Annotated in this window: 50 protein-coding genes, 1 tRNA gene and 2 pseudogenes; 31 read left to right on the top strand and 22 right to left on the bottom strand. The window is 41.9% G+C overall.

Features of this window, described 5'->3' with window-relative positions; genetic code table 11:
- Nucleotides 1–77: 77 nt before the first annotated feature.
- The 18 genes and pseudogenes from B5F78_RS03760 (at nt 78) to B5F78_RS03675 (ending at nt 21,590) form a co-directional block, all read left to right on the top strand.
- Nucleotides 78–563, top strand: a complete 486-nt coding sequence (locus B5F78_RS03760) for a ferritin (protein ID WP_022039090.1) — start codon at nt 78–80, stop codon at nt 561–563.
- A 105-nt stretch (nt 564–668) separates the two neighbouring features.
- Nucleotides 669–1,355, top strand: coding sequence for an O-methyltransferase (locus B5F78_RS03755; RefSeq protein WP_164470535.1), 687 nt, complete (start codon nt 669–671; stop codon nt 1,353–1,355).
- Between the two features lie 20 nt (nt 1,356–1,375).
- A complete protein-coding gene (locus B5F78_RS03750; RefSeq protein WP_087406058.1) occupies nt 1,376–1,948 on the top strand; it encodes a cob(I)yrinic acid a,c-diamide adenosyltransferase in 573 nt (190 codons plus the stop codon).
- A gap of 63 nt (nt 1,949–2,011) precedes the next feature.
- Nucleotides 2,012–2,233, top strand: coding sequence for a DUF2795 domain-containing protein (locus tag B5F78_RS03745; protein WP_013618052.1), 222 nt, complete (start codon nt 2,012–2,014; stop codon nt 2,231–2,233).
- A gap of 130 nt (nt 2,234–2,363) precedes the next feature.
- Nucleotides 2,364–3,200 (top strand): annotated as a pseudogene (locus tag B5F78_RS03740) (MobV family relaxase); the annotation flags it as partial.
- Between the two features lie 115 nt (nt 3,201–3,315).
- Nucleotides 3,316–3,540: a helix-turn-helix transcriptional regulator gene (locus B5F78_RS03735; protein ID WP_027291200.1), complete on the top strand. Its 225-nt coding sequence runs from the start codon at nt 3,316–3,318 to the stop codon at nt 3,538–3,540.
- Between the two features lie 24 nt (nt 3,541–3,564).
- Complete coding sequence (locus tag B5F78_RS03730; protein WP_087406057.1) at nt 3,565–5,295, top strand: N-6 DNA methylase; 1,731 nt, start codon at nt 3,565–3,567, stop codon at nt 5,293–5,295.
- The gene (locus tag B5F78_RS03725; RefSeq protein ID WP_087406056.1) at nt 5,285–6,349 is read left to right on the top strand and encodes a DNA adenine methylase; all 1,065 of its coding nucleotides are present in this window, start codon (nt 5,285–5,287) and stop codon (nt 6,347–6,349) included. Before B5F78_RS03730 ends, B5F78_RS03725 begins: the two co-directional genes overlap by 11 nt.
- Complete coding sequence (locus B5F78_RS03720; protein ID WP_087406055.1) at nt 6,339–7,994, top strand: hypothetical protein; 1,656 nt, start codon at nt 6,339–6,341, stop codon at nt 7,992–7,994. Before B5F78_RS03725 ends, B5F78_RS03720 begins: the two co-directional genes overlap by 11 nt.
- A 5-nt stretch (nt 7,995–7,999) precedes the next feature.
- Nucleotides 8,000–10,234 carry an LlaJI family restriction endonuclease gene (locus tag B5F78_RS03715; RefSeq protein ID WP_087406054.1) on the top strand — a complete coding sequence of 745 codons (2,235 nt, stop codon included), beginning with the start codon at nt 8,000–8,002 and terminating at the stop codon, nt 10,232–10,234.
- Between the two features lie 12 nt (nt 10,235–10,246).
- Nucleotides 10,247–13,369 (top strand): SIR2 family protein, encoded by a 3,123-nt coding sequence (locus B5F78_RS03710; protein ID WP_087406053.1) that lies wholly within the window; start codon nt 10,247–10,249, stop codon nt 13,367–13,369.
- Nucleotides 13,370–13,402: 33 nt separating this feature from the next.
- Nucleotides 13,403–14,902: an AlbA family DNA-binding domain-containing protein gene (locus B5F78_RS03705; protein WP_087406052.1), complete on the top strand. Its 1,500-nt coding sequence runs from the start codon at nt 13,403–13,405 to the stop codon at nt 14,900–14,902.
- A gap of 33 nt (nt 14,903–14,935) precedes the next feature.
- On the top strand, nt 14,936–15,439 hold the full coding sequence (locus tag B5F78_RS03700; protein WP_087406051.1) for a very short patch repair endonuclease: 504 nt from the start codon (nt 14,936–14,938) through the stop codon (nt 15,437–15,439).
- Between the two features lie 68 nt (nt 15,440–15,507).
- Nucleotides 15,508–15,927, top strand: a complete 420-nt coding sequence (locus B5F78_RS03695; protein WP_087406050.1) for a hypothetical protein — start codon at nt 15,508–15,510, stop codon at nt 15,925–15,927.
- Nucleotides 15,909–16,457 (top strand): hypothetical protein, encoded by a 549-nt coding sequence (locus B5F78_RS03690; protein WP_087406049.1) that lies wholly within the window; start codon nt 15,909–15,911, stop codon nt 16,455–16,457. Before B5F78_RS03695 ends, B5F78_RS03690 begins: the two co-directional genes overlap by 19 nt.
- A 36-nt stretch (nt 16,458–16,493) precedes the next feature.
- Nucleotides 16,494–18,836, top strand: a complete 2,343-nt coding sequence (locus tag B5F78_RS03685) for an AAA family ATPase (RefSeq protein WP_239473430.1) — start codon at nt 16,494–16,496, stop codon at nt 18,834–18,836.
- Complete coding sequence (locus B5F78_RS03680; protein WP_087406048.1) at nt 18,833–19,831, top strand: hypothetical protein; 999 nt, start codon at nt 18,833–18,835, stop codon at nt 19,829–19,831. Before B5F78_RS03685 ends, B5F78_RS03680 begins: the two co-directional genes overlap by 4 nt.
- Nucleotides 19,832–20,390: 559 nt before the next feature.
- A complete protein-coding gene (locus B5F78_RS03675) occupies nt 20,391–21,590 on the top strand; it encodes a THUMP-like domain-containing protein (protein ID WP_087406047.1) in 1,200 nt (399 codons plus the stop codon).
- Nucleotides 21,591–21,765: 175 nt separating this feature from the next.
- On the opposite strand, the gene B5F78_RS03670 is transcribed toward B5F78_RS03675, so the two are convergent.
- The 3 genes from B5F78_RS03670 to B5F78_RS03660 are packed head-to-tail and all read right to left on the bottom strand — an operon-like array spanning nt 21,766 to nt 24,317.
- On the bottom strand, nt 21,766–22,191 hold the full coding sequence (locus tag B5F78_RS03670; protein ID WP_022039126.1) for a SufE family protein: 426 nt from the start codon (nt 22,189–22,191) through the stop codon (nt 21,766–21,768).
- Nucleotides 22,192–22,204: 13 nt separating this feature from the next.
- Nucleotides 22,205–23,206, bottom strand: a complete 1,002-nt coding sequence (locus B5F78_RS03665; RefSeq protein ID WP_225226441.1) for a M20 family metallopeptidase — start codon at nt 23,204–23,206, stop codon at nt 22,205–22,207.
- Nucleotides 23,207–23,249: 43 nt separating this feature from the next.
- Nucleotides 23,250–24,317 carry a M20 family metallo-hydrolase gene (locus tag B5F78_RS03660; protein ID WP_022039124.1) on the bottom strand — a complete coding sequence of 356 codons (1,068 nt, stop codon included), beginning with the start codon at nt 24,315–24,317 and terminating at the stop codon, nt 23,250–23,252.
- 92 nt (nt 24,318–24,409) lie between these two features.
- Between B5F78_RS03660 and B5F78_RS03655 the strand changes: the two genes are divergently transcribed.
- From B5F78_RS03655 to B5F78_RS03640, 5 genes are all read left to right on the top strand, one after another.
- On the top strand, nt 24,410–26,215 hold the full coding sequence (locus tag B5F78_RS03655) for an AMP-dependent synthetase/ligase (RefSeq protein WP_087406045.1): 1,806 nt from the start codon (nt 24,410–24,412) through the stop codon (nt 26,213–26,215).
- A gap of 74 nt (nt 26,216–26,289) precedes the next feature.
- Nucleotides 26,290–27,405, top strand: a complete 1,116-nt coding sequence (gene prfB / locus B5F78_RS03650; RefSeq protein ID WP_022039122.1) for a peptide chain release factor 2 — start codon at nt 26,290–26,292, stop codon at nt 27,403–27,405.
- A gap of 87 nt (nt 27,406–27,492) precedes the next feature.
- Nucleotides 27,493–27,627, top strand: coding sequence for a hypothetical protein (locus B5F78_RS17935; RefSeq protein ID WP_022039121.1), 135 nt, complete (start codon nt 27,493–27,495; stop codon nt 27,625–27,627).
- Nucleotides 27,628–27,639: 12 nt separating this feature from the next.
- Entirely contained in the window at nt 27,640–28,179 is a 540-nt protein-coding gene (locus B5F78_RS03645) for a CYTH domain-containing protein (protein WP_022039120.1), read from the top strand.
- 113 nt (nt 28,180–28,292) lie between these two features.
- The gene (locus B5F78_RS03640; RefSeq protein WP_087207948.1) at nt 28,293–28,796 is read left to right on the top strand and encodes an RNA polymerase sigma factor; all 504 of its coding nucleotides are present in this window, start codon (nt 28,293–28,295) and stop codon (nt 28,794–28,796) included.
- 4 nt (nt 28,797–28,800) lie between these two features.
- Here B5F78_RS03640 and B5F78_RS03635 read toward each other — a convergent pair whose 3' ends face one another.
- The 3 genes from B5F78_RS03635 to B5F78_RS03630 are packed head-to-tail and all read right to left on the bottom strand — an operon-like array spanning nt 28,801 to nt 29,886.
- Nucleotides 28,801–29,274 (bottom strand): DUF456 domain-containing protein, encoded by a 474-nt coding sequence (locus B5F78_RS03635; protein WP_191764932.1) that lies wholly within the window; start codon nt 29,272–29,274, stop codon nt 28,801–28,803.
- A gap of 16 nt (nt 29,275–29,290) precedes the next feature.
- Nucleotides 29,291–29,464: a hypothetical protein gene (locus B5F78_RS17045; protein ID WP_162608476.1), complete on the bottom strand. Its 174-nt coding sequence runs from the start codon at nt 29,462–29,464 to the stop codon at nt 29,291–29,293.
- Nucleotides 29,465–29,496: 32 nt separating this feature from the next.
- A complete protein-coding gene (locus B5F78_RS03630; RefSeq protein WP_225226442.1) occupies nt 29,497–29,886 on the bottom strand; it encodes a VanZ family protein in 390 nt (129 codons plus the stop codon).
- 91 nt (nt 29,887–29,977) lie between these two features.
- Here B5F78_RS03630 and B5F78_RS03625 point away from each other — a divergent pair, with 91 nt between their 5' ends.
- On the top strand, nt 29,978–31,342 hold the full coding sequence (locus B5F78_RS03625; protein ID WP_022039116.1) for a sodium-dependent transporter: 1,365 nt from the start codon (nt 29,978–29,980) through the stop codon (nt 31,340–31,342).
- Between the two features lie 12 nt (nt 31,343–31,354).
- Complete coding sequence (locus B5F78_RS03620; protein WP_022039115.1) at nt 31,355–32,275, top strand: helix-hairpin-helix domain-containing protein; 921 nt, start codon at nt 31,355–31,357, stop codon at nt 32,273–32,275.
- Nucleotides 32,276–32,289: 14 nt separating this feature from the next.
- Here the strand turns inward: B5F78_RS03620 and B5F78_RS03615 are convergent, their stop codons facing one another.
- The 4 genes from B5F78_RS03615 to B5F78_RS03600 all read right to left on the bottom strand — a co-directional run bounded on the left by B5F78_RS03615 (nt 32,290) and on the right by B5F78_RS03600 (nt 35,898).
- A complete protein-coding gene (locus B5F78_RS03615; protein ID WP_087406064.1) occupies nt 32,290–32,811 on the bottom strand; it encodes a GNAT family N-acetyltransferase in 522 nt (173 codons plus the stop codon).
- Between the two features lie 212 nt (nt 32,812–33,023).
- On the bottom strand, nt 33,024–34,412 hold the full coding sequence (locus tag B5F78_RS03610; RefSeq protein WP_087406043.1) for an aldo/keto reductase: 1,389 nt from the start codon (nt 34,410–34,412) through the stop codon (nt 33,024–33,026).
- A 7-nt stretch (nt 34,413–34,419) separates the two neighbouring features.
- Nucleotides 34,420–35,331 carry a helix-turn-helix domain-containing protein gene (locus tag B5F78_RS03605; RefSeq protein ID WP_239473494.1) on the bottom strand — a complete coding sequence of 304 codons (912 nt, stop codon included), beginning with the start codon at nt 35,329–35,331 and terminating at the stop codon, nt 34,420–34,422.
- 135 nt (nt 35,332–35,466) lie between these two features.
- Nucleotides 35,467–35,898: a winged helix-turn-helix transcriptional regulator gene (locus B5F78_RS03600; RefSeq protein ID WP_087207957.1), complete on the bottom strand. Its 432-nt coding sequence runs from the start codon at nt 35,896–35,898 to the stop codon at nt 35,467–35,469.
- On the opposite strand from B5F78_RS03600, the gene B5F78_RS03595 reads away from it, so the two are divergent.
- Complete coding sequence (locus B5F78_RS03595) at nt 35,872–36,081, top strand: hypothetical protein (protein ID WP_162608475.1); 210 nt, start codon at nt 35,872–35,874, stop codon at nt 36,079–36,081. The two genes, B5F78_RS03600 and B5F78_RS03595, sit on opposite strands and share 27 nt — an antisense overlap.
- Nucleotides 36,082–36,585: 504 nt before the next feature.
- Here the strand turns inward: B5F78_RS03595 and B5F78_RS03590 are convergent.
- Nucleotides 36,586–37,989 (bottom strand): alkaline phosphatase, encoded by a 1,404-nt coding sequence (locus tag B5F78_RS03590; protein WP_022039934.1) that lies wholly within the window; start codon nt 37,987–37,989, stop codon nt 36,586–36,588.
- A 235-nt stretch (nt 37,990–38,224) separates the two neighbouring features.
- Here B5F78_RS03590 and B5F78_RS03585 point away from each other — a divergent pair, with 235 nt between their 5' ends.
- The 3 genes from B5F78_RS03585 (at nt 38,225) to B5F78_RS03575 (ending at nt 41,264) form a co-directional block, all read left to right on the top strand.
- Nucleotides 38,225–39,181: a fimbrillin family protein gene (locus B5F78_RS03585; RefSeq protein WP_162608474.1), complete on the top strand. Its 957-nt coding sequence runs from the start codon at nt 38,225–38,227 to the stop codon at nt 39,179–39,181.
- 182 nt (nt 39,182–39,363) lie between these two features.
- Nucleotides 39,364–39,933 (top strand): xanthine phosphoribosyltransferase, encoded by a 570-nt coding sequence (gene xpt / locus B5F78_RS03580; protein WP_022039932.1) that lies wholly within the window; start codon nt 39,364–39,366, stop codon nt 39,931–39,933.
- Nucleotides 39,933–41,264 carry a uracil-xanthine permease family protein gene (locus B5F78_RS03575; protein ID WP_087406040.1) on the top strand — a complete coding sequence of 444 codons (1,332 nt, stop codon included), beginning with the start codon at nt 39,933–39,935 and terminating at the stop codon, nt 41,262–41,264. Before xpt ends, B5F78_RS03575 begins: the two co-directional genes overlap by 1 nt.
- Nucleotides 41,265–41,538: 274 nt before the next feature.
- Here the strand turns inward: B5F78_RS03575 and B5F78_RS03570 are convergent, their stop codons facing one another.
- A complete protein-coding gene (locus tag B5F78_RS03570) occupies nt 41,539–44,223 on the bottom strand; it encodes a 4-alpha-glucanotransferase (protein WP_087406039.1) in 2,685 nt (894 codons plus the stop codon).
- A gap of 186 nt (nt 44,224–44,409) precedes the next feature.
- Nucleotides 44,410–46,374: a DNA topoisomerase (ATP-hydrolyzing) subunit B gene (gyrB, locus tag B5F78_RS03565; RefSeq protein ID WP_022039830.1), complete on the bottom strand. Its 1,965-nt coding sequence runs from the start codon at nt 46,372–46,374 to the stop codon at nt 44,410–44,412.
- A 396-nt stretch (nt 46,375–46,770) separates the two neighbouring features.
- On the opposite strand from gyrB, the gene B5F78_RS03555 reads away from it, so the two are divergent.
- Both B5F78_RS03555 and B5F78_RS03550 read left to right on the top strand, forming a co-directional pair.
- On the top strand, nt 46,771–48,000 hold the full coding sequence (locus B5F78_RS03555; RefSeq protein WP_087406038.1) for a site-specific integrase: 1,230 nt from the start codon (nt 46,771–46,773) through the stop codon (nt 47,998–48,000).
- A 25-nt stretch (nt 48,001–48,025) separates the two neighbouring features.
- On the top strand, nt 48,026–49,147 hold the full coding sequence (locus tag B5F78_RS03550; RefSeq protein ID WP_087337873.1) for a PDDEXK nuclease domain-containing protein: 1,122 nt from the start codon (nt 48,026–48,028) through the stop codon (nt 49,145–49,147).
- 158 nt (nt 49,148–49,305) lie between these two features.
- Here the strand turns inward: B5F78_RS03550 and B5F78_RS03545 are convergent, their stop codons facing one another.
- The 9 genes and pseudogenes from B5F78_RS03545 to B5F78_RS03505 form a co-directional block, all read right to left on the bottom strand.
- The gene (locus B5F78_RS03545; protein ID WP_018710110.1) at nt 49,306–51,321 is read right to left on the bottom strand and encodes a KUP/HAK/KT family potassium transporter; all 2,016 of its coding nucleotides are present in this window, start codon (nt 51,319–51,321) and stop codon (nt 49,306–49,308) included.
- Between the two features lie 230 nt (nt 51,322–51,551).
- Nucleotides 51,552–52,283, bottom strand: coding sequence for a hypothetical protein (locus B5F78_RS03540; RefSeq protein WP_071148004.1), 732 nt, complete (start codon nt 52,281–52,283; stop codon nt 51,552–51,554).
- A gap of 6 nt (nt 52,284–52,289) precedes the next feature.
- Entirely contained in the window at nt 52,290–53,219 is a 930-nt protein-coding gene (locus B5F78_RS03535) for a relaxase/mobilization nuclease domain-containing protein (protein ID WP_087406037.1), read from the bottom strand.
- A complete protein-coding gene (locus tag B5F78_RS03530) occupies nt 53,185–53,568 on the bottom strand; it encodes a MobC family plasmid mobilization relaxosome protein (RefSeq protein ID WP_022456182.1) in 384 nt (127 codons plus the stop codon). The genes B5F78_RS03535 and B5F78_RS03530 overlap by 35 nt, the downstream gene beginning before the upstream one ends.
- Nucleotides 53,569–53,724: 156 nt before the next feature.
- Nucleotides 53,725–54,654, bottom strand: a pseudogene (locus B5F78_RS03525) (toprim domain-containing protein).
- A 162-nt stretch (nt 54,655–54,816) separates the two neighbouring features.
- On the bottom strand, nt 54,817–55,890 hold the full coding sequence (locus tag B5F78_RS03520) for an AAA family ATPase (protein WP_087406036.1): 1,074 nt from the start codon (nt 55,888–55,890) through the stop codon (nt 54,817–54,819).
- A gap of 56 nt (nt 55,891–55,946) precedes the next feature.
- Complete coding sequence (locus B5F78_RS03515; RefSeq protein WP_087406062.1) at nt 55,947–56,183, bottom strand: helix-turn-helix domain-containing protein; 237 nt, start codon at nt 56,181–56,183, stop codon at nt 55,947–55,949.
- A 232-nt stretch (nt 56,184–56,415) separates the two neighbouring features.
- Nucleotides 56,416–57,324, bottom strand: a complete 909-nt coding sequence (locus tag B5F78_RS03510) for a hypothetical protein (RefSeq protein ID WP_087406035.1) — start codon at nt 57,322–57,324, stop codon at nt 56,416–56,418.
- 240 nt (nt 57,325–57,564) lie between these two features.
- A tRNA-Leu gene (locus B5F78_RS03505) sits at nt 57,565–57,648 on the bottom strand.
- Nucleotides 57,649–57,671: the final 23 nt, after the last annotated feature.

Here is a 57,671-nt window from a genome sequence, read left to right as displayed (position 1 = left end):
TGGGTTCTGGCATTTCTTTTGTAGAAACTCATAATGTATTTATCTCTTGCATTTAATAATTAAAAAATAATACGACTATGATTTCAGAAAAATTACAAAACGCGATGAACGAACAGATCACAGCAGAAATGTGGTCTTCTAACCTGTATCTTTCTATGTCTTTCTATTTGCAGAAAGAAGGTTTCGATGGCTTTGCCAACTGGATGCGTAAACAATCGCAAGAAGAGTTGCAACATGCATACGATTTGGCAGACTATATCGCAAAACGCGGCGGTGCTGCCAAAGTAGACAAAATCGATGTCGTTCCGCAAGGCTGGGGCAGCGTATTGGAAGTATTCGAACATGTGTACAACCACGAATGTCACGTATCTGAGTTGATTGACAATCTGGTAAATGTAGCTTCGGCAGAAAAAGACAAAGCTTCTCAGGATTTCTTGTGGGGCTATGTCCGCGAACAAGTGGAAGAAGAAGCTACCGCACAGGGTATTGTCGACAAATTGAAAAAATGTAACGACTATGCCGGTGTTCTTTATCTGAATGACAAACTGGGCGCACGCGAATAAGTCCGTGTTGACAAATGAACGGCACAGGGGCATGGAGACACAGAGGTAATGGACTTTCGGTGCCTTTATGCCCCTTGTCTTTATAATGCGTGATACGTTATGAAGATGTCCGACCTATGCTTGCGGATATGGAATTGGTGTTGCCGGTTCCGGCACCGGTGCGGATATGGTGTACATTCACCTTCCGATTTTTTTCTGATTACATCGGTCATTTATGAAAAGATGCCTTATTATGCTTTTCAGCTTTTGCACTATAGCCGGGAGGATGAGAAAGACCAACTGTTCCATTATCGTGAAAAAACCGACCGGTTGCTGTTCCGGTTGGTCAATTATCTGCAGCCGGCATCAATGCTGGAAATAGGGACAGGGTGCGGACTGGATACTCGCTATATGGCAGAGGCAAAGCATGTCCCTCTCTTTACGATTGATGAGGAAAGACAAGACAAGGCAAGAATAAAACATGTCCTTTCTGCGTATCCGTTAGTGGATTACCGGACAGGAAATGTACTCCGCTTGCTTGACGAGGCATTGACAGGCAGACCGTTTGCTGACCTGATACACATCGGACATACACCTTATTATAAAGAAGCATTTGAGCGGTTGCTGCCTATGGTTACCGACCGTACGTGCATCATTGTAGGCGCACCGTATGCTACTCGTGAGAAAAAACGATGGTGGAAGCAGACGATTGCAGATACCCGTACGGGAGTCACATTCGATTTGTATGACATCGGTTTGGTTTTCTTTGATAAGAAACGGGTGAAAGAACATCGTATTGTCAATTTTCTTTAACTTAATACAACAGAGATGCTATGAAGAAAAGTATGGTCTATACGCGTACAGGCGATGATGGAACGACTTCGTTGATAGGAGGTGTACGAGTTCCGAAAACGCATATTCGACTTGAAGCATACGGCACTGTTGATGAGCTCAATGCGCAGATAGGGTGTCTAGTCTCGCAGATGGAAGAAGGTACAGACAAATCTTTGTTGCAATTCGTGCAACATAAACTTTTCGTTTTGGGAGCTTATTTGGCGACAGAGACTTCGAAGACTGATTTGTCGCCTGTATCTCAGATTACGGATGAAAACATTACCCGGCTGGAAGAAGCCATTGATACCTTAGATGTTTCTCTGCCTCCGCTTCGTGGGTTTATCTTGCCTGGCGGTTCGTATGCAGCTTCTACCTGTCATGTATGCCGTACGGTATGTCGTCGTGCAGAACGTTGTATTTGGGCACTGGAAGAAGCAGAAACAGGTTTTGAGATAGCCAGAAATGTGAAACAGTTTGTCAATCGTTTATCGGATTATTTGTTTGTTCTATCACGAAAGTTAAATCAATTAACACACCATGATGAAATTTATTGGGATAAGAGTTGCAAATGACATAAATTGTTATACTTTTGTGCCCCGATAATGTGAATGTAAAACTTTATAAACTGAAATACTATGTATTGGACATTGGAATTGGCCTCAAAATTGGAAGATGCACCATGGCCTGCTACAAAAGATGAGCTGATTGATTACGCAATGCGTTCGGGTGCTCCTATGGAAGTGATTGAAAATTTACAGGAAATGGAAGATGAAGGCGAAATCTACGAAAGTATCGAAGACATTTGGCCCGATTATCCTAGCAAAGAAGATTTCTTCTTCAACGAGGACGAGTATTAATAGCCTTCTGGATAGCAAAACAATTAAATATCAGCGCGATAAACAAATATGATTTGTTTGTCGCGCTGGTGTTTTATGGTGTTTTATGGTGTTATATGGTGCAGTTTGTCTAAATTGCAGATTTTCGCTTAAAAAACGGAGTTTGTCTAAACTAACCTACAAGGCAAAACAGGCGGAAAAAGCAGTCAAGGGACTGCAGACAATGATACGGAAACTTGAACGGGAAATGCTTGCCGGCAGGAACCGGCTTAAAGAAATCGATGAAGCTCTCGCGTCCGGCAAAATAACTCTTGACAGGTATGAAGTGCAGAAGGCGGACATACAGAAACTCATTGCCGAGTATCAGGAAAGACTTGAAGACAAATCCAATAAACTTCATGCAAAGGAGCATGAATTGGAATAATTGACAAAGGATGCGGCGAAAGCTCGTTCTGTTATACAGCCATTTCGCAACCACAAAGTTGATTTCACGCCACCGCAAATTACAGAGAAAGTACCATTGTTCGGTACGGACAAATGGATTGAGCGTCAGAATCGGTCTATCTCCAAGCAGTTTACCGAAATTGTCCGGAAGATAGAATCCCTATACAGAAATGATGTAGCCAGGCAGGTCGAAGCCGCCCAACGCAATGTCCTGGCGGATTATGGAGAACTGTATCAGTTACGAAAGGAGGTCAAAACGCTTATTGAGAACAATGATGGCTTGAAATCAACATTGGAAACAATGCTTGACCAACTTGCTAACCCTTCTCTCCGCTCAAAGATATTCGCCATTGCCGATGCTCTTGCCGGAGGAACACCTGCTGCAATTTCTTCCGGTGGCGGAGGTGGCGGCAATTCCGACTCCGATCTTCGCTGGGACGGCCGCAGGCCGGATGAGGAGGAAGAAGCGTATCGGAAGAGGTGTTTAAAAACAGCTATAATAGTAGTAATGAGAAGTAGTAAATCACGTGGACGAAATAGATAAGACAGTACTAATGATCTCGTATTGCATTTCATAAACTGATATTTATATCAGTATGTTTTGATGATTATCTTTTTATGTTTAACTTTGTGCTGTTAATCATGTAATATGAAGCAATATGGCAAAAATAGAATGCTCAAACCGATTGCGTGTAATTTTAGCTGAAAAAGAAATAACCAATCGTTGGCTGGCAGAGCAGATGGGGGTTACAGATATGACTGTCTCACGATGGAAGACCAATAAGGTGCAGCCATCTATGGCTCAGTTTGTCGAAATCGCCCAACTGCTCAAAGTGGATATTAAAGACCTCATTGAGGCTGACTTTAATTATGATATAGAATAACTACAGTTTAACTATCAGAAAATAATGGTTAAAGTTGCGGAATATAGTCTTGAAGAACAAAAATCACTTGGTGCATTTTACACACCAGCCGCTCTTGCAGAATATCTTGCAAAAGCAACTTTGTCATTGTCCAGAATTGACAAAAGTAAAAGATATGTTGTTTTGGATCCGGCAACTGGTGAAAGTGCATTATTAAATGCATTCAATTCATTATCTAAAAGAAAAGGGATATCAAATTGTTTTGTTGGAATTGATATAGAGGAGAAAGCCATTAATCACTCAAAAAGTATTTTCTCAGGTATTTCAGAAAATAGTGTTTTTATTAAATGTGATGCACTTTATCCGTATGAATCAATGGGGAGTTTTGAAGGATGGTCTAAACTTTCAAAGAGATATTTTCCTAATGGAATAGATTTTATAGTCTGTAATCCTCCATGGGGAGTAGATAAAACCATTTATGACCAGCTTTCAAATGATTTTGAAATGGCAAAAGGTCAATATGATATTTATGACCTGTTCATAGAATTATGTGTACGAATTCTTAATGTTAATGGTGTTTTTGGATTTATTGTTCCTGATACAATATACAGTGAGGAGCATAGACCTATTAGAGAATTCCTTTTAAAGAACACGACAATTAAACAAATAGTAAGATTAGGAGAAGGAATTTTTCCTAATATCAATATTGCAGTATCTTTAATCTTTGGAATAAAACGTGTATGTAACAATAGACATTCTATTTCATGCGCTCATTTATCCAACGATATAAAAAAGAAAGTTATTAGTAATGTAATTTCATTAGAAAGTGCGATCAATCTCTGTTTGTGTAAGATACCGTCAAAAGTGATGGTTATTAATGAATACTCATTCTTTACTGATATTAAACAAAATGATGTTAATCTTACGAAGATATTAAATAATTGTCCAAAGATTGGTGACATAACTAAGAGTCAACGAGGTGTTGAAATATCCAAAAAAGGAATAGTGCTACAATGTTCAAGTTGTCATGAATGGTTCCCGGAGCCTAAAGTAAAAACTGATGGTATTATCAAGTGTCCTCATTGCCATTATAGCGGGAAAAAATCTACTTTTCTTGCAACAGAAATCATATCCAGCAAATCGTTGAATGGTTATAAGAAGATTATTGTAGGTGAAGATGTATATCGCTTTGGTATAAATGCTAAGAAATATATAAAAACGGATATTCCTGGCATTAACTACAAAGATGTTCGGCTATATGAAGGTTCAAAGATACTTGTTAGGAAAACAGGTGTCGGTATTACCGCTGGCATTGACTATAGCGATTGCTTAACGAACCAAGTTGTATACATAATAAAACGTAGAGAAGACATTGATCCTATGATAACGAATGAAGTAATTATTGCCGTTTTAAATTCACGAATAATAACTTATTATATTATTAAGTCCATGGGATGTAATGGCTGGAAAACTCATGCATATCTTTCACAGAAAGCTGTTGCTTCTTTACCATTCCCTAATATTGACACGAACAACTTAGAAACAAGAGCTTGTCTTATTCAAATAACGAAGTTAGTACAAGAGAATAAAATTAATACGGATAATTTTTCTATTGATGCGGATGCAAAAATAGAATATCAAATAGCAAAACTTTTCGGAATTAACGAAACAGATTATGGTATAATATACAAAGCGATCAACGAGGTTCAACAAATGATACCATTTAAAAGACTTTTAAAGGTATCTGTAAAAGATATATTTAATAATGGGATATAGGTATATTGGATCAAAAGATAAATTAGCAGAAACATTGATTGACATATTTCGTCAACGCTGTCCTGCTGCGCATTCTGTCATAGACTTAATGGCAGGAACAGGACTATTTTCTCTTGCATTACGGAAACATGGATATAGAGTTATTGCTTCTGATGTAATGACATATTCATATCATCATCTTGTTGTAAATTTGCTTCTTAATAAAGAGCCAAAGTTTCAAGTATTGTCCTCTGTACTAAGATTAGATAATGGTTATCAAAGTGTTCTAGAATACCTCAATTCGTTATCTTCTAATCCTGGTTTTTTTACAAAAGAGTATTCTCCAAGTGGCAACCCGTCTGCGGGTTGCAAACCGCGTAAGTACTTTACATCAGAAAATGCTTCTAAAATTGATGTAATAAGGAGTATGATAAAGGACTGGCATGCAAAAGGCCTTATAACTAACATTGAACATTCTCTTTTGCTGCATGATCTAATTATGGCAGCAAATGATGTCGCAAATATTGCAGGAACATATGGACATTATTTATCTCATTTTGTCAAGCGTGCGGAAGATAAAATAAGTTTGATGCCCACATTTTTTGACCCAGATGAAAATATAAATAATCATGAAATCAGAAAAGGATATGCCGAAGAAATTGCAGCTGAATTATATGCCGATATATGTTATATAGATCCTCCATACATTAAAAGACAGTATGCGGCAAATTATCATATTCTTGAAACCATTGCAAGAGAAGATGAACCAGAAGCAATAGGAGAAAGTGGATTGCGGCCTTGGCGTGATCAATATTCCAATTTTTGTTCAAAGGTGAAAATCCGTAGTTCATTTGATACTATTATTAATAATATTCATTGCAATGACATCTTTATTAGTTATAGTGAAGACGGTTTGTTATCTATAAATGATTTGTTGACTTTTTTACGTCAATATGGGACTGTTGAACTTTCGGAGATCCGTTATAAACGTTTTCGAAGTAACAATAGTAAAAAGGGATTAGAATTAACAGAGTATCTTATATATTTACACAAGAATGCAGAGTATGAATGTTGAGTCTTTGATTTTTAGAAAATTAACTCCCAATGAATTTAAGGCTATTACAAATACCATTAATTCACCGGGTGGGGGAAGTCAAACATATATTGACTTTCCTAAAGGTAGCATCAGTGATGATGATTTTAAGGATTTCTTTGAAAAAGAAGGGACTCAAAATGCCAATGGCTATGAGTGGACTTTCAAAGTAAATAGCCTTTCGTTAGGACGAACTCAACAAGAAGAAGTCATATCTTCAAGAAGGGATTCTTCAAATTCACTTAGAGAGCAGAATAACGAAAACCGAATAGAAATATGGAAAAATGAGAGAAGTGGATTCCCGGCTGATTCTTATGATGATAAGAATAATCCAATTGTCGTTTTTATTTTAAAGAGCGATGATAAAGAATTTTGGGCTGGTTGGTTTTATAGAAATAGCTGTGATGACACATGGCCAATGACAAAAGGATTGTCATATATGTTATGGAAGGACTGCGCTTATGTAAAATTCGACATTCCAATTCCTTTTGATGTAAATGATTACACTTGGCCATTCCTCAAGTCAACTTCTACGCATAATAGAAAACAGAAATCGAATAAAAAATCGCTTCAACAGATATACTACGGAGCCCCAGGAACAGGTAAGTCGCATACAATAAAAGAACAAACAGAAGGGGAAAGTGTAATTCGTACTACGTTTCATCCCGATAGCGATTACTCGACCTTTGTTGGGACTTACAAGCCAACTATTGGACTTCTTCCTATTTGTGACGAACTTGGGCAACCTATGAAAATTGGTTCTACAGTTCTACATAAGGAACAAATTATCTATGAGTTCGTTGAACAAGCATTTTTTCAGGCTTACGTTCGAGCTTGGGAATTTTATGCAGATGCACAAGACGGAACCCCACAAAACCAATATTTAATTATTGAAGAAATCAATCGTGGTAATTGCGCACAGATTTTTGGTGACTTATTTCAACTGCTTGACCGTAATAGCGATGGCTTTTCTGATTATTATATCAATGCTGATAAAGATATGAAGAAACAACTTGCAAAAGTGTTTAAAGGAAAAACTATAAAGCAAGCAGATAAAATCAATTCGTTATATAAAGAACAGAATATAGTAGATAAAGTATTGAATGGAGAGATATTACTTCTTCCAAATAATCTCTACATTTGGGCTACAATGAATACTTCTGACCAAAGTTTGTTCCCCATTGACAGTGCATTCAAGCGTCGTTGGGATTGGGAATATGAGCCTATCAAGTATAAGAATACCGGATGGAAAATAGAAATCGATGAGCAGAATAAGTATTCATGGGTTGCATTCCAGAAAGAGGTTAATAGGAGAATATTTGACGCCACTCATTCTGAGGATAAGATGCTCGGAGATTATTTCGTCAACCCTACAGATGGTGTGATAACTGCGAATTTGCTGCGGAATAAAATTCTGTTTTATTTGTGGAATGACGTGTGCAAGGACGGGGAAGGAGATATCTTCCGAACAAGTGAGACCGATGAGGTGCAATTTTCGGATTTATATGGTGAAGACGGTAATAGTAAATTGCTCGGAATGATGAATTATCTTCTTAAGAAATCTGATGAAGATAGGACTAACGCTAATGCAGAAACAGTTAATGGAACAGAAAATCAAACTATGTAATTCTTATGTTGCTGTTCATCGAAGGATACCCGTATAGTTTGGATGACATCATTAGAGATGGTCTGACTGTGAGAGATGTGCTCAAGGATGTAGTGTCCGTTCCGGTTAAGGAAGACAGATACGCCTTTGGGTATGTAGGGTATTGTTATAGCAAAGCGGCAAAAGATGTAATTTTCTTTCTCCCCAAAGTGGTACTGACCGGTGAGCAGAATGAAGAGAACGGTGATGATACAATATTCGGTGCGTCACCTCAGGAAATCATTGACTTTGAATCGGACAAAATAAAATTCAAGTTTACAGAAGACGGATGCAAGGAATACAAGGAGTTTCTTTCCACGCTTTCAATATGGGTTTACAGGACAATCAGCGTGTACAAGCAGACACATAATGATAATATCCTTGAAACTAGGGAATATCAGACAGAAAGCAGAGGTCGGAAGCAGAAACACAACACTTTGCTTGATGTGATAATTGCGCTCCGTGACTTTAACAGGGACAATCAGGACTACTTTACATTTATCGCAAAAAATGTGCATTCTGGGTATAACAGAATCAATTGGAGCAAGACTATTGCGTCATCACAAGCTTTTATTCAGAATGGAACTCCTGTTTACGTTGAACCTGTGAACAGGAAGAAGATGGTTAATTTTGACGAGGAACTGTTGGTCATCTATTTCTCTATACTGAATTATATATGTGAAACACACGGTTTTTCTTTTGAAATAAACATACATTACCAGCTTATAAGTCCCGAAAAGCTAAAGAATACATATATAAAGAAGAATTTGGGATGCAGACGGCTGAAACAGATTAAATACAAATACTTTTCGGATAAGGCTTTAAGAATATGGGATTTGTGTTATGCTTTTTTTGATAGGGAATATAAAATATCCATGAATAGGCAGGCTGAAGACTTTTTGCTTGCCAAAGATTTCGATCACATTTTTGAAGTGATGATTGATACTCTTGTCGGAGGTAATGATAAGCAGGAACTGCCTAAGGAGCTGACTGAACAGAAAGACGGGAAATTGGTTGACCATATGTTTATAGGACAGGGGCTTATTGAGCAGTCTGACTTGCCTGCAGACCTGACTTACTACATAGGTGACAGCAAATATTATAAGCGTTCCAAAAACGACAGGACATTGCTCGGTGAAAAGTCTGTTTACAAGCAATATACTTATGCGAGAAATGTCATACAATGGAATATGAACCTGTTTTTGGACGGTGATGGAATAGGTGAGCATCCGCAGTTAAGGGATACGTTGACAGAGGGATATAATCCTATTCCTAACTTTTTCATTAGTGCAAGAATCCCGAATAGACGAAGTGGCGGAGCCAGATTCTTGTCGTTTGATGATAAGGAACTGAAGTCTCAAGAAGGTGGTGTCCAGTTGAATCGCCAGTTTGAAAACAGGTTATTTGATCGTGACACTCTTTTGTTGTGCCATTATGATGTGAATTTCTTATATATAGTGTCCTTGTATGGTCGTAATAACAAAAGTTCTCAAACTGCATGGAGAGAATATGTACGTAAGGAATTCAGAAGTAAGATTCAAGATACTCTAAACAGACTATATACATTCAGAACTTTACAACCGCGTGACGGTATGGATTGTTATCAGTTTATCCAGGATAATTTTCAGCGCTTGAATGGAAAACTGTATCGCCCGAAGACAGATAGTAATTATTTGGTTCTTGCTTTGATGAAAGATGAAGATAGCGGTATATGGAAATCACTTGGTATTAAATCTGAAACTGTCGGAAAGGAGATTATTCAAAACAAAGAATTATTAGATGCACTGCATACTCATTTTCATGTTAGTAACCCTTTCATGCTTGATAATGAATTCCAAATTGAAAGTGTGGATAATGTCGGCACTCTTGATAAATTACCAAAACCTGAGGTTAAGGATGTTCTGACTGGTTTAGTTCGGAGAACAGATTCGGATTATGCAAATTTCTACAATCATGTTGCGAAGACTTATACAATGGAAAAGATACCTACTTCTATTAATGTAATGGATATTAGATATTTTTTACCTATGGTTGGCGGAGATATTGACGGCTATTATAAAGTGGAGAAAGTATATTTGGGTACAAGGGATGGTAATATATGCTTAAAATTAAATCTTTCTACTTACATTTCGTTAGGAGAGAAATGGATCCCTATATATCGAAGTAAAATGCAGCCAGGAGAATTGATATCTAACAAACAGATGGCAGATTTATACGAATAAAAGATTTAGAAGATGGAAGAAAAACTATTAAGAATGGATTTCGATGCTTTTTTAAGGTCTTTTAAACAAAATAAGAATGCTTCTTTTGCCTTCTTATTAGGAGCTGGTGCATCAATATCTTCTGGTGTTCAATCTGCAGAAGACTGTATATGGGATTGGAAGAAACTTATTTATGTAACAAATAATCCAGCATGTACATCATTTCTTGATATCCATACTGATTGTTGTAGAAAAAGAATTCAGGCATGGATTGATGAACAAGGTGGTTTCCCAAAAGAGAAATCAGATAGAGAATATGTTTTCTATGCAGAAAAAGCATTTCCACTGTCTGGTGATAGAACAAGATATTTTGAGAACTTGTGTTTTGATAAGAATCCGAATATTGGTTATAAGCTTTTGTGTTTATTACATAAATATGGAGCCTTAAAATCAGTATGGACTACTAATTTTGATGGATTAGTAGTAAGGGCTGCACATAAGGCAAATATCACCCCAATAAATGTAACACTTGATAATCCAGATGATATTTATCGACAAGAAAATACTCATGAATTATTGTGTATAGCTTTGCATGGAGATTATAAATATTCGACACTTAAAAATACTGCAACAGAATTAGATTCTCAACAGGATACATTTAAAAATAGACTTAAAGAATACTTTGTTGATAAAAATTTAATTGTAATTGGGTACAGTGGAAGAGATAAGTCTTTGATGAAGGCATTGACTGAAGCTTTTAGTCGTCCGGGAGCAGGTCGTTTATATTGGTGTGGATATGGCTCATTTATAAATGAAGACATTAAGGGTTTACTTACTGTAGCTAGGAATGCAGGAAGAGATGCTGTATTTGTTGAAACCGATGGTTTTGATAAGACAATGATATCTATACTACTTTCTACATATAATGATGAGCAAGATAAATATCAAGAAATTCATAAGATATTAGAAGATATAAATACAGATATTCCTATTACGCCATTTGCTTTGCATAATTTGAATATTGGTGGATGTATTAAAACAAATCTATATCCGATTTCTATTCCTTATGATATATTTACTTTCGAGATTTCTTTCCCTCAGAATGAAACTCAATGGAATTTTCTTAGAAATAGGATTAAAGGAATGGATATTGTTGCTGTTCCTTATAAGGGTAAAGTATTTGCTTTTGGCTATTCAGAACATATACACCAAGCATTCTTTGATTGTCTTAAAGAAGATAATATATCTCGTCTCCCATTATCAATTAAAGAATTGAAGGAAAACCATGCGCTAAAATCTGTTATAATCAAAACTTTGATTTTGGGCCTTTCTTCTTGTTGTGGCAAAGATGCTGTTATATCCAAACGTTTGATTTGGGATAGAACACGTCAGTTTGAAAATTATAAAGGTGTATATGAAGCAATTAAAATAGATATAGTGTTTTTGGATGATAAGAATTATGCTCTTATGTCTATTGTTCCAACATTGTATTTTAAAGATGAGCATATAAATTGTGACAGGCGTAAAAATCTAATGTCTGAATATCTTGACAAAAAACACAATATCAAGTACGATGAGCTTATTTCTAGTTGGGAGCGAATTCTTTTTAATGGCAGTAAGCGTACATTTGATTATCCATTAAATAGTGGTTATAATTTCAATTTTAAAATAAGTAATAATAGAGGACTTGTTGCAGTTGATTATACAGATAAAGGTCTCATATCTCAGACTCAGTTTACAAACAATAAAATAGTATACTCAGGGATATATATATCTGAGCCAAATCTTGATTTTTGTAGTAAGGTATCTCGAAAAATAATCCAAGATACAAATCCAATGAGAGGATTGCTTCAAAATAATCCCTATGATTATGAATTTCATTCTAATTTTAATACTAATGTTAAAATTGGTGTAATTTGTCCGATTACTCATACATTTCAGTTCCGGGAATTCCTTAATGGTTTGAATGGAAATGTTACTGTTTCTGGAACTGATTATGTACAACCATATATCGGTTTTGAGCAAATTTATGCAACTTCGTTAGATATACCTGCCGTTAATTCTAATTTATGGGTTAAATGTAATGAGACGCAAAATGATTCTGTGAATTTAGCACAAAATATATGTAAGTTTGCTCATAAGTTATCCAATAATAATCCAGATATTATTATTGTAATTTTTATTCCAAATTCATGGGAAAAACATCGCTTCTTTAAAAATAACGGTGAAACATTTGACTTACATAATTATATTAAGGCATATGCGGCTCAAAATGGATTTACCACACAATTTGTAGAGGAAAAAACTATATCTAATACATATATGAAGAATCAGATATATTGGTGGCTTTCATTAGCTTTGTTTGTCAAATCAATGAGAACTCCATGGGCTTTGTCAGATCTGAATACAGAGACAGCCTATGCTGGTATTGGATATAGTGTAAGACATGATGCAAAAGGTAAACCAAATATTGTTGTAGGGTGTAGTCATATATATAATTCAAAAGGCCAAGGTCTAAGATACAAATTGTCTAAAGTAGACAATCCCATTTTGGACAGAAAAAACAATCCTTACCTATCCTATGAAGAGGCTTATAAATTGGGTGTTAGCATTCAAGAATTATTTGTAAAATCTATGGACAGGATGCCTAAGAGAGTTGTTGTTCATAAAAGAACTCCATTTAAAGACGAGGAGGTGAAAGGTATAACTGATGCTTTATCTCATTCTGGCATAAAAGATGTTGATTTAATAACAATAACAATGGAAGATAAGGTTAAATGTATAGACCAATATATACAGCATGGTTATCCTGCTAATGCTTCTTTTCCTGTAATGAGAGGAATTTGTTTTGCGGTTTCTAAATATGAATGCTTATTATGGACACATGGAACTATAGACTCAGTAAAGCCCAACAGAAATTATTATCCAGGAGGGCGAGGTATACCTTCGCCTTTGAGAATAATTAAATATCATGGTAATGGCTCAATGCAGACAATAGTTAAAGAGATTCTTGGTTTTACGAAAATGAATTGGAACTCTTTTAATTTTTATACTAAATTTCCTGCAACAATTGATACCTCCAATACATTAGCCCAAGTTGGGAACTTGTTAGGGCATTACGATGGTAGGACTTATGATTATAGGTATTTCATATAGTATTGTTGGAAATAAAAAAAACAGAAAATTATTATGGAATTAGGTATTAAGTCATTTATTGGTGAAGCTACATCATATGATAAAAAACAAATGCTTGAAATCAAGCGGCCTAAAAGCTGGCTTAAGAGCGTGTCTGCTTTTGCTAATGGTGAAGGTGGTACATTGATATTTGGCATAAGTGATGATGATGAGGTCGTGGGGCTTGCGAATGCCGAAAGTGATGCAGAAAGAATCAGTGAGGAGATAAAGACCAAACTTGACCCAGTGCCTGTGGTCAATCTTGAATACAAAGAGATTGATGGAAAGAGACTAATATTGCTGCATGTGTATCCAGGACAGGAAACACCATATTACTACATTGGAGACAAGCAGCGATTGGCCTTTGTGCGCGTAGGAAACGAGTCGGTTACGGCAGATCGTATTCAACTGAAAGCCCTTGTTTTGAAAGGATCCGGACGTACTTATGATAGTTTGCCATCCAATTATAGATTTGAGGATATGGCTTTCTCAAAACTCAGATCTGTCCATTACAAACGGCTGCAACGTTCGTTTGATGACAGCGAGTTCGTATCATGGGGCATCATAGATGAAAACGGCAATTTGACAAATGCCGGAGCGTTGTTGGCAGATGAATCTCCTATACGACAGTCCCGTATTTTCTGTACACGTTGGAACGGTTTGGATATGACTAGTGGTTTGGGGGAAGCGATTGATGATGTTGAATTGGAAGGTTGTGTGATTGGCCAATTGCAAGATGCTGTGTCTTTTGTGAGAAATAACTCTCATAAGAAATGGTGGAAGGAGAAAGATTATCGTGAAGAACAGCCAGATTATCCTGAACGTGCGGTAACAGAAGCGATAGCGAATGCAATCATCCATCGTGATTACTTACAGGTGGGAAGTGAAATACATATTGACATGTATGATGACCGTTTAGAAGTATATTCTCCAGGAGGAATGATGGATGGAAGACTTATTCAGCAGCTAGATCCTATGAAAGTACCATCCAAAAGACGGAATCCGTTACTTGCAGACTTTTTTAATCGCTTGGGGTTAATGGAACGTCGTGGAAGCGGAATGAAGAAGATTATTGATGCATATAATAAATATATTCATCTTTTAAATTATCATACTCCAGAATTTGTTTCTAATGCTTCTGAGTTTCATGTAACGCTATGGAACTTGAATTTTGAGAATGAAGTTGTTGGAGAAATAACACCCAATGGCATTCCTTTGATACAAGAGTTCGTAAAAGAGTCTGGAGAAGTGGTCGTAAAAGAGTTCGTAAAAGAAGAATCAAAGTTCGCAAAAGAGTTCGTAAAAGCAGGTCGTCAGATTTATAAGCTAATTTCACAAAACCCACAAATCAGTGCTGCGCAGATGGCTGAGAGTATGGGGTTATCTGCACGTCAGGTTCAGAAATATCTTAAACGACTTCAAGAGTCAGGGAAGATTACTCGTATAGGTGGACGTAAAATGGGAGAGTGGAAAATAATTGATGAAGAATACGAAGGATTCTTTGATCGAATATGACAGACAATTGATATGTAAGTTTTCTATATTGGCATGGACAAATTAAACAAAGAACAGAGACATCGTTGTATGTCAGCTATAAAATGTAAGGATACAAAGCCGGAATTGTTGGTGCGAAAGTTCTTGTTTAGTCGTGGATTTAGATATAGATTGAATCATCCTCGACTTCCAGGACATCCGGATATTGTATTGCACAAATATAGAACTGTGATTTTTGTGAATGGATGTTTTTGGCATGGGCATCAAGAATGCAAGTATTTTGTCCTTCCTAAAACGAATGTGGAGTTTTGGAGTGCTAAAATCGAAAGGAATCGAAAACGAGATGTGGAAGAACAACGCCAATTAGCATCTATGGGATGGCATTGTATTACCATTTGGGAATGTCAGTTGAAACCTAGAGTTCGTCAGCAGACTTTGGAGTCATTAGTATATACACTTTCTTTTATTTTCTTGGAAGATAGAAAGGTGAGCTATTACAAAGAAAAATATGAAACTCCCACAATAGCTGCTGATTCGGAAATTGAATATAATGTATAGAATGATGCTATTATTTTTTATAATAATTTATATATATCCTTTTTTAGTTACTTTTAAATATTAATATTATGTTATACACAAATAAACAATTAGTATCTAAAGGCTTTGATCATAGAATTGCAGTAAAAAGATATCTCTATAAATATTTGAATCAAAAGAAAGAATTTAAACGCCTTAAACCACATGAAAAAGATTATTTGTTTGGATGGATGCGTGTATCTTATAATGAACAAGGTAAGCCTGCTTTTGATTTATATGAGGAGACTGAGGCACAAGAGTATATATTTTTTAATATAGTCCTGACATATGGAGAAGATATTGATAAATTTGAAGGGCCAATAATGGGACCGCATGGTAAATTGATGGATGAGGAAATACGTAAGGATCATGCTTTTTTTGATAAATATTTATCAATATGGAAAAAGCAAATAGAAGAACGTAATGGGCCATATTTATCAATCATTGCCCCATGCTTTATCAGAAATTGAAAGAATTAAAAAGTGTTTGTTCATCAGAAGATGAATATAATTCACGTGAAAGGTACTGTTATGGCATATTTTTTTATATATATTATAAGTCTAAATTGTTATTTGAAGAGAATAATAAGCGATGTTTAATCTTTAAAATTAAAGAGTTTGATTTTGTTATTAATATATATACTTTTTGTCATATATTTACTAGACATTATGTTCCTAGCTTAAATAAAGGTTTGTCTATCTCTATGAATAGTAAGATTCCCTATATTGACGTAAATAATTTTGTTGAAACTCTGAAGGGGCTAATAGTATTGTATTTTAATGAAGATGATAGCTTGAATATAGCAACAGAATATATGTTGTTCAAATTTATGAATGATCCATATATCCTTTGGATAAAATATAAAAGAATGGATGAACTGTCAAAAAATATGGGGTTTGAAGTGCGATCTTTTTATAAATGTGAAGAAGAAGCAGATATCTCTAAATTTGATGGTAAAAAAGAAATTATACTTTCTAAAGGCTGTTTTTGTTATATATAATAAGAAGGAGAATATAGGTAATTAAATTATTGCAAAATGTTTAAATTAATAGCTGTTAAAGTATTGGAAGGATGTCGTAAGTCGGTATGTAAATGTTTGAGTGTCGGTAAAATGTATTACTTTAATAATGACTACTACATTACTGATGATAGTATATGTCTTCGCGATGAATATATAAGACTATTGCCAGATGATTTTTTCTCATTAGACGCTACTTCAACTTTGCAGATAAATATTTCTGCTGTGGTTGGTATGAATGGTGATGGCAAGAGTACATTGATGGAGTTGGTAATGCGCTTGATTAATAACTGCGCAAAACACTATAGACTGGCAGATAAAGATAACTTATTGCAAATAGATGGAGTGAAAGCCGAGTTGTATTATTTACTTGATAATGTGGTATATTGTATAAAAGAGGCAAAAGAAGATAACTATGCAAGTCTGTGGAAATGTGCTGATATGAGTGACTCTGATGTACGACAATGGAATAAAATAATGACTCCAGTTAAAAGCGTCAGTAGAATGAATGAGTTGTTTTATACTATTGTGTCTAACTATTCTCATTATGCATATAATACAAGGGATTTTAGAGAAGAATGGTCTGATAAAGTACAATCAGAGGAAGATTGTAAGAAATGTTGGCTACATTACTTATTTCATAAGAATGATGGTTATAGAACCCCAATAACAATTCATCCATATAGATATGAGGGAAATATTGATATTAATAAGGAAGTTGAATTAACTATGCAGAGACTGATGGCTTTGTATATTCAGGAGCCTAATCCTAGAGAAAATGACGGTTCATTTAGAAGAATAGGTAATAAGGAGGCTGAATTTCTACAATTGACCGATTTGGGATATTCAAAACTTCAAGAAATAACTGTTGTTCAATATTTTAAGGATAATAAATCTTGTTCATTATTATCAAAGCAGATTAACCATATAGAAGAATTGAGGAAAAACGCTGATGATATGATGATTAAAGGTGCTTTAAGTAATATATTAGGTCCCATAAAAGAGTGTCTTGATTTATTAATCGGAGAGAAAGATCAATATTCCTATATGAATACGGACTTATCATATAAAGATTTCTTGCAGATATTTTATGAATGGATGCGTAATAAACGTCAGGTGTATTCAAGCAATAGTGATTTGAGGCTACTTTTGAATGCTTTGAAAAAATTAAGTAATATTGTTGATAAAGGTGCTTCGTATAAGCAGTTTGCAACCAAATATAAAAAATATGACAAGATGAATATTCAACAATTGAAAAGAGTTAGGTTCATATATGAGGTAATACGAAGCTGGGGGTTCTCTATTGATATTCTTACTAAAGAATATGAGATACTTGATGATATTGAGCGTTGTCAGCATTATATTGTTTATAAGACTATAAGTATATGTGCAATCTATCCGGAATATCGAGATTTTATTAATGGTAAAGATTCAGGTTGGAATAATATTGGGTTCGTTTTTGATAATTCTGTTATTGATGATGTTGTAAAGCAAATTAAAGCAGATAAAACACATGTTACTTTAAAGTTGCGTCAGTGTTTGAATTTTATTGATCAACTGAATAAGAGTAAAAATAATGTTTTTGAGATTCTTTCTAATGTGAATCTGCAACAGAAATTTAAAAAAGAATATGAATATGAATATGGCTTTGTTGTAAATTTTGATGATTTAAAATCTTATTATAAGAAAGACCTTTTCCCGTTAGAATTATTGCCTCCTCCTATTTATAAGTCAGAAATTCTCTTTCACTCTATACAAGATGAGAATACATATATTCCATATAAGTATTTAAGTTCAGGAGAAAAGCAGTTATTAAATAATTTTGGGGCATTGATTTATCATTTGAGAAATATAGATTCTGTAATAGACAAAAAAAGATCATACGAAAACGTAAATGTGATTTTTGAAGAAATAGAATTGTATTTTCATCCGGAATATCAACGGCTAGTAGTAAAAATGTTGGTGGAAAAATTGCAAAAGATAGATTTTAATCACATAAAAAGAGTTAATGTTATATTTGTTACTCATTCTCCATTTATCTTGTCAGATATTCCAATTTGTAATGTTCTGTTTTTAAAGGATGGTAAACCCGCAATTAGAAAGATTCAAGAGAATACATTTGGATCTAATATTCATGGATTATTAAAGAATGGATTCTTCCTGCCATCCTTACCAATGGGAGAGTTTGCCTACGATAAGATCAACGAACTATTTGAAAGACTTAATGGATATAAATTGGATCCTAACAATCGAGAACTTCGGGATTGGTTCTATTCAAATATTATGAGAGTTGGTGAACCATACCTAAGAGAACAATTAATGAAATTATATAATATGCATTATTCATTTTACGTACAATGATAGATATTAGGAGAGGTAGATATGTAAATCTGATTGCTGATGAATGGCTTGGCATGGTAATGAAATTCTTTAATGATCCTTGTCGTCCATATATAAAATTGTCATCTAATAAAAGACTGTATTTTGCTTCGTATGCTCACAAATTGAGATACGAATGTTTATGTCAGATTTCTGTATATGCCAAAAATAGAAAACATAGAAAAGCTTGTGTGAGAAAACTATATTATTGGTGGCAACACCTTAATGATATCATATTGATTAGCCCTGCTTCTATGGATTCACAAATAGAAAAATGGGAAACGAAAAAAATAGGAGACATTATATTATTGAGAGCATTATCTAATATCTTAGTGAGATATTACGAGACTTTATCTAATAAATATGGGCACGATTTGGTGAACAAATTAAATATAAAAACATGTCCATATTGTAATAGACAGTTTATATATACTTTTAAAGGACGAACAGCAGAGAGACCGGAATTAGATCATTTTTATTCGAAAACTATCTATCCGCTTTTTTGTTTATCATTTTATAATCTTATTCCTGCTTGTCATTCTTGTAACCATGTGAAATCTGAGGAGAATATCGGTTTAAATCCTTATTCTAGGGCTTTTGGAAGGAAGTTTGTTATAACAGATAAAAGAGGAGGTCAACTTACGAAATCTCAAATATATAAGTTGACGGAAAAAGAAATCAAATTAGATTTTTCAGGGAATGACATTGCAGAAGAAATAAATGAAAAAGTATTAGGGCTAAAAGATGTATACAACAAGCATACTGATTATGTAAAGGAACTAATTGATAAATCTATGGCTTATGATGCTTATGCGAGAAAAGCTTTGGTGGAAAGTTTTCAAGGTGCTGGATATCACCCTCGCCAAGTGTATGATTTTATATGGGGTAGACATTTGATGGATGCTGAGTATGAAGATAGGCCTCTTTCTAAATTAACAAAGGATATTTTGGATTTATTGGATATAAAGAGAAAATAGTCGTTAATAAATAAAAGATCGTGAATATTATTTGTTTGTCTCAAAATCATTATCTTTGCCTTTGACCGCTTTAGATAGCGTGGTTTGTTTGTCTAAACAACAATATAGTTTAGACAATAGATTGAAAATAAGGATGAAACAATTTCTTCAACGAGGACGAGTATTGATGAGTTTGATATGAATATCAGCAGTTTACTTGTACAAGTGTAGTAAAAACATGTACTTATACTTTGAACGGTATGCAATTGTACATTTTTATGGATACATACTTCCGGTGTCATTCCTGTTGACAGTGTCACGCTGACAAGTAAGCTTGGGTCTTTTCGCAATATGGCTGCATCGCTTGTAAGATTATTAATCTTACAGCGTGAAGATTAATAATCTTTCGGCATGAAGATTAATAATCTTACAAGCAAGGCAGCTATGGCTGGCATATTGAAGTTGAATGCAGGTATTCATTTTTTAACGGGTGTGCCGAAATGCACACCCTTATTTTTTGCCTTTGTTGAATATAGGTAAACAAAGAAAAATATATCTTTGTAGCAGATAGTTTGTACATATGAAAAGATTATCCTCCGAAACACTTGCTTTTATTCATGCACATTGGGGAGATGATGTGCGTGCTTTGGCGCTTCAAGCGAAGAAATATCCCGAGGTGGATATGCTTGAAGCTGCTGTCCAGATTGCTGGCAGACAGGTTGCCGAAAGGAAAATTCCTTCTTGGGCAAAGGTGGAATCAGTGCGTTATCCTTCCCATTTATCGATGGAACAATGCTCTTCTGAACTAACGGCACGCTATAAAGCATCGCTTATAAATGGAGAAACATTTGCCGACCTGACGGGAGGGTTAGGCGTAGATTGTTCGTTCATTTCTCAAAGATTCCGGAAGGCAGATTATGTAGAACGTCAGAATTCATTGTGTGAGTTAGCTGTTCATAACTTTGCAGCATTAGGACTGCGACATATTCATGTTCATTGTGCGGATGGTGTATCTTATTTGTCGCAAATGACACCTGTAGACTGTCTGTTTCTGGATCCTGCCCGAAGAGACAGTTATGGAAGCAAGACTGTAGCAATATCTGATTGTGAACCCGATATAGGGATACTCGAACCGGTATTGGTGGAAAAAGGGCGGAAGGTAATGATTAAGTTATCACCTATGCTGGATATAGCTAAAGCTCTTCAGGTGTTGAAACACATAACGCAAATTCACATTGTGGCTGTTCATAACGAGTGTAAAGAGTTAATAATTCTGTTAGAAAAGTCTGTTGAAGAGTCGGATTGTATTGGTTCTGAGGTGTGTATATATTGTAAACAGATTGTTGATAACTTGTTGATACCACCTTTTGTATTTACGCTTTCCGAAGAGAGAAATGCGATGTGTGAGTATGCTGACAAGGTGGAAACTTATCTGTATGAACCAGGAGTGACTTTGCTGAAAGCAGGTGCTTACCGATTGTTGGCTTTGCGTTACGGTGTGAAAAAACTGCATCCCAACAGCCATCTGTATACCTCCGACCATCAAGTGGATTTCCCAGGCCGTCAGTTTCAAGTAGAAGCCGTTTCTGGGTTCGGGAAAAAAGAGTTGAAAACCTTGTTGGGGGGAGTAGAGAAAGCAAATCTGACAGTGCGCAATTTCCCCGCTTCGGTAACAGAGTTGCGGAAGAAACTAAAATTGAAAGAGGGTGGCGAAATATATCTGTTTGCCACTACATTAAAGGATGAGGAACGGGTATTAATAAAGTGTTCAAAAATATGACCGCCCGTATGAACAGGCATAAGCAACTGTTTTGAATTTCCTACAAGAAGTTTTTCTTGGCTTGATGTGTTCGTTTCGTGTGTGCACGATAAATTCAAAACAGGTCCTAAATATCTGTGTTCATTTGCGCAAATAAATTGTATTTACATACGGACAGTCGTATTTTTATTTTCTTTCAACTTCGTTTTGCCTTGAAAGCCAAAGCATACATGCGCATTTGCTTTACCATGGCAAGCAGCCCGTTACTGCGGGTTGGCGAAAGGTGTTCTTTCAGTCCAATCCGGTCAATGAAATAAAGGTCAGCATCCAGAATTTCATCAGGTGTATGCCCCGAAACCACCTTTATCAGCAAGGCGATAATGCCTTTCACTATCAAAGCATCGCTTTCTGCCTGAAATATGATTTTCCCGTCTATAAAGTCTGCCTGTAACCACACGCGGCTTTGGCAACCATCTATCAGGTTTTGTTCGGTTTTATATTGTTCGTCAAGGGGGGGCTGTTCGCTGCCCAGATCGATAAGCAACTGATATTTGTCCATCCAGTCATCGAAGTTGCTGAACTCGTCGATAACCTCGTCTTGTAGTTCGTTGATTGTTTTCATATCGAGTTATTTTTTATTTTTCATTATAAATTACATTCATTACGGTTTCTCCCACAGCCTGCAAGGTTGCCTTATCAATGCAGTCCATGTTGTCTGCCACTGTGTGCCAGGTAGGGTGGAAGCCTGTTTCGCTGTGTGGGTCATAACCGATGATATCCACACACGGGATTTGGCGGAGCCGGTTCACGTATATGTGGTCGTCTGTCACGTTGCCGCCGTTTTCTTTGATGAAGAACTGTTTATGCCCCAGTCGGTGTGCTGTATCCCAAATTTTCTTCATTGGCGAATTTGCCGTTTGACTGGAATATTGTTCGTAATAGAAAGTTGCTCCTTTGCCTCCCACCATATCCAGAAGGATGCCGAAACGTGCCTTGTAATCAGGTACATGTGGTACACGTCCCCAATATTGAGAACCCAGGCACCATGTGTCTTGCTTGTAATCGCCCTCATAAAATTCAGGGATACCATAGTCTTCCGCATCAAAGAACACGATGTCGATGCCGATAGCTGGAGCCTGTTGTTGTAAGTGACGGGCGATTTCCAGCAGTACACCTACACCACTGGCACCATCGTTGGCACCATCGATGGGAGTATGGTAATGTGCTTCCTGACCGGCATCGGCATAAGGACGGCTGTCCCAGTGGGCGCACAGCAGGACGCGCTTCTTGGTGTCAAGGTTGTACGAACCGATGACATTGTGCATCTTCAGTACTTTTCCATCGTATGAAATGACATCGCCAAACTGGTTATACACCGTAGCTCCGAAGTCGCGCAGTTGTTGTGAAAGGTATCCGCCACACTTGCGGTGGGCTTCAGTATTCGGCACACGTGGACCGAATGCCACTTGTTTCTGAATGTACAGGTAAGCACTGTCGGCATTAAATTCAGGTACTTGCACGTTATTTTCCTGGTTTGTCTCTTTTTCCGAGGTATTTTTATTCTTACTGCTCCCACATGCAGCGAGGCAGACCGACAACAACAGGAAGAAGCCACAAAGGAAGATGTTTGGTTTCATTATATGCATTTTTTATTGAGTTTAATGGAGTATCACTTATCACTTAAATCTTCAATCCGTCTAATATGGCGATATAGGTATGAATGGCTTCTTCTATCTCACTGACCATTACATACTCGTCTGCCGTGTGCGAACGTGACGATTTGCCCGGTCCTATCTTGACGGAAGGAAAGTGCATCAATGCCTGGTCGGAAAGCGTAGGCGAACCGAATGGTATCTTTCCCAGTTCGACGGCACGCTTCACGAACGGATGTTCAGTATCAATGTGCGAAGAGTTGAGACGGAACGAACGTGCTTTTGCTTCGCAATGGATATGAGTGGTGATTTCGTTAAACAATTCTTCGTTCGAATAGCATTCGTTACTCCGGATATCCACTACGAAAGAACATAGGTCGGGAATGACATTGTGCTGTGTACCAGCATTGATTTGAGTGACACTCATTTTTACTGGTCCCAATAATGGAGATACTTTGGAAAAACGGTAATCTCTGAACCATTCGATATCCTCCAATACCTTATAAATTGCATTTTCTCCTTCTTCGCGTGCAGCATGTCCGGCTTTACCATGAGCCGTAACATCGAGTACCATCAGACCCTTTTCTGCTACAGCAGGTTGCATGTCGGTAGGTTCGCCCACTATCCCCAGTGCAATGGGAGGCAGTTGCGGTAGTACACTTTCAATACCTCCTTTACCCGACACTTCTTCTTCACATGAGGCAAGGAATATCAGGTTATAGCTTTGAGTGGTGGTAGTCAGGTAACGATATGCCTGAAAGAGTGAAACCACGCTGGCACCGGCATCGTTGCTTCCCAACCCATACAGCTTCCCGTTTTCCAGTTTTGCAGTGAAAGGTTGTTTTCGCCAGCCGTTTACAGGTCTGACTGTATCAATATGTGAGTTTAGCAGGATGGTGGGACGGTTAACGTCGAACATCGGGCTGATACACCAGATATTGTTTCCCGAGCGTCCGGTCATGATGCCGCTTTCCTCGATGTAATTTTGCAGGAAATCGGCAGCCGCTTCTTCTTCCCGACTTATGGAAGGGATTCCGATGAGGGAATTCAGTAGCGTAAGTGCTTCCGAAGTGTAATAATTAGTATCCGATAACATAAGATTCTTTTGTTTTGCCAGCAAAGATACTTCATTTATTCAAATTAAACCCTATCTTTGCAGGTAGCGATTACAAAATAAATAAAATTTAAATGAGTGAATCTTATTTGTCTACACTGATTGAACGGCAGGCCGGGAAATACGGCGTACGTGCAGCTCTGAAATACCGTGACTACAAACAAGGTGTATGGATTCCGGTTTCGTGGAATCAGTTTGCCGGAAAGGTAAAGAAAGTGGCTCGTGCCTTGGTGGCTTTAGGTGTTGAGGTACAGGAAAATGTAGGTGTGTTCTCTCAGAACATGCCTGAATGTCTCTATACCGATTTCGGGGCATTCAAAAGCCGCATAGTTACTATTCCGCTGTATGCCACCAGCTCGGAATCGCAAGTGCATTATATCGTAGAAAATGCCTCCATCCGCTATTTGTTTGTGGGCGAACAATATCAATATGATGTGGCCTATCGGGTGCAGCAGCTTTGCAAGACTCTGAAGCGAATCATCATTTTCAGTCCCGATGTAATGCGGGCAGCAGAAGATACTCATTCTATTTATTATGACGATTTCCTCCAGTTGGGTGAGGCAAACGAACTGCAGGCAGAAGTAGACCGGCGCACGGGGGCTGCAGTGTCGACTGACCTTGCTAACATTCTTTACACTTCAGGTACTACGGGCGAATCGAAGGGAGTGATGTTGCATCATTCATGTTATGAGGCAGCTTTCCAAGCGCATAACAAGGTATTGCTTACCTTGACCGACCAGGATGTGGTGATGAATTTTCTACCTTTTACGCACGTGTTCGAACGTGCGTGGTCGTATTACTGCCTGACAAAGGGTTGCCTGCTCTGCATCAACCTTTATCCGCAAGATATACAGATGACTATTAAGGAAATTCGTCCTACGGCAATGTGCAGTGTGCCACGTTTTTGGGAAAAAGTATATGCAGGTGTCCATGAAAAGATAAACGAAGCTTCGGGGCTAAAGAAAAGCCTGATGCTGGATGCGCTTAAGACAGGACGCGAACACAACATCGATTATCTGATGAACGGTAAGACACCTCCTCCGATGTTACATCTGAAATACAAGTTTTACGAAAAGACGATTTACAGTGTACTGAAAAAGACCATCGGTATCGAACGGGGCAATTTCTTTCCCACTGCCGGAGCAGCGGTGTCAAAGCAAATAGAAGAATTCGTCCATTCAGTAGGCGTCAACATGGTAGTAGGATACGGGTTGACTGAAACTACGGCCACTGTTTCGTTGGGATGGATGGACGACTTCCGCACGGGTTCCGTGGGACGGCTTATTCCCGGACTTGAGCTGAAGTTCGGCGAGGATGGTGAGATCTTGCTTCGAGGCGAGACCGTGACAAAGGGATATTACAAGAAAGAAGCCCTGACTCGCAAGGTAATCAGCGAAGACGGATGGTTTCATACGGGGGATGCCGGTTATATGAAAGATGGTTTCTTATACCTTACCGATCGGATAAAGGACTTGTTCAAGACATCAAACGGTAAATATATCGCCCCTCAGGCGATAGAAACCAAACTGGTGGTAGACCGGTACATTGATCAGGTGTCTATCATAGCAGACCAACGCAAGTTCGTCTCTGCACTGATTGTGCCCGAATACAAACAGGTGGAAAAGTATGCCCAAGACCATCACATTGCTTATGCCGACCGTGCGGACCTGTTGAAGAAACCCGAAATCATTGCCTTGTTCCAGATGCGTATCGATACGTTACAGCAGGAATTTGCCCATTACGAACAAATCAAGAAGTTCACCTTATTGCCCGAACCATTCAGTTTGGAAAAAGGTGAATTGACCAATACCCTGAAAATCAAACGTCCGGTATTGATGAAAAATTATGCGAATGAAATCAACAAAATGTATGAAGAGTGATTTTCTTGTTTCCTAATTTTTACACTAACGTAAAAATGGCTAATTTTGCAAGTTGAATAAGGAGTAGTAAACATATGATAACAACAGACCAACTAAAAGACATAAAAGAACGTACAGAAGCACTGAACCGTTATCTGGATATTGATAACAAGAAAATGCAGGTAGAGGAAGAACAACTTCGCACACAAGTGCCTGGATTTTGGGACGATGCGAAAAAGGCAGAGGCTCAGATGAAGAAAGTAAAGGCTTTGCAGGCATGGATTGACGGATATAATGAAGTAAAAACTTTGGCAGATGAACTGGAACTGGCTTTTGATTTTTATAAAGATGAACTGGTGACAGAAGCCGAAGTAGATGAGGCTTATGCCAAGGCGGTTAAGGCGGTGGAAGAATTGGAACTGAAAAATATGCTCCGTTCTGAAGCAGACCAGATGGACTGTGTACTGAAAATTAACTCGGGTGCCGGAGGTACAGAAAGCCAAGATTGGGCATCCATGTTAATGCGTATGTATATGCGCTGGACAGAAAGTCATGGTTATAAGTTGTCGGTCGCTAACTTGCAGGAAGGTGATGAGGCTGGTATCAAGACGGTTACAATGAATATTGAAGGGGCGTATGCATACGGTTACCTGAAAGGAGAAAACGGAGTACATCGTCTGGTACGTGTTTCGCCTTACAATGCACAAGGCAAGCGAATGACTTCTTTTGCTTCTGTATTTGTCACTCCATTGGTAGATGATTCGATTGAAGTGACTGTAGAACCCGCCCGTTTATCCTGGGATACGTTCCGGAGTGGCGGTGCCGGTGGCCAGAACGTCAACAAGGTAGAATCGGGGGTACGCTTGCGTTACCAATACAAAGATCCGTATACGGGTGAGGAAGAAGAAATCCTGATTGAAAACACCGAAACGCGCGACCAGCCTAAAAACAAGGAGAACGCCATGCGTCAGTTGCGTTCTATCTTGTATGATAAAGAGTTGCAACACCGTATGGAAGAACAGGCAAAGGTAGAAGCTGGAAAAAAGAAGATTGAATGGGGCTCACAGATACGCAGCTATGTATTCGACGACCGTCGTGTGAAAGACCATCGCACCAATTACCAGACTTCGGATGTCAACGGGGTAATGGATGGGAAAATAGACGGTTTTATCAAAGCCTATCTGATGGAATTCTCGGACAGCGAGGCATGAATCAATTAACAAGTCGGCAAGGTTTTCATAAAAACCTGAACCTTGCCGGTTTATTAAAATCATAACCAATCTAAAACATAAAACACTATGGGAACAAAACGTAACAAAAAACCGGTACATGGCAACCGGGAAGAAGAAAAAGCCAATCGCCTTATCAAGTATATGTGCATCGTACTGGTGCTGCTGGCTATTCTGATGATTGTCGCTTTTTCGGTCATGTAAACTTCTTCAGCCATGTCGCAAGAAATAGAACGCAAATTTTTGGTGACTGACGATTCTTACCGCCGCTTGGCTCGTGCAAAAAGCCGTATCGAACAAGGCTATATATGTAGTGCGCGAGGCAAGACGGTAAGAGTCCGCATCCGCGACAATAAAGGTTACCTTACTATCAAAGGACCTTCTAACGCCGCAGGTACCAGCCGATATGAGTGGGAACAAGAAATCCCCTTGGCTGATGCCGAAGAATTGATGAAATTGTGTGAGCCGGGACGCATCGAGAAATACCGTTATCTAGCCGATTATGCCGGACATGTGTTCGAAGTAGACGAGTTTCACGGAGAAAACGAAGGGCTGGTAATTGCTGAAGTAGAACTTTGTTCGGAAACCGAATCGGTGGAACTGCCAGCCTTTATCGGTAAGGAAGTGACTGGTCAGACCCGATATTACAATTCATTTCTGATGAAGCAGCCTTATACTACTTGGAAAGATGGAGGAGAAAAAACAGATGATACCTCCTGTGAACTGATAGAAAAGGGGGTAAAAACTATCCGTTGATAGATTTTAACCGGTGGAATACCGGATTTTAGGAGGTCCCGGGTTGTTTTTCGGGCTAATATTGCAGTGTCGATAGAGACAGACATATATTAACCCGAATAAACAACAAGTAAATGAGAACAGCTAATTTTGCTCAGAATCTACTGAGCGTACAAACCGAATTACGTCACTTCGCCTATAAGCTTACAGCAGACCGTGAAGATGCCAATGACCTGCTGCAGGAAACCTCGCTAAAGGTATTGGATAATGAAGACAAGTATACCGATGAAACTAATTTCAAGGGATGGGTTTATACCATCATGCGTAATATTTTTATCAATAATTACCGTAAGACACAACGTGACCAGACTTATGTTGACCAGACTGATAATCTGTTTTACCTAAATAAAAACGAAAGTGATGAGCCTGTAACGGTAGATAACGGATACGACTTGAAGGAAATGAACAGTATCGTTAATGCCTTACCTCAAGAATACCGTATTCCGTTCCTGATGTATGTATCGGGATTCAAATACCGAGAGATAGCTGATAAAATGGATTTGCCACTAGGAACAATAAAGAGCCGCATTCATTCTACCCGTCAACGATTGCAGGAAGAACTGAAAGATTTCCGATAACACCTCAGAATGCCGCAATGAATTGCCAGATGAAATATCCACAAAGTACCAGCTTGACTGCGGTGCCGAACAGAAAACCTGCCAAAGACCCTAAGCCCGATTTCAAAGCGTGCTTCAGGTCTTTGTCGCCGAGCAATTCACCGGCAACAGCCCCTACAAAAGGTCCGGCAAGGATGCCCCAAGGAGGAAAAAACAAGCCTATCACTGTTCCCACGATACATCCCCAGTTTCCCCATTTGGTCCCGCCTGCATACTTGCTTCCCAACATAGGTATAATATAGTCGAGCAATTGCACGATAAGCACCAGTACAGCCCATACAATCAATTGGGTAGGAGTGAACTGCATACGGGCAGTAAAATGAAAGCATAGCATGCCGATATATGCCAGTGGTGGACCGGGAAGTATTGGTAACACACAACCTAAAAAGCCTGTTATCAGACAGATGACACCAATGATAATCAGCAATATATCCATAATAAAGTTCTGTTGTTGATTATATAGAAGCTGTTTTGAATTTCTCCAAAAAGTTTTTCTTGGCTTGATGTGTTCGTTTTCGTGTGTGCTTTGGGCGATTTTTTGGTTCTTTCCGCTTCTGTTCTTCGTCAGATAGCCCGCTATCTTCCTCATCACAGAAGCGAAAATGCCTCAAAAACTCATCCCAAATCATCGCACGATAAATTCAAAACAGCTTCATATTTGTCAAACCGGTTTATTCATATTTTTCTGAATTATCCGTCGTGTGACATACCAGCTGAACAGACAACCGAACAACACACCGGTACAGTTTGCTGCAAAATCAAGCCAGTCGCCACTGCGGTCGGAGGTGCAAGTCGCTTGTAGAATTTCGACAATGCCGCTCATCAGTATTGGAAAACAGATACCGACCAGTATCAGCTGATGCCAATGGATACGGGAGTGCCGGCGCAGGTATTCGAACCAGATGATAACAGTCAGCCCTCCATACATGCAGAGATGCACCAATTTGTCGAAATTGGTGATTTCATCCATCTCGGTTTTCGGTGGAGTGAAAAAAGACAGGTAGCAGATCGCAATTATAATGAAGATAGATAGCGGATAGTGTTTCATCATATAATTTATTCATATTTTCCGCGAAAATACAAACTTTTTCGTACATTTGCCGAACTTGAACTTTAAAATGTAAACAGAAAGGACAGAATGTATGCAAAATAGTGAGCGTGTCGGTTTCGCAAGCAAGTTGGGTGCCATCTTGGCTGCGGCAGGTTCGGCGGTAGGTTTAGGAAATGTGTGGCGTTTTCCTTACGAGACAGGGAACCATGGAGGTGCTGCCTTCATACTTATTTATTTGGGGTGTGTGTTCCTTTTTGGATTACCCATCATGATCGCTGAATTTACTATCGGACGGCGTGCCAAGGCAAGTACGGGTGAAGCATTCAAGAAACTGGCTCCCGGAACCGCATGGAAGTATGTAGGATATATGGGAGTATTGACTGGATTCCTTATCTTAGGCTATTATTCGGTAGTATCTGGTTGGACGCTGGAATATATATTCCAGTCTGCAACGGGTAATCTGCTTGGCAAGTCCGCAGACGACTTTGTAGCAATGTTCAATGAATTTTCTCAGAATCCTTGGCGTCCGCTGATCTGGCTGGTAGTGTTTGTGGCGTTGACTCATATTATTGTGGTTAAGGGCGTACAGGCTGGTATTGAGCGTGCTTCGAAAATTATGATGCCGATGCTGTTCATTTTGATTGTGCTGCTTGCGGTGTGTGCTGTGATGTTACCGGGTGCAGTAAAGGGATTGGAATTCCTGCTTAAGCCCGATTTCAGTAAAATTACTTCCGATGCAGTTTTAGGAGCTATGGGACAGGCCTTTTTTTCGCTCAGCCTCGGTATGGGATGCCTTTCGACGTATGCTTCTTATTTCAATCGTGACACCCGGCTAGGATATACAGCTATGAGTGTATGTGTCATTGGTACATGCATTTCCATATTATCGGGATTCATTATCTTTCCGGCTGCTTTTTCAGTAGGAATCCAACCCGATGCTGGTCCTTCACTTATTTTCATTACCCTGCCTAATGTATTTCAACAAGCTTTTGGAGCAGTTCCATTATTTGCTTGTATCAGTGCGATACTGTTTTACATTCTTTTGGCACTGGCAGCACTTACCTCTACCATTTCACTTCATGAAGTTCCCACTGCTTTCCTGCACGAGAAATTCGGATTTACGCGCAGCCGCGCAGCGTGGCTGGTAACAACAGGTAGTTTGATTATCGGTGTGGTTTCATCGCTGGCATTGGGTGATTGGAATGATGTGCGGATAGCTGGTATGAACCTGTTTGATGCACTGGATTTTCTTACGGCAAAAATTATGTTACCTGTAGCAGGCATGTTTGTCGCTATCTTTGTGTCGTGGAAATTGGATCAGAAGAAGGTACGTGAGGAAGTGACTAATTGGGGGACATTGCGTGCTCCTTATTATCCGCTGCTTATCTTCCTGCTGCGCTATCTTACTCCTATCGGCATTTTGTTGGTTTTTGTCAACGAACTGGGTTGGCTATAGGTCTTATTCGTAATGTGGAAACATTTTTTTTATTTCAGCAAAGCCGACCGGCGTGCCATTGTGATGTTGTTGGCGGTACTGATACTTCTTGTTGGCGGCAATTTATGGTTGAAAGAAAAACAAGGTAAAGCATTATTGCCTTCGGCTACAGATAATGAATCTGTAGACTCTTTTCTGGCAAACGTCCGTAAGAAAGAACGCTTGCACCGACGTTCATCGCCTATGCATTCTAGCCCTACGGTAACAGTTTTATTTCCTTTTGACCCTAATACTGCGGATTCGACAACTCTTAGTGATTTGGGACTATCTGATTTCGTCATAAGCAATATCCTAAAATACCGTGCGAAAGGTGGTATATTCCGCACTCCCGAAGCTTTTAGACGAATATATGGCTTGACATCGGAACAATATGAAGCGCTGCATCCTTACGTTCGTATCGGAATACATAATCGGTTGCGCAGACAAGACACGGCTATGAGCCGGCCAGCAACAGTGTTTCGCGATAGTACTACGCTTTATCCGGTAACGGTTAAATATGTTGAAGGTACAGTAATTGATTTGAATATGGCCGATACGGTTATGTTGAAACATATACCAGGTATCGGTAGTGGACTGGCACGGATGATTGTAGCTTACCGCAACCGTCTTGGAGGCTTTCACGCCGTGAGCCAGTTACAGGAAATTCCTTACATTGATACTTTGGTGAACCGTTGGTTCCGGATAACAACTCCTCCTTTCCGGAAGTTAAGAGTTAACCATTCCAGCCTTGACCGTCTGCGCTCGCATCCCTATATGGATTTTTACAAGGCAAAAGCCATCATCGAATATCGCCGTAAACGTGGGAATTTGAAAGATATAGCACAATTATCCCTTTTTGAAGAGTTTAGCGAAGAAGATTTGAAGCGATTGATGCCTTATTTGTCGTTTGAGTAACCGAATCTCAGGTTTTAGAAACTGTTTTGAGTTTCTCCAAAAAGTTTTTCTCGTCTTGATGTATCCGTTTTCGTGTGTGCTTTGGGCGATTTTTTATACATCCGCATCTGTTCCCCGTCGCCGCCTTTTACCATGCACAGGTATTCCCAGCCATAACGTTCGTAAAACGAGGTATGCTCCGTGATGAGGTAGAGGGTGCTGATACCTTTTACAGCCATATCCTTGCAGATATGTTCCAACAGATGTCCGGCAATGCCGCGGCAACGTCGTTCCGGTTCCACATATAAGGCACAGATATTCGGGGTCAGGTCTTTGCGGTCGTGAAAGTCGTTTTCTATCACACCGGCTCCGGCAATTATCTGTTGCCCTTCAATTACTATGTACCATTGAGGAACAGCTACAGTTCCTTTAATACTTTCATCGATACTTGTCAGATACTCCTCTAAAGGAATTTCCCATTTTTCCTGGAACCATCTGGCTGCAGGAATGCGCCATTCGGGGTGGGCATGAAGGGATATGATATTGTATGTGTTCATTGGCTCTTGCAAAGTTTGTTTTATCTTCATCCGTTCTTTTCCGATCAATGTTGGTAGAAGCAATCTTCGTAATTCTCCATATATTCCTTTTGCTTAAAGGATTCAATAAGCACAAAAGTAATGATTTTGCGCAAGAATCAGGCAAGCAGGCACTGCATTTATGAGGAATGTTTCAAAAATTGGAAGTGGGATAAATGTATCGAAATCATTTCCTATAAAGTTCCTTGCTTCAACTGCTCCACATAATCATCAATCATTCTCATTTGTGATGGAATGTCGATGCCTTGCGGGCAATGGGACACGCATTGCCCGCAACCGATGCAGCGGCTTGCCTGACTCAATTTAGGCACGCGGCGGTCATAACCTATCAGAAAGGCTCTCCGGGCTTCCTCATAATTGGCATCCAGATGGCTTTTGGAAACATAGCCGTGGTTGACGCATTTGTTATAATGGAGAAAGTTCGCCGGAATATCTATTCCGTATGGACAGGGCATGCAATACTTGCAGTCGGTGCAGGGGATATTCTGGCTGTCCTTCATCCGTTCCGCCACATCCTCAAGGAAATCGCTTTCTTCGCTGGACAGGGGAATGAGCGGTGAAAAAGTACGCAGGTTGTCCTGTAGATGTTCCTTATAAGTCATTCCGCTAAGAACGGTCAGCACCTTCGGGAATGACCCGGCGAAGCGGAAAGCCCATGCCGCAGCCGTGTCATCCGGACGCTTCTGTTTCATCTGATCCAGTACGTCTTGTGTGACGTTGGCCAGCCTTCCGTCCAGTAAAGGTTCCATGACGACTACGGGAATGTCTCGCTTTGCCAATTCTTCGTACAGGTATTCGGCGTTGGTGTCATCTCCCATAGCCTTTTGCCAATCGGCATTGTAAGCGGAAGCATGCCTCCAGTCCACATAATTGAGTTGGATTTGCACAAAGTCCCAATGCACTTGTTCGTGCATCTGCAGCACACGATTGAACACTTCAATATCGCCATGAAAGGACCAGCCAAGATGTCGGATTCTTCTCTGTTCCCGTTCCTCAAGTAGGAAGTCGAGCATCCCGTTTTGTATGAAACGCTTGTTGAACAGGTTCATTCCGCCACCACCTATGCCGTGCAGGAGGTAATAATCTATGTAATCGACTTGCAAATGCTGAAACGAGCGGTGATACATGGCTGTCAGATTCTCGCGAGAAAGGTCGGATGCCCCGGACATCTTGGTAGCGATGAAGAACTTTTCTCTGGGATGACGCTTCAAGGCTTTTCCCGTAACGGTTTCCGACCAACCTTGCCCGTAAATGGGAGCGGTATCGAAGTAGTTCACGCCATGTTCTATGGCATAGTCTATTAATCCGTTTACCGTCTCTTGGTCTATCGGACAACCGTCCTTTTGTGGAGAGGTGGCAGGCGGCCAACGCATACAGCCGTAGCCTAACAGGGAAACTTGCTGTCCTGTCTTAGGGTCGGTGCGGTAAGTCATTTCCCCGCTTACGGTTTCTTGTCCGGCTTGCTCGTGTCCGCAGGCAGACAATCCGGTAGACGCACCGATGATACCCAGCCGTTTCAGGAAAGAACGGCGCGACATTCCTTTGTTTTCAGTTTGTTCCATATACGTGTCAGTTCATATTTCTATATTCCAGTGGGGTAATGCCTGTCTTGCTCTTGAACAGACGGTTGAAATGCTGGGGATATTCAAATCCCAACCGGTATGCAATCTCGCTTACGGACAGTTGTGTAGTCGCCAGCAAGGATTTTGCCTGCTCTATCAGAAATGCGTGGATGTGCTGTTGCGTGTTCATTCCGGTCTGGCTGCGCAAAAGGTCGCTGAGGTAGTGCGGAGACATGTTCAATTCACTGGCTAAGGCATTGACGGAAATAAACTCTTTGCGATGCTCGTCTATATGCTTTTGAAGCAGGAGATGTACCCGTGTCACGATGTCGGGCTCCACACTGCTGCGTGTCTGGAATTGCCTCGTATAGAAGCGTTCCGAATAATTCAGCAGGACATCAAGTTGTGAGACGATAATGTCCTGCGTATGTGCATCGATGTTTTGCCTGTACTCGTTCTCGATGTTTTCCAGGATATTCTCCACTACGTTCCGCTCCATGTCGGATATGTGCAGGGCTTCCCTCACATCGTAGGAAAAGAATTTCAGCCTGCCGATTTTTGCGCCTAACGGATATTTGCGTATGAAGTCGGGATGGAAAGCCAGCATCCATCCCCATCTGCCGGTGTTTACAGTTTTCTCTTCCCAACTGTGCACTTGCCCCGGTGCAAAGAAATTCATGCAGCCGCGTGTAAAGTCATAGCTGCGCCACCCGTAGCTTGCATTACAGGTGGTCTTGTCCTTTATCGTGATGGTATAGAGGTTCAACCGCACCGGTTTACCGATAGGACTGTAGTCTTTTACATCAGACAGGCGGCAGACGCTCAACAGCGGATGGCATATCGGCGGACAGCCAAACAGGGCGACGTATTCCTCCACTGTATTGATTTCAATAATTTTCCCTTTCTGTATTTTCATCATTTCTTTACTTTGCCACAATAGATATTCACACCGCTTTTACAAGATATATTTTTACGACTGCAAAAATATGCATGGACAAACTTTTGGATGTTAAACAAAAAGGAGAAAGTTTTATATATGCAGGAAAACAACCTGTTAATTTGCTTTCGCAGCCTTTGTATCGAACGCCTTACGGTGCTTGACGATGGTCTTCATGTTCGTCTGCGCCCATTCGGTCAGTTGAGCGATGAGCGGCACGAGCGAGCGGCCTATATCCGTCAGACGGTATTCTACCTTTGGCGGCACGGTAGGATACACTTTTCTGGCAACAAGGGCATCGGCTTCCAGTGTCTTGAGCGTACCCGATAACACCCGTGAAGAAACATCCGGAATCAGGCGGCATAACTCATTGAAACGGACACATTCGTGCTCGCTGATTACCAGTACGACCAGCAACGCCCACTTGTTACCGAAACGTGCTATTACATTACGGACTGGGCAAATCTCGATAATCGAATTTTTTTCTTCCTTTTTCAGAAGCTGTTTTGAATTTATCGTGCGATGATTTGGGATGAGTTTTTGAGGCATTTTCGCTTCTGTGATGAGGAAGATAGCGGGCTATCTGACGAAGAACAGGAGCGGAAAGGACCAAAAAATCGCCCAAAGCACACACGAAAACGGATACATCAAGCCAAGAAAAACTTTTTGGAGAAATTCAAAACAGCTTCTCAGAATCAGCCGGTCAATTTGGGAAAAATGTCATATCTTTAAAGGTAGCAAACAATAAAGTTATGACACACTATCCACCGGACCTGACTGAAAAACAGTGGCAAGTTACACCAAAGATTTTAGAGCCGCAAGCGAGGAACTGAAAACATCCGCTTAAAGAGGTGATGGATACCTTGCACATTTCAAAACAGCTTAATTTCTCCGATAAGTTTGTTGGACAGATACAAATCAATGTATGATTGAAAGGTTCAGTATCTGTTTCAAACTGTCTTCTTTTTACGTTCTCCATATGGAAACCGTACGGTTTCCATATCGAAAACATACGGTTTCCATATCAAGAACGTACGGTTTTGAGATGGAAACTATAAAAAGATACCCTTTGGATTGATAATACAACCTAATCAACAACTTTAACTATTTTGACGGATTTTGGATCCTTTCCGCTTCTGTTCTTCGTCAGATAGCTTACTTGTCCTCCTTATAAAATCAAAAAACACCTTCGAAAACAATTCTCAAAACAAACCTAGGTAAAATATAAACAGTTTTTTACTGGTAGTGTGCAATTTCGGCAATGCGTGCCGGAATCTCGACATTGTCCATTCGTCCCTGGAAATGGTCGGCTCCGGCTCCAATGGCAAATACGGGTACGTAGCCAGCCGAGTGGCCGCCACTGACCCAACCTACCATGGCTATTTCATTGATAATGCGTACGGCTTCGGCTGCCAGTGGTTCGTCTTGTGCATATTCACTTTTTTCCATTTCTACATCGGAGCCAGTAAAAGTGCGGCAATATACTTCCTCAAGGCGTTTTGCTTGTTGTTCGGTCAGTTTCAGTTCATTCCAGAACCCGAAGTTGTCGGCAAGTGCCTGACGTGCCTGCTCCCACGTCACGCGGTTGCCCGTCTGGCGACGTAGACTGTTCAGTATGGAGGTAAAGGCAGTTTCGCTTACGCGCTGGTATTGCAGGGCTTGCAGGTTGAGGGCATATGCACCTGTACCCAGCACCAAACCACCTGTCTCATGGTCAGCACTGATGACAATGAGAGTTTCATCGGGATGATTTTCGTAAAACTGAAGTGCCTGGCGGATGGATTCGTTCAGATCAACCACTTCCCGGAATGCTGTAGCAGCATCGTTACTATGACATGCCCAGTCAATTTTTCCACCTTCTACCATCAAGAAGAAACCTTTGCTTAGGTCTTTCGAAAGGAAACGGATAGCAGCACTTGTGATGTCGCTCAGGCAAAGATCACCTTCGCGACGGTCGATAGCATAGGGAATAGCATCGCGGTAGGTTGCCGAAGCTTTTTCGGTCTGCAGCAGGATAAGTTTGTCGGCCTGTTCATTTTTTGCCATGAAGTCTTCGTATCCTCTTGCCAAGGTATATCCATACTGTGAGGCAAGCGTATAGAGACTTTCGCCTTGCCCGTGGTTATCGGGGTCGAGAAAATCAGAACCGGCGTAAAAGTCGAAACCGGCAGTAAACAAGTCTTTCCCTATCTGGTAATAGTTTTTCCGGTTCGGGTTGTGAGCATAAAAAGCAGCAGGTGTGGCATGGTCTATACTTACGCTGGTAGCGATACCCACACGACATCCTTTCTCTTTTGCCCGCATGGCGATACTGGCGATGGGGGTCTGCTGGTCCTGCTCCATGCCGATGGTACCGTTTTTAGTCTTTGTGCCAGTGGCAAGTGCAGTGCCTCCGGCTGCTGAATCGGTTACGCCATTGGTTGCTGAATAGGTGGAACTGGTAGTGGCATAGGGGAATTCGGTAAAGTCGAGCGGGGTAAGTCCGATTTTACCATCCAGTTCGCCCAAATAAAGTTCGGTACCCTGTACTTGGTTGACTCCCATTCCGTCGCCGATGAAGAAAAACACGTATTTGGCTTCTTGTGCATATGTCCATACGGAAATCAGGGAACAAAGAAGGAAGAATGAAATTTTTTTCATATCGCTGTTTTTAAATTTGGTTACTATCCAAGAAGCTGTTTTGAATTTCTCCAAAAAGTTTTTCTCGGCTTAATGTATCCGTTTTCGTGCGATAAATTCAAAACAGTTTCTAAAGGCAAAGGTAAGGAAAATAAAGGAATGCAGAAATAATCTTGAAAAAAAACTGGTGCCAAACAGATACAACCGACAAATGTTGCGTTAGTTATAAATGATTAGTATATTAAATTATATTCAGATGAAAACAAAAGTATTATTGGGCATAGCTTTGTCATTGACAATGTTTGCCTGCCAGCAAGAGAACGTTCCCGAAGCGGGAACGGCAAAAGAAAATACCGATATCCGCCTGCGTGCTGAAGTCTCGGGCAGTGTGGAAAGCCGTACAACGACAGATGAGGGTGGCAATGTGTCATTCAATCCGGGGGATGAAATTGGTTTCTTTATGCCCGAGGAAGATAGCCCGACATTGTTTACCAACAAAGCAGGCACTTGGGAAGCTGCCGCCAGACTGTCTTGGCCCGACCTGACCAGTGATTTTGCTTTCTGCGCATTTTATCCTTACCAAGCGGGAGCTACGCGCAGCCAAGTGCCAATGCCCGACCTCAGTCTTCAGTCAGGCAAACTTGCCGAACTGGGGACATACGACTTTTTGGTAGCGACAAAAGAATGTAACTTCGGCGACAATAATGGTACGGTTAATTTTACCGGTGCCAATGCGTTCAAACACACATACAGTCTGTTGTTGATAACTTTGGTTGATGAGGGCAATATGGAAACTTTGTTAAATGAAGTCAGCATTGAAGGTGAAGGTTGTTTTACGGAGCATACATACAATTTCACCAGCGAATTAATGACTGAAATATCGGGAGCCGAAGCGAAGAACAAGTGGACGATGTCTGCAGGAGGCACAACTATTGATGATGTTACCGATACACAGATAGCCTTGTTGCTCAATCCGTCGGAAAGCCAAGTGACGCTGACATTCTCTATTGGCTATACACGCGACGGCGTATCGTTCACGGCAAGCACGCAAAATATCAGTCACGCATTTGCCGCCGGTTATTGCTACCAGTATACCATCCGTATCAATGACGGACAACTGATTATTGGCGATTCCGATGTGACCGAATGGACTACCGGTGAAGTAACAGGTGGAGGAAACTTGGTGGTAGATGGAGAACCGGAGAATGTTTGATTTTTTTGCTTTCCAGATAATATCTCTGCTCCATGTATTGCCGGAAATAGGATAAAAAGCCGTACCTTTGCACAAAATTAACTCATTACAGATTACATAGACTGAAGAACATAGTAATACGGATGTAAGCATTGTTCTCAAATCTATGTAATCTGTGGCGCGAAAGACAAAATTTACACAATATGAAAGCACTGAAAGAGCGTATTTTGCGGGACGGAAAATGTTTTGAAGGAGGAATCTTGAAAGTAGACAATTTCATCAATCACCAGATGGATCCGGTTTTGATGAAATCGATGGCGGTAGAGTTTGTCCGCCGGTTTGCAAGTACAGATATAAATAAGGTGATGACCATCGAGGCGAGTGGCATTGCTCCAGCCATTATGGTAGGCTATCTTCTCGAATTGCCGGTAGTGTTCGCCAAGAAAAAACGTCCCAGTACCATGGAGAATATGCTGACCACAATGGTTTATTCGTTCACCAAAGACCGTTCGTATGAAGTCTGTGTCAGCCGTGATTACCTGTGTCCGGGCGACAGGGTGTTGTTTATTGATGATTTTCTGGCGAACGGTAATGCAGCCAAAGGTGTCATTGATCTGGTACAGCAGGCAGGAGCTGAATTGGTGGGGATGGGATTCTTAATAGAAAAAGCGTTTCAGCACGGAGGTGACTACTTGCGTCAGCAGGGGATACACGTCGAGTCGCTTGCTATCATTGAGAGTTTGGAGAATTGTGAAATCAAAATCCGCGAATAATGGAAGAACATCAAGGACCTGTAGTATCTTCCGGGTTAATCTATGGGCTGGATGACCGTCCGCCCTTGCGTGAGACTCTTTTTGCCGCATTGCAGCATCTTCTGGCCATTTTTGTGGCAATTATCACCCCGCCGCTCATTATTTCCGGTGCTCTAAAATTGAATTTGGAAACAACTGGTTATCTGGTATCAATGGCATTATTTGCTTCGGGCATTTCCACTTTCATCCAATGTCGCCGCATAGGTTTTATCGGATGTGGTTTACTGTGCATACAAGGTACCAGCTTTTCGTTTATCGGTCCTATTATTGCAGCAGGACTGACCGGAGGGCTTTCAGCTATCTTTGGTGCCTGTATGGCTGCTGCATCGGTCGAGATGTTTATCAGTCGTTTATTGAAATATACCCGTCGGATTATCACCCCGTTGGTGTCGGGTATTGTGGTAACTCTTATTGGCATGAGTCTGATACGGGTGGGCATCACGGCTTGCGGAGGCGGAGCTGCAGCACAAGCCGACGGAACTTTCGGCAGCCTGCGTCATGTGGGACTCGCCGGACTGGTGTTGGTTTTGATTATCTTTTTTAACCGTAGTTCAAACCGTTACCTGCGTATGAGTTCCATTGTCATTGGACTCGCTATCGGTTATATAGTGGCATGGTGTCTGGGGATGGTAGATTTCGCTTCTATCCCAGATTATGGCGGACTGAATGTTCCCATGCCTTTCCGTTATGGACTTTCTTTTGACATATCTTCTGTCATAGCCTTGGCATTGATTTATCTTATTACCGCCATTGAGGCATATGGTGACATTACGGCAAACTCACTAATTTCGGGCGAGCCTGTAGAGGGAGAGAAGTTTGTCCGCCGTGCTTCAGGAGGCATCTTTGCTGATGGCTTTAATTCGATGATAGCTGCTTGCCTTAATTCGTTTCCCAATTCCATTTTTGCCCAAAACAACGGAATGATACAACTGACGGGTGTAGCAAGCCGTTATGTGGGTTACTACATTGCCGCGATGCTAATTATATTGGGATTGTTTCCTGCAGTGGGATTGGTCTTTTCGCTGATGCCTGAACCGGTACTGGGCGGTGCCACGTTGCTGATGTTCGGCACGGTGGCAGCAGCAGGTATACGTATCATTGCTTCACAAGACATTGACCGCAAGGCAACATTGGTTGTTGCCCTAAGTTTTTCCTTTGGCTTAAGCGTAGAACTGGTACCTGACATTCTCTGCCAGCTTCCCGAAACCCTACGCACTATTTTTTCATCAGGCATCACTACCGGAGGACTTACGGCAATATTGGCGAATCTGCTGATTCGGATTAAAAATTAAGAAATTGTTTTGAATTTACCGTAATGCGTTTTTGAGGCATTCCCGCTTGTGTGATGAGGAAGATAGTGGGCTAGCTGACGAAGAACAGAAACGGAAAGGAACAAAAAATTGCCCAAAGTACATACGAAAACGAATGCATCAAGACGAGAAAAACTTTTTGGAGAAATTCAAAACAGTTTCTAAGCAAGCAAACACAGTTTTTCGCAGATTAGCTGTTTTGAATTTTCAATCTATAGAACTAGTCAACGAAAAACTGTGTTTTAAAGAAAAAGCTTTATCCGTCTGCTCTTCCGCTTTCAGCAATCATCTGGCGAATATGTTGATTGAAGTCGGTAAGACTCATCAGCTTTTCGAGGGTGATATGCATCCGCCAGCGCCAGTAATTATGTGGATTGGCCGGGATATTGATGCGTTCGGCATCAATGTCTGCATTACGGATGGCTTCGTCCATTGCGGTCCAGTCTTGCCACGTCAGGATACAAAGCATCGAAGGACACTGCAGGTGACGGCGGACGATTTCCTCGCATAACCAGCCAGGAGCTTCTTCGGGTGTTGTGCCCCAGTAGTGCAGTTCGTTATGATAGAAGCGGTCGGTAACAGTGGAGTCTTCTTTCCACCAACCGCGCAGGGTAGTCATATCGTGGGTGCCGATGGTACATACCGAGAGGTAAGGATAGTTCTCGGGTCTGCCAAACTCTATACCGGTTTGTTTGGGCATCCGCTGGATTTCGAGTGAAAGTATTTGTAACTGGTTCATTACCCAAGGTACGCAGCCCGGTACCATACCCAAGTCTTCTCCGCATACCAGCATCGGGGTTGCTTGAAGCAGTATGGGTAGTTTTTTCATCGCTTCGTGGTACCAGAATTCATTATGACGCTGGTAGTAGTAATGATCATAAAGGCGGTTGAATGCTTGCTGTTCTTTAGCAGAAAGGTGGCAGAATACCGGTTCGTTCTGTACGGCGATGCGTGGATGGAATTTATTAGGATCATCGCGGTCAGCGATGAAGAGCACATCGCTGATGAGTGAATAGAGTTTTTCGCGCATATCCGTACTGGCGGGGTCATCCTTTCCGTCAAAGTATGTCTCGACCTTACGTTGAGTGTTGTATTCGGGTCGCAAGGCATACAGTTTGCTGGGAAGATGTTTCAAAAAAGTGTGGCGCACCTCGTGTGCCTTGTCACCGAAAAGTTTATCTATCAACTGGTCATCAATGTACGGACGTGTCATACGTTCCTTGTCGAAATCGAGTCCGAAGCTTTGTATTTCTTCTTTGCTCATTGGAAGCGAAGGGACGAATTGCCCCAATAATCCGTGGACAGAATGATAAGGAATCTCCCAGATACGGAAGAAACCAAGGATATGGTCGATGCGGTAGGCCGTGAAGTATTCTGCCATCTTGCGGAAACGTCGTTGCCACCAATGGTACTGGTCTTTCTCCATCACTTGCCAGTTGTAGGTGGGCATTCCCCAATTTTGTCCGTTGGTGGAAAAAGCATCGGGAGGAGCTCCTGCTTGCCCGTTCATATTGAAATAATAAGGCTCTACCCATGCCTCCACGCTGTTGCGGCTGATACCTATAGGGATATCACCTTTCACGATGACTCCCTGGCTGCGTCCGTAGGTGCAGGCATCAAGCAGTTGTACGTGCAAGTAGTATTGCAAAAAATAGTAGAAACAGATGTCTTCGTAGTACGTACTTCCGGGGATGCACATTTGCTGCACTCGGTCTGCTTGGTATACGCTGTCCACTCCCCATCGGCGAAAATCGGCAGTGCCATTCCGGTCGCGCAACACGCTGAATGCAGCGTAAGGCTGTAGCCATTCTTCGTTCTTTTGCACGAAAGCTTTGAATTCCGGCATTTCCAGAAATTGTTCTTGCTCTTGGTGGAATAAGGTATGCAGGTATTCCCGTTTCAGGCAGTTTACTTTTTCATAGTCAACCTGCGACAAGCCGTTCAGGGTAATACGGCGTCGCTCGAAAGCCTTCATTGCTTCTTCATCGTTCAATGCAGGCAACTGGCGCAGGTCAATATACATCGGGTGAAAAGCATAAATGGAGATACTGTTGTAGGGATATGAGTCCATCCACGTACCAGTCATTGTAGTGTCATTGATAGGGAGTATCTGTACGGCACGTTGTCCGGTCTCGATGGCCCACGTGATGAACCGTTTCAGGTCGCCGAAGTCACCTACACCGCAACTTCCTTCCGAGCGGAGCGAAAACACGGGAATGGCTGTTCCCGCAATACGGCAGGCAGGACGGTTGAAGAATACTTCTGCTTCGGCAGGCAGATAAGTTTCTCCGCGTTGAAGCGGACGTATCTGAAAAAGGCGGTTAGGACGCGTTTCCCATTCTTCTACAGCTCCCGTCTTCTCGTTGATGGCGACAAACTTATACTCGAATGGTGATTTTAGTGCCGATGCATCCAATGTGAGCTGCCACACGCCCGAAGCAACCTCGTGCATCCGGATAGGACGGCAATACTCCCAATTACCCAGTGCACTACAGCTCCCGATAATCCCCAGTTCCTGTCCTTGTACATGCAATCCCGGACAAAGGGCACGGAAAGTGATGCAGCTTCCCACATTGTTGCTCAATCGATTGGGCGATGTCAGGGGATGGACATCATTAAAGGCGGAACTATAACGGTAATTTTCGGTAGGAAGATCGCGCCAGCAATCTTCTATGAGGTATTGATGTTGCTGGACATTGCCCGAATACACGGTGTGTGCAATAGCTCCCAGTTCCTTGCGGATGCACATATCGTCGCGGAACACCCCGTAACGATAGGTGATAGGACGTCCGGACTCGGCAGGCGAATAATCGCAACTTCCTTTCCATTCGCTTCCGTCGCGGGTGGAAAGCTGGAGAAAGAGAGGGTCACCTTCATCGAAGATGACACGGAGGTCTTCTCCCCAAACAGTATGGTATTGGATACGGAATGTGAGTTTCATCTGATTCTGTTGGTTAGTTTATGTGTCAAATATAAGGAATTATATGATAATATGCAAATGTGGGAATGTGTCAATGTGGGAATAAAAAAAACTCCAGCAACAAAATGCATTGCTGGAGCTTCCCCTAGTGTAAGATGCGGGGCTGGATTTTTAATTGTGAATGAATATGAAGTTAATAAAAACGCCTTATGCGTCGATATTCGCATATGTGGCGTGTCTTTCTATGAATTCACGTCGTGGAGCTACATCATCCCCCATCAGCATGGAGAAAATGTAGTCGGCGTCTGCTGCGTTTTCGATGCTGACTTGCTTCAGAATGCGGGTTTCCGGATTCATGGTCGTTTCCCACAACTGTTCCGGATTCATTTCACCCAAACCTTTGTAACGCTGAGTGTGGATACCTGTTTCGGTACCGTCACCGTATTTCTGCATAAATGCCTGACGTTCTTCATCGGTATAGCAATATTCGCTGATTTTGCCTTTGGTGCATTTGTAGAGAGGAGGATTGGCGATGTAAAGGTGTCCGCCCTGGATTACTTCAGGCATGTAGCGATAGAATAAAGTCATAATCAGGGTATCAATGTGCGAGCCGTCAACATCAGCATCCGTCATGATTATGACTTTGTTGTAGCGCAGCTTCTCAATGTTTGCCTTCTTGCTGTCTTCCGAATCATCTACACCGAAGCGTACCCCCAGTGCCTGTATGATGTTGTTTACTTCGTCACTTTCGAACGCTTTGTGCCACATGGCTTTCTCTACGTTTAAGATTTTACCTCTTAACGGCAAGATGGCTTGAAACTGGCGGCTTCTGCCCTGCTTGGCAGAGCCACCTGCCGAATCACCTTCGACAAGGAACAGTTCGCATTCTTCGGGTGTGCGGCTGGAGCAGTCGGCAAGCTTGCCCGGAAGCCCTCCTCCACCCATCGGGCTTTTACGTTGTACAGATTCACGTGCCTTACGGGCTGCAATGCGTGCCGTAGCTGCCAATACTACCTTGTCTACGATAAGTTTGGCTTCTTTCGGATGTTCTTCCAAATAATAAGTTAAAGCTTCACCCACGGCTTGGTTGACAGCACCGCTCACTTCGTTGTTGCCCAATTTTGTTTTAGTCTGTCCTTCAAACTGTGGCTCTGCTACTTTTACCGAAATGACTGCTATCAGCCCTTCACGGAAGTCCTCGCCCGAAATTTCTACCTTGGCTTTTTCCAATGCCTTGCTGTCTTCGGCATATTTCTTCAGCACACGAGTCAATGCCGTGCGGAATCCTGCTTCGTGCGTACCTCCCTCGATGGTGTTGATGTTGTTTACATATGAATGGAGGTTTTCGCGGAAGCCTGTGTTGTACATGATGGCACACTCGATAGGAATACCCTGTTTTTCAGTATTCAGATAGATGACATCATCGATGAGTGGTGTATTGCTCGAATTAAGGAAGCGTACAAACTCTTTTACGCCCTCTTCCGAATGAAAGACCTCTTGTTTGTACGAACCATCCTCTTCTTTTTCGCGCTTGTCGGTCAAGGTAATAGTAATACCTTTATTCAGGTAGGCAAGCTCGCGCATACGTGCCTGGAGAATGTTATACTTGTATTCGGTAGTGGTAAAAATCGATGCATCAGGCCAGAAAGTCTGACGGGTTCCAGTAATATCGGTCGTTCCTACTTCCTTTACAGGATAAAGTGGCTTTCCACATGCATATTCTTGTTGGTAGATTTTTCCGTTTCTAAACACATTGGTCACCATGTGGGTAGACAATGCATTCACACACGATACACCGACACCGTGCAGTCCTCCAGATACTTTGTATGAGCCTTTGTCGAATTTACCTCCGGCATGGAGGACGGTCATCACAACTTCCAGTGCCGACTTTTTTTCTTTTTGGTGAAAATCTACTGGGATGCCTCGCCCGTTGTCTTGCACGGTGATTGAATTGTCTTCGTTGATAGTTACTTCTATGTGGGTGCAATAACCGGCGAGTGCTTCATCAATGGAGTTATCTACTACTTCGTACACCAGATGGTGTAATCCTTTTTCGCTGATATCGCCAATATACATAGCGGGGCGTTTGCGTACGGCTTCCAGTCCTTCCAATACTTGAATGCTGCTTGCCGAATACGTATTTCCGCTGTTTAGGGTCAGTTCTTCGCTCATATCTTTTCAGTCTACTTTTTAAAACGGTCAAAGATACGCATTTTTCGTGAGATAGTGAACTTTTGTTCCTCTAAAAAAACGGAAAATAACAAAGGCCGATAATCAGTCGATTATCAGCCTTTTTATGTACCCAGACCCGGTACAAGGCATAGAAATCATAGGAAAATAAAAGAATTCATCTTCCTTATTATCAGCCATTTGTGTATTTCTTATTTTCTCCATTTTTGCCATATTTTGCCCATTTTTCGTCATTAAGTACACTTTTAGTACACTTTTAGTACACTTTGAAATTCCATTTTCTTTTGTACCTTTGCAATATCGAAAAACAAAAGAAAATCAATTATTTAGCGTAATCACCCGGTTACGGTATCTAAATCGGGATAAAACCTCTAAACAATGGCAAAGTTAGAAAATAAAACGAAAGAAAACCCTAAATTGGAGCAAAACAGGCTGTCGGACGGCAGAATTAGTTTGTATCTGGAGTATTATTTGGGTAGAGAGGAAAAGCCTGTATTGGATGAAAACGGTAATCAGGTGTATTATGAAAGCGGTAAGATGCGGGGAAAGCCGAAGTTCGCTATCAAGCATCACAGGCGAAAAGAGAACCTCAGTTTGTATCTGATAGAAAAGCCCCGTACTCCTGCGGAACGCCAGCAAAACAAGGAAACATTGGAACTTGCCGTAAGGATACGTGCCGAGCGTGAACAGGAGTTCAAGGAAAGCATGTTGGGCTATCGCCTGAAAAAAGACCGGAACGTGAATTTCTTGGATTATTTTCAAGCCTATATCAATGACTACACCAAGAAAGACATTCGGATGGTGCAAATCGCCCTAAGCCGTTTCAAGGACTTTTTGAAGGAGCATTACCCGATGCACGAGTTCGGCATCAAGCCGGAACTTATCACGAAGGACATGATGGAACAGTTCGTAGCTTATCTGCAATCCCGGAGCGTGGGCGAAGGGGCTAAAAGCATCTTCCAGCGTTTCAAGAAGGTTATCCACTATGCGATTGACCACGATGTGATGCTGAAAGACCCCTGCAAAGGCGTTACCTGCAAGGCGGATAGCCAGATACTACGCAAGGACGTGCTTTCGCCGGAAGAAATCCAGCGGTTGATTGCGTGCCATTATGACAACGAGAACCCCAACGTAAGGCGTGCGTTTATCTTTTGCCTATATTGTGGCTTGCGCTTCTGTGATGTGAAAGACCTTACCTATAAGAATATCGACTACGCTAATAAGCTGCTAAAATTTGAGCAGAACAAGACCAAAGGTCATTCCGCCAGTAGCGGTGTGGTTATTCCGCTCAATGACGGGCTTCTTTCGCTTGTGGGAGAACCGCCGGCAGACGGTAACAAAGACGCTCTCATCTTCAACCTGCCTTCGTATGAAAGTTGCTGCAAATCCGTCAAGCGTTGGGTGAAAAGAGCCGGGATAGATAAGCACATAAGCTGGCATTGCGCCCGTCACTCATTCGCCGTGAATATCCTCAACAATGGGGCGAACATCAAGACGGTTGCCAGCCTGCTCGGGCATAGCGGACTGAAACATACGGAGAAATACACCCGTGCGGTGGATAAATTGAAAGAGGAAGCGATAAACAGCCTGCCGGAATTAAAGTTTTAACCATAAAAGACTTACCTTTGCAATTATGGACTTTGAAGCATTAGTAAAACATATCAGCACGATACAAAGCACGTTGCAGGCGCAAGCCGCACACGCTGTAAACCTCGCTCTGACTGCCCGCAACTGGCTCATGGGCTGCTATATCGTGGAGTTTGAGCAAAACGGTGAAGACCGTGCCGCATACGGCGAGCAACTGTTGAAGAAACTGGAACAGCGGTTGAATGTCAAAGGACTGAACGAGCGCAGGTTTCGTGAGTTCCGGCGGTTGTACCTCGTTTATCCGCAACTGAAAGAGCCTATCGCACAATACATATTGGCAGGAAGCGAAATTCGGCACACACTGTCCGCCGAATTTGCAGACCCAATTCGGCGGTCGCCAACCGCCGAATCTTCTCAATACATTCAATCGGCTCAAAACAAATGGATTACCCCACCCGAAAAGTTATTTAGCCGCCTATCCTCTACCCATTTGAATGTAATTTCACCCATTGATAACCCTGTAAAACGTGCTTTCTACGAAATGGAAGCCATTCGGGGCTGCTGGTCAGTAAAGGAATTGGAGCGGCAAATCAATTCCCTCTATTACGAACGCAGCGGATTATCCCAAAATAAGGAAACCTTGTCTGCCTTGGTGCAGCGGCAAGCCATGCAATTACAGCCCAAAGACATTATTAACACGCCCGTTACGTTGGAGTTTTTGGGATTGAACGACCGTACTTTGGTAACGGAAAACGACTTGGAGCAATCCATTCTCGACAACCTGCAGCACTTTCTGTTGGAAATGGGGCATGGGTTCTGCTTCGAAGCACGCCAAAAGAGAATCCTGATAGACGGGGATTATTTCTTTGCCGACCTCGTGTTTTACCACCGCATTTTGAAATGCCATGTCATCGTGGAATTGAAGATAGACAAGTTCCGCCATGAGTACGCTTCGCAACTGAACCTATACCTTAACTACTTCAAGGCGGAAGTGATGCAGCCCGACGACAATCCGCCTGTCGGCATCCTGCTTTGCACCGAGAAGGGCGACACGTTGGTAAAATACGCCACTGCCGGATTAGACCCGAACATCTTCGTGCAAAAGTATATGATAGAACTTCCCACTGAAGAGGAAATTAAGAAGTTCATTTCAACTGCAAACTATTAGCAATAAAAAACACTACTGGCGAAAAGAAGGAAAGCCATTCTTTCTCTTTTCGCCAGCACGTTTATTACTGCCAACAAGAATAGGTTTAGGTTAGTTTGGATGTATAAACCAAAGACAGAACTAAACCGTAAATGCAGACGATAATTATAGCAAGTCACTTATGATACATTCTGTTCTTCCAAGACTATATTAGCATCATTATCGCATTTTTCAGGCTTAATCCGCTCTATACGACGAATATGTTTTGCCCTATTAGCTATAATTAACGGTACACGCTCGACAACAACAACCGATGTGTCAAGCCCCAACGCACTCGGTTCTCCAATGCCTATCTTTCTAATTAAGGCATAAAGGCTCATCAGCAAATTTTGTCGGCGGTTACGGGAATCTTCAGGATAATATATCCGGTGGATAATAATAAAGCGAAAATCACCCGGTATGCCATTCTTATGCAATGAAGGATAAGAGCTTGTTAGTTCTACTTCACCATCCGCAACAAGGTCATCAACTACTTGTCGTAAATAAAGGCTCACGCGCGGTTCTATACGAAAACCTATACGCATGGTTATACTAAACAATGTCCCTTTTATTAATGTGGAACAATTATATTCAAGTGTGTCTGGTGTATCCACAAATTCAAGGTTAATAAGCCAATAATGATCTGCCCGTTTAGGCTGCTTATTAATTATGGAATACAACAATTTATCGTCCACACAACCTTCTTTGTCTGCATGATTCACATAGACAAGATTAGAAGCATATTTGGATATGCTTTCGTCCGCCTTAATATCAGAAATAATGTTGTAGTATTCACTTAACCGTTTGGAAGACATATGTTTTCGACGAATTTTGTTGGCACTTACCCATACAAACATGATAAAACATAATAATCCACCTATTAACAGCGTAAACCAACCTCCGACCATAAATTTGGACAGGTTTGCAGCAAGGAAAATACCTTCAATAACACAATATCCGCCGACAAACAGTATTGATAGAATGCGTGGAATGTTATGCATATGCAAATAGAATCCCAACAACAATGTTGTCATCAACATTGTAATAGTTATGGCAAGTCCATAAGCGGCTTCCATGTGGGTGGAATCTCGAAACAACAATATAGTAAATATTACTCCAATATACATTACAAGGTTTACCATTGGAATAAATGACTGACCTTTTACGTTGGTAGGGTGCTTAATACGCATACGAGGCCAGAAATTCAAGTTCATAGCTTCACTCAATATGGAAAATGAACCGCTTATTAGAGCTTGGCTCGCAACAATAGCTGCCCCGGTAGCCATTGCTATGGAAAACAACAGTATTTCTTGTGGCATGATTGAATAAAATGGGTTCACTGTACCTTCTGCACTTTCCGGATGATGCAATACCCACGCTCCTTGCCCCAAATAATTTAGAATAAGCATCACCTTTACAAATATCCAACTGACCGTAATATTTCGTCTGCCACAGTGCCCTAAATCAGAGTATAAGGCTTCTGCACCAGTGGTACACAAGAAAACGGCACCCAATATCAGAAACCAGTGGGGGGATTCCACTAATAACCGTATGGCATAGTAAGGATTGAATGCCTTGAATACTTGAGGATAGGAAGTCAGACTGATAGCTCCGGCGATTCCAAGAAGCAGGAACCAAAGTAGCATAAATATACCAAATGACCGTCCTATATTTTCTGTACCAAAACGCTGAACGAAAAATATAATGGTAATAATGGTCAGTGTAATAGGAATCACAGGCAGATGCGGACTGATACTTTCAAGTCCTTCTATGGCAGTTGTGACCGTAATGGCTGGAGTGATAATACCATCAGCAAGCAAAGTGCTCGCACCGATAATGGCAATGATGTAAATCCACCTTCTTCTGTGGCGGCGTAAAAGGGCATAAAGCGCAAGTATGCCACCCTCCCCGTTATTGTCGGCACGGAGAGCCACCAGCACATATTTCACCGTAGTCTGAAGAGTAAGCGTCCATATGATACAAGACAATGCGCCTAAAACATAATTTTCATCAAGAGCTTCTCCAGTATGAATGATGGCTTTCATAACATAGAGTGGCGATGTTCCAATGTCACCAAAAACAATACCCAATGTGATGAGTAACCCGGCAAATCCAAGTTTATGTTGAATATTGCCTTCTTTTGATAAGTTTGCCATAAAAAGTAGTTTTTTGTTCTACATATATTTGTTTTCCTTTTAAGCGGCGCAAATATAAAATAAAATCTTAACAATAAAATTTCACTTTTCTTTTTTCGTGAAAAATATCATATAAACCTTGACGATGGTCAAGGCTTGTCTAAAAAAAATAGTCTGTTTGAATTACGTATAACTATTAAACTCAAAAGCCGAAGTTATGGGACTTATCCTTCACCTCGGCTTTTTGCTATTTACTGATTTCCTAACCTATCAGCTTCCTTTTTCAACTGCTCAGCCTGCTCATTAAGCAGCTTTGCCCGTTCCAAGGCTTCCGCCTGCCTGCGGCAACGTTCCTCAAAATCTAGTACCGAATCCGTCAGGTTGCGGATAAAACGCTCGTCCCGCTGCCACTTGAACTTATTCTCCAGTCTTTCAAGGGTATTGCCGTCCGCTTGTCCCTGCATCAGCAGATAACGGTATTTCATGTCGTTGTCCTGCAACTGCCCCATCCGTTCAGCCAGACGGACATTCAGGAACAGGGACGTGGCACAGACAATCAGACCTGCCGAAAAGAGGAATAGCTTCGGGCGTACCAAAGAAGTTACTTTGTTGTAAATCCGCCGATGAAACGGTACGGGTTTGGCTTCTTCTTTTTCTGCCATGCGCTCATCATGGTACCGCTTCATTGTTTCCAGCATTTCCTTGAGACAGCCGAAAGTGGCTACTACATAATTCTTGACCTCCCCGAAAGATTGCCGTTGTTCCTGTCCTGATTTCCGCAGTTCGGCAAGCCGGGTCAGGATGTCTTGCAACTCTTTTTCGGGAACCGCCGGGTTCCTGCGTAACTCAGACAATGCCCGTTCTATAGCCTCCAGTCGGGAAAGGGTTTCCTCGCGTCCGGCTGGCGTCACCTGCGCTTCCTGCTTCTCCTTCAGTTCCGTGACCATGGAGAGAAGCCCCTCTAAAATCAAATTTTCTTCCATATCCGTTTACAGTTTAAGTTGTCTTTTCTTTTTCTTCTTCTTTTTTCTCAGACTCCAGTCAATTTCTTCGTCCGATGGAGCAGACGGCGAAACATCGAACAAGCTGAACAAGCCGCCCATTGAAGGGCTGTCGTTCCTTTGCGGTGTTTGCTCAGGCTCCAAAATAGGTGCGGAAACTATCTGCTGGCGGCTATTTTCTACGGTATCCATTCCTGCGTTCCCGAAATGCTTATCCAGTTTGGAGAAGCTGAAATTGCGGTCTATTTCCGAACCTTTGAACGTATAGGCACCTTTGGTGAAGGAGATGCCCTGCACCTCGTCTGTACGCCCTTTATACTTGAAGCGGATGCCGATGCCCTTTTCTGCCAGCCGCTCCTGTAACTGCCGCCAACTTTTGGACTTGCCGATTTCATTCCTCACAGCCGTGTAAATCTCGTATTTCGACTTGTCCGGCTCTTTCAGGCGATGCCGCTTAACCAGTTCCTTGCCTTTGGCGAAGTATAGCCCGTGCTTGGCTTTCAACTTCTTGCACACCTGCTCGTTGCGGTACATGTCGTTCCTGTCCGAGATGGTCTTGCCGTTGTTGTCTATGCGATTGAACACGATATGCACATGCGGATGCTCCCTGTCTTGGTGGCGCACGATGATGTACTGCGTATCGGTGATTTTCATCTCGCGCATATACTCTTGCGCAAGTTGTATCATCTTCTCGTCCGTCAGCTTGGGCGCATCGTTTACCGAATAGCTCAGCGCGATATGTCCGACTGGCTTGCCCAGACGGGGATTCATGGAGGCTTGCGTGCAGAAGCAGCGGATGATGTCCTGCCTGCTTTCCGCCAGTACTCCGTCCGCATGGAGCAAGACCGCCTGCTGCTTGCCCAGCACGTAGTCCACACAGCCCTTAAACCCGCTTCCTTTCCTTATTTTTCCAATCATCCGACAAATGGCTTATGATTTCCACTATCCTGTTCTTAAGTTTCACCAGTTCGACCGCCACTTTCGCAAAGCCTCCGGCATTTGCCCGGTGCGCCAGCTGGTTGATGTTGTTCGCTTCGCCTGCCAGTTTGCGGAGGATGTCCGTATCCTGCCTGTTCAGCCGGGGCGTTATCTCTGCCGACACGACAGCCTGCCGCACATACTCGCTGACACGCAGCCCGGCTTCTGATGCCCGCTTCCTAACGGCGTAATACTGCAACTCGGTCAGCTTCGTGCTGACCACACGTCTTTGCTTGTCTATCCGGTTCTTTGCCGGACGACCGCCTGATTTGTTCCTTGTATCTGTCATACATTTTTGTCTTTGGAAGTTGTCTTGAAAATTGCGACCGACGGGAGCGGTTTCCTTTGCGGGGAGCAAAGCAAGGCGGTTTCGGTCTACCGAAACATAACCTTGCTTCCCCTAAGAAACGTCTGCCCGTTGGTCACAGTGTCTATCTCCGCAAGGTTAGATTCCTCTGCCTTTCTTCTGCCTTAGCACCGGATTCTGTCCGTTTTTCTGTTCCTGTTTCCTGCCGCACAGGTAATCGTTCAGGTCGGAATATCCCCGGTAATTGTGTGAGAAATCCCGTACCCGATAGGAGTATTCCGCTGTGATGGCTTGCGTTGTCCGGAAGCCTGCCTCGTCATTGTCGAGCAGGCAGTGGATGCGTTCATACTACCCCAATGCGTCAATGGCTTTCTGTACATTGGCGGTGGAGTTGAGTATGACGTAATCCTGCCTGTCAAGGTTGGGCATGGCAGGGCAGTTCTTTGTCCTTAGCGTGAGGAATGAAAGATAGTCCATGAAGCCCTCGAACACCAGGCACTTCTCCCTTGGTTCGCCCTCTTGCCGGATATGGGTGATGTCTTTCGGTGCGATGCAGCCTTTGAAAAAGGAGTTGCGCACCTCGTAGCCGCCAGCCACATTCGGGAAACCGATGGCGAAGTAGGGCTTGCCGTCATGAGTGAAACGCAGTTCCCTACATTCTCTTTTTGCCAGTGTAAGGTCAATGCCACGCCCCTGCAAGTAACGGAGCAATGCCGGATGGGTGAGGTCACGGACTTCCAAATGTTGAAAACTCGGTGCCGACCTTTGCTGCCGAAAAGAAAAACTGACCGGGCGGACATGCTGTGCCTGTTCTGCTATCCGGTTTAAGAGGTACGGCAGATGGTCGGAACAGTAAAGTTCCTGTGCCAGTGCGATGATGTTGCCGCCTTTGCCAGCCCCGAAGTCATACCATTGTTCCCGTTCTGTGTTTACTTTAAAGGATGCTTCATGTTCCTCCCTCAGTGGCGATTTGTACCATAGATTCGCTCCCTGCTGCTTGACGGGTGAATATCCCAGACTGTGCAGGTAATCGGTGATGGGTATTTTCTTTGCTTCTTCAATGTTCATAATGCAAACTTTTTAGTGGATGATGAATAATTGGGATGTGTACCAGTCCGGTTTAGACCTTCATATATACGCCCGTACTGTACCGGACTTGATTGCCGGGAGTGACGGGAAACGGGAAGTCTGTTCCCCTTATATATATGTCCGAACTAAACCAAACCTGTTTTAGTAGTGAAAATCGGGATTGTAACGGTATCCCTTTCCTTCCTTTACAATCATACGCTTGTTCACGAGGAACGTGTTCAATGCCACGAGGACATTGCGTCCCCGCTCGTAGCCGATGCTTGCATAGCCCTGCTTCAACGCCTGTATGACGTTGGAATAGCCCTGCACGGTGCGCTTGCCGAAACCGTTTTCCAACGCCGTGCGGTGCTGCTGTTCAGTCAGTTCCGTAAGCGGGAAACTTTTTTCCTGCTTGGGCTGCTGGAATACATAGCCGTCCACGACTTCGGGCAATGCGCTGTCGTTGATGCGGAAGGCGAAAGGCTCGAAGTCCCGGTCGCGTATATGTGCCGCCTTTACCTCGCTGATGTTCCCGTCCTGCGTGCTCTTGGTGATTTGCAGGACGGTTTCCGCCTTGTTGTTCAGTTCCGTGCCGATATGTCCCCTCGTATTGTCATCCCCCTTGTTCAGATGCAGCACGGTATGAATGTGCAGGTTGTATCCGCTTGACCAGCGCATGAGCAGGTTTATCAGGTCGGTCGATTCGCTGGGGCTGTTGATGTCATACATCAGGTCGCGGATGCCGTCAATGATGAGCAGCCCCACTTCGGGCATGTTCTCCAGCATATACTCGATAATCCGCTTCCGCATGTCAGGGGTCTGTTCCCTGAGCACGATGAAAACAAAGTCGTCCCTGTCCTGGTCGGTCGGCAGTCCGGCAAGCCGCAGGATGCGTTCCATCACCTTGTGGCAATGGTACCTGCTCTGTTCGGTGTCCACATAAAGGATTTTCCGTTTGTCCGGAGGCAGGCACGCCGAATAGTGCAGCACCTCGTCATTTGTCAGTGCCGCTGCAACGATGGCGGAGATGTTGAACGTCTTCTTGCTTTTCGCCTTGCCTGTGGAGGCGCTGAAGTTGCCCAGCGTCCCGATGGTGGAGCCGTTCACCCAAAGGATTTCAGGCGGCACATCGTAAGTGTCCGTCACTTTCAGGCGGATGCTTTTCCAAAGGGCAGCAAATTCTTCCTTCTTCATGATGGTGTCCCCTTTAGCCTCCGTGCTTTTCTTGTTTTCCATGGGCTTTACTTCTTTAAGGGACGGTTGAGAACATACTTCTGCGCTTCCTGCTCTATCTACGTTTTGGTCTTTACCGGATTCTGGCGGAGCCATGCTTCCAGTTCGGACTTCTCAAAATAAAGCATCTTCCCCTGCAGCTTGTAATGGGGAATCAGATTGCCCGAAGTCAGCTTGTAAAGGTAACTTTTGGACAGGTTGAGGAATGTGCTCGCTTCATCAAAGCTAAGCACGTTCTTGGTTAGGAACAACATTCTTTCGAGTTCTTCCACTCGCATTTCCAAAGTTTTTTCCATATTGCTTGAAACTTTTTGGTGAAACAATATGAAGGTGCGCACCCTCGTTTTATTTTTGATGGAGCAAAAATCGGCATCCTCCAAAACATCAACACATAAGTTACGGGTAACTCACGTGAAATATTTTTGTTTTGACCTATGCCGACATGCCGCATCGTTTTGTTAACGGGGGCAAAGTTAAAGGCTTGGAAATGAAGTCTAATTGAGCTTTGTTTGACCGCTCAGACTATGCTCAACCTTTTTGCAGTTGCTTGATGTATTTGTCTATGAGTTCGTATCCTTTCGGGTAGATGCACTTCACGTTGTCTGTCGCGCTCGACAAGTCGCTGCGTGTGAGGTATTTGTCTTTTATCTTGGCAAGTACCAGCTTGTTGTTGGCTATGACGGACTGCCACTCATAAGCGATATAGTTGTAGCAGCTAAGCTGCATCATCAGATAAGCCAGCAAGCGGTTGTTGTTGGACTTCAATACCCCGTTCAGTTTGCAGGCGAAGAAGTCCGAAAGGATTTTCGGGGTGATTGTCGTGGTGAATATGTGCGCTTCGTTGATACATTCGACCAACAGTTTGATTTGTTGCGTTGTAAGGACTGATTTGAATGGATTGGATTTCCCGACTATCTTGGTCGGCTCAGGCTGTGCCTTCTCTTCTTCTTTTGGCTGTTCTTCTGATTTCTCATCCAAAGGAACAGAGGCATGACTGGCGTCCTCCGATTGTTGGAGGTATTCCAGATATTGGGTCTGCATGACAAGGCGCACAATGGAAGAAAAGAACGGAAGCTGCTCATCATAGCAAGTGGAAGATTGCAGGTATTTGTCCATATCAAAAGAAGAACATTGGAACGAAATATATTTTTTCCGCTCGTCAAAAGAGAGATTCTCGAAGAAACCGCTTTCCCAAAGGAAGTCCGGCATCAGTATGTCAAAACGTATATTGTGCAGGGCACGGTTCTTTTGGCATAGGGATACAAGGTTCTCGGTCACGTTGAAAATTTCTTGCCGGATGTAGTCATTCATTTGCGCTTCCGTCAGGTATTCACGCTTTAAGGCAAGCGCATTAGTTTTCATCCCGTATTCATGGGCAACACATTTATCAAGTAACTGCTGTATCTTTTTGAAGTTGGTTTCTCTGAAATCTTCCATATACGTTGTGCATTAAAATCGGTTTGGGTTACAAAGATAAGTGATGGATACCGTTTTCAAAGCAAACAAAAGCAGGAGAAAGGAAGAAATATGCAGCATCTTTGTTAATAAAGCATAAATATAAGGTTGCTAAAACGGCGAAAGTACTCTTTCTTTTTCTTTTCGTCAGGAAGTACACTTTTAGTACGCCCGATAAAAAGAAAAACCCTTGATAATCAGTTGATTACCAAGGGTTTGAAGTACCCAGACCCGGGGTCGAACCGGGATGGATTTTACTCCACTGGTGTTTGAGACCAGCGCGTCTACCGATTCCGCCATCTGGGCATTCCGTTGAATTGCGGTGCAAA

This window comes from Bacteroides sp. An279 (assembly GCF_002159615.1).
Lineage (GTDB): Bacteria > Bacteroidota > Bacteroidia > Bacteroidales > Bacteroidaceae > Phocaeicola > Phocaeicola intestinalis.
Note: the sequence above shows the minus strand (reverse complement) of the source record. Positions and strands in the feature narration are given on the sequence as shown.

What these genes read in the sequence shown, in the direction of transcription:
- B5F78_RS03760 (WP_022039090.1), top strand. Translation starts at nt 78, where the DNA reads ATGATTTCAGAAAAATTACAAAACGCGATGAACGAACAGATCACAGCA.
- B5F78_RS03755 (WP_164470535.1), top strand. Translation starts at nt 669, where the DNA reads ATGTCCGACCTATGCTTGCGGATATGGAATTGGTGTTGCCGGTTCCGG.
- B5F78_RS03750 (WP_087406058.1), top strand. Translation starts at nt 1,376, where the DNA reads ATGAAGAAAAGTATGGTCTATACGCGTACAGGCGATGATGGAACGACT.
- B5F78_RS03745 (WP_013618052.1), top strand. Translation starts at nt 2,012, where the DNA reads ATGTATTGGACATTGGAATTGGCCTCAAAATTGGAAGATGCACCATGG.
- B5F78_RS03735 (WP_027291200.1), top strand. Translation starts at nt 3,316, where the DNA reads ATGGCAAAAATAGAATGCTCAAACCGATTGCGTGTAATTTTAGCTGAA.
- B5F78_RS03730 (WP_087406057.1), top strand. Translation starts at nt 3,565, where the DNA reads ATGGTTAAAGTTGCGGAATATAGTCTTGAAGAACAAAAATCACTTGGT.
- B5F78_RS03725 (WP_087406056.1), top strand. Translation starts at nt 5,285, where the DNA reads ATGGGATATAGGTATATTGGATCAAAAGATAAATTAGCAGAAACATTG.
- B5F78_RS03720 (WP_087406055.1), top strand. Translation starts at nt 6,339, where the DNA reads ATGAATGTTGAGTCTTTGATTTTTAGAAAATTAACTCCCAATGAATTT.
- B5F78_RS03715 (WP_087406054.1), top strand. Translation starts at nt 8,000, where the DNA reads ATGTTGCTGTTCATCGAAGGATACCCGTATAGTTTGGATGACATCATT.
- B5F78_RS03710 (WP_087406053.1), top strand. Translation starts at nt 10,247, where the DNA reads ATGGAAGAAAAACTATTAAGAATGGATTTCGATGCTTTTTTAAGGTCT.
- B5F78_RS03705 (WP_087406052.1), top strand. Translation starts at nt 13,403, where the DNA reads ATGGAATTAGGTATTAAGTCATTTATTGGTGAAGCTACATCATATGAT.
- B5F78_RS03700 (WP_087406051.1), top strand. Translation starts at nt 14,936, where the DNA reads ATGGACAAATTAAACAAAGAACAGAGACATCGTTGTATGTCAGCTATA.
- B5F78_RS03695 (WP_087406050.1), top strand. Translation starts at nt 15,508, where the DNA reads ATGTTATACACAAATAAACAATTAGTATCTAAAGGCTTTGATCATAGA.
- B5F78_RS03690 (WP_087406049.1), top strand. Translation starts at nt 15,909, where the DNA reads ATGCTTTATCAGAAATTGAAAGAATTAAAAAGTGTTTGTTCATCAGAA.
- B5F78_RS03685 (WP_239473430.1), top strand. Translation starts at nt 16,494, where the DNA reads ATGTTTAAATTAATAGCTGTTAAAGTATTGGAAGGATGTCGTAAGTCG.
- B5F78_RS03680 (WP_087406048.1), top strand. Translation starts at nt 18,833, where the DNA reads ATGATAGATATTAGGAGAGGTAGATATGTAAATCTGATTGCTGATGAA.
- B5F78_RS03675 (WP_087406047.1), top strand. Translation starts at nt 20,391, where the DNA reads ATGAAAAGATTATCCTCCGAAACACTTGCTTTTATTCATGCACATTGG.
- B5F78_RS03670 (WP_022039126.1), bottom strand. Translation starts at nt 22,191, where the DNA reads ATGAAAACAATCAACGAACTACAAGACGAGGTTATCGACGAGTTCAGC.
- B5F78_RS03665 (WP_225226441.1), bottom strand. Translation starts at nt 23,206, where the DNA reads ATGAAACCAAACATCTTCCTTTGTGGCTTCTTCCTGTTGTTGTCGGTC.
- B5F78_RS03660 (WP_022039124.1), bottom strand. Translation starts at nt 24,317, where the DNA reads ATGTTATCGGATACTAATTATTACACTTCGGAAGCACTTACGCTACTG.
- B5F78_RS03655 (WP_087406045.1), top strand. Translation starts at nt 24,410, where the DNA reads ATGAGTGAATCTTATTTGTCTACACTGATTGAACGGCAGGCCGGGAAA.
- prfB (WP_022039122.1), top strand. Translation starts at nt 26,290, where the DNA reads ATGATAACAACAGACCAACTAAAAGACATAAAAGAACGTACAGAAGCA.
- B5F78_RS17935 (WP_022039121.1), top strand. Translation starts at nt 27,493, where the DNA reads ATGGGAACAAAACGTAACAAAAAACCGGTACATGGCAACCGGGAAGAA.
- B5F78_RS03645 (WP_022039120.1), top strand. Translation starts at nt 27,640, where the DNA reads ATGTCGCAAGAAATAGAACGCAAATTTTTGGTGACTGACGATTCTTAC.
- B5F78_RS03640 (WP_087207948.1), top strand. Translation starts at nt 28,293, where the DNA reads ATGAGAACAGCTAATTTTGCTCAGAATCTACTGAGCGTACAAACCGAA.
- B5F78_RS17045 (WP_162608476.1), bottom strand. Translation starts at nt 29,464, where the DNA reads ATGATTTGGGATGAGTTTTTGAGGCATTTTCGCTTCTGTGATGAGGAA.
- B5F78_RS03630 (WP_225226442.1), bottom strand. Translation starts at nt 29,886, where the DNA reads ATGATGAAACACTATCCGCTATCTATCTTCATTATAATTGCGATCTGC.
- B5F78_RS03625 (WP_022039116.1), top strand. Translation starts at nt 29,978, where the DNA reads ATGCAAAATAGTGAGCGTGTCGGTTTCGCAAGCAAGTTGGGTGCCATC.
- B5F78_RS03620 (WP_022039115.1), top strand. Translation starts at nt 31,355, where the DNA reads ATGTGGAAACATTTTTTTTATTTCAGCAAAGCCGACCGGCGTGCCATT.
- B5F78_RS03615 (WP_087406064.1), bottom strand. Translation starts at nt 32,811, where the DNA reads ATGAACACATACAATATCATATCCCTTCATGCCCACCCCGAATGGCGC.
- B5F78_RS03610 (WP_087406043.1), bottom strand. Translation starts at nt 34,412, where the DNA reads ATGGAACAAACTGAAAACAAAGGAATGTCGCGCCGTTCTTTCCTGAAA.
- B5F78_RS03605 (WP_239473494.1), bottom strand. Translation starts at nt 35,331, where the DNA reads ATGATGAAAATACAGAAAGGGAAAATTATTGAAATCAATACAGTGGAG.
- B5F78_RS03595 (WP_162608475.1), top strand. Translation starts at nt 35,872, where the DNA reads ATGATTTGGGATGAGTTTTTGAGGCATTTTCGCTTCTGTGATGAGGAA.
- B5F78_RS03600 (WP_087207957.1), bottom strand. Translation starts at nt 35,898, where the DNA reads ATGCCTCAAAAACTCATCCCAAATCATCGCACGATAAATTCAAAACAG.
- B5F78_RS03590 (WP_022039934.1), bottom strand. Translation starts at nt 37,989, where the DNA reads ATGAAAAAAATTTCATTCTTCCTTCTTTGTTCCCTGATTTCCGTATGG.
- B5F78_RS03585 (WP_162608474.1), top strand. Translation starts at nt 38,225, where the DNA reads ATGAAAACAAAAGTATTATTGGGCATAGCTTTGTCATTGACAATGTTT.
- xpt (WP_022039932.1), top strand. Translation starts at nt 39,364, where the DNA reads ATGAAAGCACTGAAAGAGCGTATTTTGCGGGACGGAAAATGTTTTGAA.
- B5F78_RS03575 (WP_087406040.1), top strand. Translation starts at nt 39,933, where the DNA reads ATGGAAGAACATCAAGGACCTGTAGTATCTTCCGGGTTAATCTATGGG.
- B5F78_RS03570 (WP_087406039.1), bottom strand. Translation starts at nt 44,223, where the DNA reads ATGAAACTCACATTCCGTATCCAATACCATACTGTTTGGGGAGAAGAC.
- gyrB (WP_022039830.1), bottom strand. Translation starts at nt 46,374, where the DNA reads ATGAGCGAAGAACTGACCCTAAACAGCGGAAATACGTATTCGGCAAGC.
- B5F78_RS03555 (WP_087406038.1), top strand. Translation starts at nt 46,771, where the DNA reads ATGGCAAAGTTAGAAAATAAAACGAAAGAAAACCCTAAATTGGAGCAA.
- B5F78_RS03550 (WP_087337873.1), top strand. Translation starts at nt 48,026, where the DNA reads ATGGACTTTGAAGCATTAGTAAAACATATCAGCACGATACAAAGCACG.
- B5F78_RS03545 (WP_018710110.1), bottom strand. Translation starts at nt 51,321, where the DNA reads ATGGCAAACTTATCAAAAGAAGGCAATATTCAACATAAACTTGGATTT.
- B5F78_RS03540 (WP_071148004.1), bottom strand. Translation starts at nt 52,283, where the DNA reads ATGGAAGAAAATTTGATTTTAGAGGGGCTTCTCTCCATGGTCACGGAA.
- B5F78_RS03535 (WP_087406037.1), bottom strand. Translation starts at nt 53,219, where the DNA reads ATGATTGGAAAAATAAGGAAAGGAAGCGGGTTTAAGGGCTGTGTGGAC.
- B5F78_RS03530 (WP_022456182.1), bottom strand. Translation starts at nt 53,568, where the DNA reads ATGACAGATACAAGGAACAAATCAGGCGGTCGTCCGGCAAAGAACCGG.
- B5F78_RS03520 (WP_087406036.1), bottom strand. Translation starts at nt 55,890, where the DNA reads ATGGAAAACAAGAAAAGCACGGAGGCTAAAGGGGACACCATCATGAAG.
- B5F78_RS03515 (WP_087406062.1), bottom strand. Translation starts at nt 56,183, where the DNA reads ATGGAAAAAACTTTGGAAATGCGAGTGGAAGAACTCGAAAGAATGTTG.
- B5F78_RS03510 (WP_087406035.1), bottom strand. Translation starts at nt 57,324, where the DNA reads ATGGAAGATTTCAGAGAAACCAACTTCAAAAAGATACAGCAGTTACTT.